Source organism: Massilimicrobiota sp. An105, assembly GCF_002161155.1.
In the GTDB taxonomy this organism is placed as follows: Bacteria; Bacillota_I; Bacilli_A; order Erysipelotrichales; family Coprobacillaceae; genus Allocoprobacillus; species Allocoprobacillus merdigallinarum.
Window position 1 is genome coordinate 1 of sequence record NZ_NFLY01000017.1, and the last position, 47007, is coordinate 47007.

General features: G+C 31.6%; 51 protein-coding genes and 1 other annotated feature. Of the genes, 13 read left to right on the forward strand and 38 right to left on the reverse strand.

From position 1 onward, the window contains the following. Positions 1–246: 246 nt before the first annotated feature. The 16 genes from B5E48_RS06275 to B5E48_RS06345 all read right to left on the reverse strand — a co-directional run bounded on the left by B5E48_RS06275 (position 247) and on the right by B5E48_RS06345 (position 11995). Complete coding sequence (locus B5E48_RS06275; protein WP_087304472.1) at positions 247–438, reverse strand: PspC domain-containing protein; 192 nt, start codon at positions 436–438, stop codon at positions 247–249. 88 nt (positions 439–526) lie between these two features. Then, positions 527–1408 (reverse strand): ROK family protein, encoded by an 882-nt coding sequence (locus tag B5E48_RS06280; protein ID WP_087296776.1) that lies wholly within the window; start codon positions 1406–1408, stop codon positions 527–529. 57 nt (positions 1409–1465) lie between these two features. After that, on the reverse strand, positions 1466–2698 hold the full coding sequence (locus tag B5E48_RS06285; RefSeq protein WP_087304473.1) for a metallophosphoesterase: 1233 nt from the start codon (positions 2696–2698) through the stop codon (positions 1466–1468). A gap of 52 nt (positions 2699–2750) precedes the next feature. Beyond that, positions 2751–3050 (reverse strand): PTS sugar transporter subunit IIB, encoded by a 300-nt coding sequence (locus tag B5E48_RS06290; RefSeq protein ID WP_087245029.1) that lies wholly within the window; start codon positions 3048–3050, stop codon positions 2751–2753. Positions 3051–3109: 59 nt separating this feature from the next. Then, entirely contained in the window at positions 3110–3721 is a 612-nt protein-coding gene (locus tag B5E48_RS06295) for a DUF4125 family protein (protein WP_087304474.1), read from the reverse strand. 3 nt (positions 3722–3724) lie between these two features. After that, complete coding sequence (locus B5E48_RS06300) at positions 3725–5473, reverse strand: DUF4037 domain-containing protein (RefSeq protein WP_087304475.1); 1749 nt, start codon at positions 5471–5473, stop codon at positions 3725–3727. 39 nt (positions 5474–5512) lie between these two features. Next, the gene (pflA, locus tag B5E48_RS06305) at positions 5513–6259 is read right to left on the reverse strand and encodes a pyruvate formate-lyase-activating protein (RefSeq protein ID WP_204209554.1); all 747 of its coding nucleotides are present in this window, start codon (positions 6257–6259) and stop codon (positions 5513–5515) included. A 226-nt stretch (positions 6260–6485) separates the two neighbouring features. Then, on the reverse strand, positions 6486–6758 hold the full coding sequence (locus B5E48_RS06310; RefSeq protein ID WP_087245032.1) for a hypothetical protein: 273 nt from the start codon (positions 6756–6758) through the stop codon (positions 6486–6488). Position 6759: 1 nt separating this feature from the next. After that, entirely contained in the window at positions 6760–6975 is a 216-nt protein-coding gene (locus B5E48_RS06315; RefSeq protein ID WP_087245033.1) for a hypothetical protein, read from the reverse strand. A gap of 234 nt (positions 6976–7209) precedes the next feature. After that, positions 7210–7386, reverse strand: a complete 177-nt coding sequence (locus tag B5E48_RS13585; RefSeq protein WP_158097264.1) for a hypothetical protein — start codon at positions 7384–7386, stop codon at positions 7210–7212. A 109-nt stretch (positions 7387–7495) separates the two neighbouring features. Then, positions 7496–8056 carry a chromate transporter gene (locus B5E48_RS06320; protein ID WP_087304476.1) on the reverse strand — a complete coding sequence of 187 codons (561 nt, stop codon included), beginning with the start codon at positions 8054–8056 and terminating at the stop codon, positions 7496–7498. After that, entirely contained in the window at positions 8053–8613 is a 561-nt protein-coding gene (locus tag B5E48_RS06325) for a chromate transporter (protein WP_087304477.1), read from the reverse strand. Before B5E48_RS06325 ends, B5E48_RS06320 begins: the two co-directional genes overlap by 4 nt. 263 nt (positions 8614–8876) lie before the next feature. After that, positions 8877–9119, reverse strand: coding sequence for an autonomous glycyl radical cofactor GrcA3 (gene grcA3 / locus B5E48_RS06330; RefSeq protein ID WP_087245036.1), 243 nt, complete (start codon positions 9117–9119; stop codon positions 8877–8879). A 14-nt stretch (positions 9120–9133) separates the two neighbouring features. Further along, entirely contained in the window at positions 9134–9340 is a 207-nt protein-coding gene (locus B5E48_RS06335) for a hypothetical protein (RefSeq protein WP_087245037.1), read from the reverse strand. Positions 9341–9357: 17 nt separating this feature from the next. After that, positions 9358–11430 (reverse strand): formate C-acetyltransferase, encoded by a 2073-nt coding sequence (pflB, locus tag B5E48_RS06340; RefSeq protein ID WP_087245038.1) that lies wholly within the window; start codon positions 11428–11430, stop codon positions 9358–9360. Between the two features lie 217 nt (positions 11431–11647). Continuing rightward, entirely contained in the window at positions 11648–11995 is a 348-nt protein-coding gene (locus tag B5E48_RS06345; RefSeq protein ID WP_087245039.1) for a PTS sugar transporter subunit IIB, read from the reverse strand. Positions 11996–12075: 80 nt separating this feature from the next. Between B5E48_RS06345 and B5E48_RS06350 the strand changes: the two genes are divergently transcribed. Beyond that, on the forward strand, positions 12076–13284 hold the full coding sequence (locus B5E48_RS06350) for an FtsW/RodA/SpoVE family cell cycle protein (RefSeq protein ID WP_087304478.1): 1209 nt from the start codon (positions 12076–12078) through the stop codon (positions 13282–13284). On the opposite strand, the gene B5E48_RS06355 is transcribed toward B5E48_RS06350, so the two are convergent. After that, entirely contained in the window at positions 13278–14099 is an 822-nt protein-coding gene (locus B5E48_RS06355; protein WP_087304479.1) for an RluA family pseudouridine synthase, read from the reverse strand. The two genes, B5E48_RS06350 and B5E48_RS06355, sit on opposite strands and share 7 nt — an antisense overlap. Next, a complete protein-coding gene (locus B5E48_RS06360) occupies positions 14096–14872 on the reverse strand; it encodes an NAD kinase (protein ID WP_087304480.1) in 777 nt (258 codons plus the stop codon). The genes B5E48_RS06355 and B5E48_RS06360 overlap by 4 nt, the downstream gene beginning before the upstream one ends. An 80-nt stretch (positions 14873–14952) precedes the next feature. On the opposite strand from B5E48_RS06360, the gene B5E48_RS06365 reads away from it, so the two are divergent. After that, the gene (locus B5E48_RS06365; RefSeq protein WP_087296785.1) at positions 14953–15525 is read left to right on the forward strand and encodes a CYTH domain-containing protein; all 573 of its coding nucleotides are present in this window, start codon (positions 14953–14955) and stop codon (positions 15523–15525) included. 6 nt (positions 15526–15531) lie between these two features. On the opposite strand, the gene B5E48_RS06370 is transcribed toward B5E48_RS06365, so the two are convergent. From B5E48_RS06370 to spx, 5 genes are all read right to left on the reverse strand, one after another. Then, positions 15532–16272: a copper homeostasis protein CutC gene (locus B5E48_RS06370; RefSeq protein ID WP_087304481.1), complete on the reverse strand. Its 741-nt coding sequence runs from the start codon at positions 16270–16272 to the stop codon at positions 15532–15534. Between the two features lie 10 nt (positions 16273–16282). Next, positions 16283–17236, reverse strand: coding sequence for a glycosylasparaginase (locus B5E48_RS06375; RefSeq protein ID WP_087304482.1), 954 nt, complete (start codon positions 17234–17236; stop codon positions 16283–16285). Between the two features lie 2 nt (positions 17237–17238). Then, on the reverse strand, positions 17239–18789 hold the full coding sequence (locus B5E48_RS06380; protein ID WP_087304483.1) for a putative bifunctional diguanylate cyclase/phosphodiesterase: 1551 nt from the start codon (positions 18787–18789) through the stop codon (positions 17239–17241). Then, positions 18790–19479 (reverse strand): cache domain-containing protein, encoded by a 690-nt coding sequence (locus B5E48_RS06385; protein WP_087304484.1) that lies wholly within the window; start codon positions 19477–19479, stop codon positions 18790–18792. Between the two features lie 149 nt (positions 19480–19628). Then, complete coding sequence (spx, locus tag B5E48_RS06390) at positions 19629–20084, reverse strand: transcriptional regulator Spx (RefSeq protein WP_087245049.1); 456 nt, start codon at positions 20082–20084, stop codon at positions 19629–19631. Positions 20085–20187: 103 nt separating this feature from the next. Further along, positions 20188–20387, forward strand: a binding site (T-box leader). A gap of 35 nt (positions 20388–20422) precedes the next feature. On the opposite strand from spx, the gene trpS reads away from it, so the two are divergent. Next, on the forward strand, positions 20423–21412 hold the full coding sequence (trpS, locus tag B5E48_RS06395) for a tryptophan--tRNA ligase (RefSeq protein ID WP_087296789.1): 990 nt from the start codon (positions 20423–20425) through the stop codon (positions 21410–21412). Positions 21413–21451: 39 nt separating this feature from the next. Here trpS and B5E48_RS06400 read toward each other — a convergent pair whose 3' ends face one another. From B5E48_RS06400 to B5E48_RS06430, 7 genes are all read right to left on the reverse strand, one after another. Beyond that, positions 21452–22009, reverse strand: a complete 558-nt coding sequence (locus B5E48_RS06400; protein ID WP_241146938.1) for a hypothetical protein — start codon at positions 22007–22009, stop codon at positions 21452–21454. A 152-nt stretch (positions 22010–22161) separates the two neighbouring features. Then, positions 22162–23346, reverse strand: a complete 1185-nt coding sequence (locus B5E48_RS06405) for an AfsR/SARP family transcriptional regulator (RefSeq protein ID WP_087304485.1) — start codon at positions 23344–23346, stop codon at positions 22162–22164. Positions 23347–23604: 258 nt separating this feature from the next. Further along, on the reverse strand, positions 23605–24471 hold the full coding sequence (gene fba, locus B5E48_RS06410; RefSeq protein WP_087304486.1) for a class II fructose-1,6-bisphosphate aldolase: 867 nt from the start codon (positions 24469–24471) through the stop codon (positions 23605–23607). Between the two features lie 82 nt (positions 24472–24553). Next, positions 24554–25717, reverse strand: coding sequence for a MalY/PatB family protein (locus tag B5E48_RS06415; RefSeq protein WP_087304487.1), 1164 nt, complete (start codon positions 25715–25717; stop codon positions 24554–24556). Beyond that, on the reverse strand, positions 25710–26450 hold the full coding sequence (locus tag B5E48_RS06420; protein ID WP_087304488.1) for a TrmH family RNA methyltransferase: 741 nt from the start codon (positions 26448–26450) through the stop codon (positions 25710–25712). Before B5E48_RS06420 ends, B5E48_RS06415 begins: the two co-directional genes overlap by 8 nt. Then, positions 26437–27546 (reverse strand): tetratricopeptide repeat protein, encoded by a 1110-nt coding sequence (locus B5E48_RS06425; protein ID WP_087304489.1) that lies wholly within the window; start codon positions 27544–27546, stop codon positions 26437–26439. The genes B5E48_RS06420 and B5E48_RS06425 overlap by 14 nt, the downstream gene beginning before the upstream one ends. After that, positions 27547–27819, reverse strand: a complete 273-nt coding sequence (locus B5E48_RS06430; protein ID WP_087244150.1) for a hypothetical protein — start codon at positions 27817–27819, stop codon at positions 27547–27549. A 199-nt stretch (positions 27820–28018) separates the two neighbouring features. Here B5E48_RS06430 and B5E48_RS06435 point away from each other — a divergent pair, with 199 nt between their 5' ends. The 3 genes from B5E48_RS06435 to B5E48_RS06445 are packed head-to-tail and all read left to right on the forward strand — an operon-like array spanning position 28019 to position 30463. Beyond that, positions 28019–28465 (forward strand): heme-binding protein, encoded by a 447-nt coding sequence (locus B5E48_RS06435; RefSeq protein ID WP_087304490.1) that lies wholly within the window; start codon positions 28019–28021, stop codon positions 28463–28465. Next, positions 28462–29445, forward strand: a complete 984-nt coding sequence (locus B5E48_RS06440) for a Gfo/Idh/MocA family protein (RefSeq protein WP_087304491.1) — start codon at positions 28462–28464, stop codon at positions 29443–29445. Before B5E48_RS06435 ends, B5E48_RS06440 begins: the two co-directional genes overlap by 4 nt. After that, entirely contained in the window at positions 29432–30463 is a 1032-nt protein-coding gene (locus B5E48_RS06445) for a Gfo/Idh/MocA family oxidoreductase (RefSeq protein ID WP_087304492.1), read from the forward strand. Before B5E48_RS06440 ends, B5E48_RS06445 begins: the two co-directional genes overlap by 14 nt. 28 nt (positions 30464–30491) lie before the next feature. Here B5E48_RS06445 and B5E48_RS06450 read toward each other — a convergent pair whose 3' ends face one another. Beyond that, complete coding sequence (locus B5E48_RS06450; RefSeq protein ID WP_343286329.1) at positions 30492–31250, reverse strand: MurR/RpiR family transcriptional regulator; 759 nt, start codon at positions 31248–31250, stop codon at positions 30492–30494. A gap of 218 nt (positions 31251–31468) precedes the next feature. Between B5E48_RS06450 and B5E48_RS06455 the strand changes: the two genes are divergently transcribed. Both B5E48_RS06455 and B5E48_RS06460 read left to right on the forward strand, forming a co-directional pair. Continuing rightward, positions 31469–32278, forward strand: a complete 810-nt coding sequence (locus B5E48_RS06455) for a methyltransferase domain-containing protein (protein ID WP_087304493.1) — start codon at positions 31469–31471, stop codon at positions 32276–32278. Continuing rightward, a complete protein-coding gene (locus B5E48_RS06460) occupies positions 32275–33180 on the forward strand; it encodes an RluA family pseudouridine synthase (RefSeq protein WP_087304494.1) in 906 nt (301 codons plus the stop codon). The genes B5E48_RS06455 and B5E48_RS06460 overlap by 4 nt, the downstream gene beginning before the upstream one ends. Here B5E48_RS06460 and B5E48_RS06465 read toward each other — a convergent pair. Further along, positions 33171–33761, reverse strand: coding sequence for a hypothetical protein (locus tag B5E48_RS06465; RefSeq protein WP_087304495.1), 591 nt, complete (start codon positions 33759–33761; stop codon positions 33171–33173). The two genes, B5E48_RS06460 and B5E48_RS06465, sit on opposite strands and share 10 nt — an antisense overlap. Positions 33762–33844: 83 nt before the next feature. On the opposite strand from B5E48_RS06465, the gene B5E48_RS06470 reads away from it, so the two are divergent. Next, positions 33845–35197: an MATE family efflux transporter gene (locus B5E48_RS06470; RefSeq protein WP_206407326.1), complete on the forward strand. Its 1353-nt coding sequence runs from the start codon at positions 33845–33847 to the stop codon at positions 35195–35197. Positions 35198–35368: 171 nt separating this feature from the next. Here the strand turns inward: B5E48_RS06470 and B5E48_RS06475 are convergent, their stop codons facing one another. Next, positions 35369–36097: an acyl-[acyl-carrier-protein] thioesterase gene (locus B5E48_RS06475; RefSeq protein WP_087304497.1), complete on the reverse strand. Its 729-nt coding sequence runs from the start codon at positions 36095–36097 to the stop codon at positions 35369–35371. A gap of 123 nt (positions 36098–36220) precedes the next feature. Here B5E48_RS06475 and B5E48_RS06480 point away from each other — a divergent pair, with 123 nt between their 5' ends. Beyond that, positions 36221–36709 (forward strand): hypothetical protein, encoded by a 489-nt coding sequence (locus B5E48_RS06480; RefSeq protein WP_087304498.1) that lies wholly within the window; start codon positions 36221–36223, stop codon positions 36707–36709. A 24-nt stretch (positions 36710–36733) separates the two neighbouring features. Here B5E48_RS06480 and B5E48_RS06485 read toward each other — a convergent pair whose 3' ends face one another. Both B5E48_RS06485 and B5E48_RS06490 read right to left on the reverse strand, forming a co-directional pair. Continuing rightward, positions 36734–38470, reverse strand: a complete 1737-nt coding sequence (locus B5E48_RS06485; protein WP_087304499.1) for an ABC transporter ATP-binding protein — start codon at positions 38468–38470, stop codon at positions 36734–36736. Beyond that, positions 38471–40165, reverse strand: coding sequence for an ABC transporter ATP-binding protein (locus B5E48_RS06490; RefSeq protein ID WP_343286328.1), 1695 nt, complete (start codon positions 40163–40165; stop codon positions 38471–38473). 107 nt (positions 40166–40272) lie between these two features. On the opposite strand from B5E48_RS06490, the gene B5E48_RS06495 reads away from it, so the two are divergent. Genes B5E48_RS06495 through B5E48_RS06505 form a run of 3 tightly spaced genes read left to right on the forward strand, consistent with a single transcriptional unit; the run spans position 40273 to position 41838 of the window. Continuing rightward, positions 40273–41127, forward strand: a complete 855-nt coding sequence (locus tag B5E48_RS06495) for a LysR family transcriptional regulator (protein ID WP_087304501.1) — start codon at positions 40273–40275, stop codon at positions 41125–41127. A gap of 5 nt (positions 41128–41132) precedes the next feature. Next, positions 41133–41441 carry a hypothetical protein gene (locus tag B5E48_RS06500; RefSeq protein ID WP_087304502.1) on the forward strand — a complete coding sequence of 103 codons (309 nt, stop codon included), beginning with the start codon at positions 41133–41135 and terminating at the stop codon, positions 41439–41441. Beyond that, complete coding sequence (locus tag B5E48_RS06505) at positions 41419–41838, forward strand: DUF6120 family protein (protein WP_087304503.1); 420 nt, start codon at positions 41419–41421, stop codon at positions 41836–41838. Before B5E48_RS06500 ends, B5E48_RS06505 begins: the two co-directional genes overlap by 23 nt. A gap of 70 nt (positions 41839–41908) precedes the next feature. Here B5E48_RS06505 and B5E48_RS06510 read toward each other — a convergent pair whose 3' ends face one another. The 3 genes from B5E48_RS06510 to secA are packed head-to-tail and all read right to left on the reverse strand — an operon-like array spanning position 41909 to position 46553. Beyond that, the gene (locus B5E48_RS06510; protein ID WP_087304504.1) at positions 41909–42796 is read right to left on the reverse strand and encodes a YitT family protein; all 888 of its coding nucleotides are present in this window, start codon (positions 42794–42796) and stop codon (positions 41909–41911) included. Beyond that, positions 42796–43905 (reverse strand): peptide chain release factor 2, encoded by a 1110-nt coding sequence (prfB, locus tag B5E48_RS06515; RefSeq protein ID WP_087304505.1) that lies wholly within the window; start codon positions 43903–43905, stop codon positions 42796–42798. Before prfB ends, B5E48_RS06510 begins: the two co-directional genes overlap by 1 nt. Beyond that, positions 43905–46553: a preprotein translocase subunit SecA gene (gene secA / locus B5E48_RS06520; RefSeq protein ID WP_087304506.1), complete on the reverse strand. Its 2649-nt coding sequence runs from the start codon at positions 46551–46553 to the stop codon at positions 43905–43907. Before secA ends, prfB begins: the two co-directional genes overlap by 1 nt. Positions 46554–47007: the final 454 nt, after the last annotated feature.

The following is a 47007-nucleotide window of genomic DNA, read 5'->3' on the forward strand; positions in this document are numbered from 1 at the left end:
TTCACCTCGATATAAGTATAGCACTGATGAAAATATCATGTTTTATTTTAAAGGGCTTTAACACCGTTTTTATGGAGTTAAAATCAATTACCAACATTTAACTGAAGTTAAATTTTTCATAAAAAATCATAAAATCAAAACAGATCTGATATATTATTTTTATAGATATCCTTGAGGATATCTTTTTTTATCAAATAAAAAACAATAAGATAGAATACCTTATTGTTAAAAGTGAAATCAATCCTATTATTGATATGGATTTTTAGGGATAATAACAGCACCTATTAAATAAGCAAATAGACCTGTACCCCAACTTAAAATAAGCGCAACTGCAATTAATCTGACAATTGTAGGATCAATGTCAAAATATTCAGCAATTCCACCACAGACACCACATACCATGACATCGCGTTTTGATCTATATAATTTTTTACTCATTTGATTTCCTCCATTTTCTTATTCTATACTTTATAACTGGAAAAATATGCTGTCAAGTCTTAAAAACAAGAAAAAGGGATGAACTCCCTTATCTTTCGTTAGCCATTTTTGCAAGTGCTAATGCACCACAAACACCTGCATTATCTCCTAATCCTGGATATACAACATAATCCTGAATAGCATCTGTTGTAATTTCATCTTTTTGAACATAACCATTTAATCTTTCTTGAAGATATTTATGAATCATTGGGAATAATTGTTTTTGATGCATAACTCCTCCACCTAAAATAATCTTCTTTGGTGAAATTGTTAAAACATAAATTGCTAATGCCTGAGCAATATACCATGCTTCTAAATCCCATGCAGGGTGATCTTCAGGTAATTCACTTCCCTTTATTCCCCATCTTTCTTCAATGGCTGGTCCTGCTGCTAAACCTTCAAAGCAAGTTCCATGATATGGACATTTTCCTTTATAAGTATCGTCTTCTCTTTGTTCTAGAATCATGTGTCCCATTTCTGGATGTAGTAAACCATGAACAAGGTTTCCTTCCACAATGGCTCCTCCACCAATTCCAGTTCCGATTGTTAAATATAAAGCACTATCTAATCCTTTGGCTGCACCAAAGTATGCTTCACCAAGTGCTGCACCATTCACATCTGTATCAAAACCAATTGGCAAATCTGGATAATGTTCCTGCAAAGCTCCTACAATATTATAGTTTGTCCATCCTGGTTTAGGTGTTGTTGTAATATATCCATATGTTGGACTCTTTAAATCAGGATCAATAGGTCCAAAACATCCTAATCCTAAAGCTTCAATGTCCTTTCCATCAAAAAATTTAAAAATATTTTCAACTGTTTCTTGTGGTGTTGTTGTTGGAAAAGAATCTCTTTCTAAAACATTTCCATTTTCATCTCCAATCGCAACAACAAACTTTGTTCCACCGGCTTCAATTGCACCTAATCTCATTTTTCTTCCTCCTTATTATCTTCTTTTATTTTATCACAACTTGTTTCTAGTCAAAAGTTATTTCTTCATTGTAAGTGATAATTGTAATGACTGTGAAGATTCTGTTTCCTTTAACATACTTTCTAAATACTGTTGATAAAAACTTAAATCTTCATTTTGTAAATATTGATAACCATCGCTAGAGCGAAGTTCATCTACATATTGATTGATGTTACCAGTAAAATAGTAACGATTGGCTTTCACTAATACATCTTGAATCGCTGTTCTTTTTTGAGTATCTGATATTCCCTGTAAAGATTTACCGAATTTATTTGCAGAAACTGTATCAAAATACTCATCTGCATTGACTGAAATTGATAATGACTGGGTATGATAGTTCATTTGATCCTGATTCAATTCAATAATGCCATATTGAAGTGGAGCATCCAATAATGATGAAGACGCAATATCATAGATTCCTTGAATCGTTTTAATATTTTGACAATGTATATGTCCACTTAATACAAATGGAACATGATATTGAGAAAACAGTTTTGCAATCTTCTCATGATCATTAATGGTATATCCATTATTTAACAATTCATTGTGAATCGCTAAATTATGATGCATCGCAACGAGTGGCGTTTTGCCATCTTTTTGAATATCCTGAAGCTGCTTTTCTAACCATTGCATAGTTGAATCTGTAAAAAATCCACTTGCTCCTAGCGTCATTTCTGTTTGTTCATGTGCATTCGAATCCATCATCAACAAGGCAAAATCAGGATTCAAATCAATACGATAACTCAAAGATTCATCATGTTTCGAAGTTGCCAGATGATAACCTAGATTTTGATAAATATCCTGAAAATCCTTAGCATTAATATTATCCACATCAAAATAATCATCTTGACCATAACCTTTTGTATAGATATTATCAATATCATGATTTCCTGGTATAACAGCAACCTGAATGTTCTTTTCTCTTAATTGTTCTAGTTTTTGAGCCAATTTCTGATGACTGCCTTTTTCCCCATTAAAGCTTAAATCACCTGTCAAAACAACAAGATCAGGCTTTTCCTGGATAACCGCCTGTACAAAAGCCTCCACAATCTCATCGCCATAAGTGACCATCTTGCCATCACCATATAACATGGAATCTTCAAACCATTCACAATCCTGATAATAATCCTTTAAAAAATAATGTATATCACTTGCGACAATGATTTTTAAATCTTCTTTTTCACTTAATGTTTTTGATTGACATCCCATCAGACAAAGACAAAAAATAAGACAATAAATAATCTTTTTCATAACACATCTAAAAAGAATGGATAGCTAAGCTATTCATTCTTGATTATTCCTATTATTTTTGACAAGCATCATATGCCATATCAAAAATCTTTTGTGCATTGAAATTCTTAAAATCATCATCGCTAATTAAAATGACTGGTTTATCAGGGTTGTCTGCTTTGATTTTTTCATATGATCCTTTTAATTGAGGTTCTACAAGAATAACATCAGCAAGATTACTTGAATATTCTACTGCATGTTCTGAAGCAGACCAAACTGTTGCGTCAACTCTCTTTCTTGAAGCAGCATCTTTTAATTTTGAAGCAAACAAAGTAGATGTTACACCAGCCAAACAACACAATAAGATTTTCATGATTATATTCCTCCTTTTTAGTTCCCTACTATTATTTTATCACATTTTGATATTGACTTCTATTTCTTTTCACTATCCATTATAAATTTATTTGCATCTTCTAAAGAGGCATAGCCATAAGCTTTCACTGTATTCATTAATATTTTTTCAATTAAATTAACATTTTTTTGAACCATATCCAAAACCATTTGACCATATAAATATAATGTTTCATCACTATAAGTCATTAATTCACCTCTTAAATAAGTTTCAAATGAGGTATCATCTTTTTCATCTTCCAAAGAATGAGTGAAACGGGCTTGAGATAATAAATAAGGATATTGATCATTCATATCTTCACGCATGGATACTTCAATATCACATAAAGCATTAATAAAGTCTTTCTTTTGTTGATCAACAGCAGGTAACTGATCTCGAATCGTATCAAAATATTCTGGATCCGTACTTTCCATCATATAGGCATATTTTTCCATGACTGGATTTCTCCCTATTTGTTGAGCTAGTTTTAAATCTTGTAGACAAGCTTTTTGAACATTTTGATAAAAAGCTTCAAACTGACTTTTTCTTTGTAGATAAAATGTTTCAAAATCATCCTGACAGCTGGCACGGCCATCAATATGATGAACCTGTTGAAAAAAATCCCATTCTAATTGTACAATTTCATCAACCATTTTCTATCCCTCCATAACATGTTTCATGCGTATACAATCATCTTGAATATGTGACATGACTTCCAGTGTGTGATTGTCTAAAAAATCATCATCACTTGTCGATAAGCCCTGTCGATGAAGTTCACCAATGACTAACTGACATATTTTTTCAATCAACACAACTTTTTGATCATCAGTATTAATAATATTGTTCTTTTGAGGCCAATGTTGCTTTTGAGATGGCAATTGAACCAATTGTAAAAGCAGTGGTGTGACTGCCTGTAAACATGTACAATCTTTTAATCCATAATAACTCCATTTATAATAAGGCTTATATTTTTTATTCAGTAAATAGAGAAGAGATAATGTCTGATCTATAAACTCATTCAATGCCAGTGTCGCAGCAACTTCATCTTCTCTTTGCATACATCTGGCATAATTATATTGACCAGATTGTGCCATTTTAGCTAAACAACGGGCTATTTTTTTAATACGGATATCTTCTGGATAATAACTTAAATATTGTCTGATTTGACTCACTTGACCATAATTGTCCTCAAAAATACGTCCATTTGTACAAGCTAAAAGAGCATTTTCATCAGCATATAACCAATCATCTAAAGTTTGTGGTATTTGTCTTAAAAACTGTTTAAAAAAGCTTTCAGTTTCAAAAACACCGACTCTTCCATTTCCATGAGCTGAGGTTAATCTTTGAATACCCATGAATTCTTGTGGTAGCTTTTGATAACTGGCCTGTATCTGTTTATAATACTGCTGATAAATATCATGAGGAAGCAAAATACAAAAACCAGGTCCAAAATCATGGTCATGAGAAATCTCATCATCGTACCCCAGACAATCTGATCCCATCCCGAATAATCCAATCGCCATATATGGTTTGATTTCTGAAAACTCTTCTTCTATCATGTTTCTGCCATATCGTTGATAAAAAGCTTCACACAAATCTAAACCTTTGATTGTCTTCATTTCTTTTTGAATTCTGTCGATATTCTTTTGAATTGTCTGATAATCTTTATTTTGTCCATAGACACTTTCTATTAAATGTAAGACACGCTGATAAATATCTAAAGCTTTTGCATAGTCTTTTTGCATATAATGGCTTTGCGCTAAAGTCGCTAATGAAGCAAAGTAGTGTGGATCATGATGTCCATATTGTTGAAAAAGAGAGATCGCCTGATGTAGACATTTTTGAGCTTTATCATTTTGATTGATACTGAGATACATTTGTGAAAGATTTGTATAAGTAATAGCTTCTTCAATTCTATAATCATCCAGTTGTTCAACAATCGCCAATGCTTTCTTTTGCATGTCAATAGCTTGCTGATAATCACCCATTTCCTGATATAACAGGCTTAAATTATTATAAAAGGCACTATAAAGTTCATCTTGTGGTTCTAATTCATGATGATAAATCTTTTCTGTCTTTTGATAAAGCGATAAAGCTTCCTGATATTTTCCCTGTACACGGTAAAAAGTCGCTATATTGATATATGATGTAGCACCATCAATCGTTTCTTCAAGTCCACACATGTCAAGAATTTTAAATATCTGTAAAGCAATCTGATTCCCAGATTGAAACTGTGAAGTAACACGAAAGTAACCTATCATTTCATTAAGCAAAAACAAAATCGTTGCATTATCCTGTCTTTGAACAGCAAGATTGACTTGTTCAACTAAAAAAGCATAAGCTTCATCCAATTCATTATTGGCATACATTTCATCTAATTGTTTCTGTAATTCCTGTATAGTCATGAATATTCTCCTTTAAAAATAAATAGACACAGGGGGTGTCTATTTATGATTGAGTGCATCTTTCATACCTTTTAAAACAACTTCTCTTGCTGTGACGGCATCTTTTTTATCTAATGGTGGAATACCTTCCAATGGATAATCAATACCTAAGTTCTTATATTTAGCAACACCCATAGTGTGATATGGTAAAACATCTAGAGCTTTGACATGTTTAAGGGTTGCGATAAATTGACCTAAACGATATAAATATTCATCATTTTGTGTAATTGTTGGAACAACAACATGTCTGATCCATAAATCAATACCCTTATCATCTACATATTTAGCAAATTTCAATATCATATCATTAGGTTGTGCAGTTAACTTTTTGTGTTCTTCAGGATCAATATGTTTAATATCTAACATAATTAAATTTGTTGAAGCTAACAAACGATCTAATTTCTTTAAATATTCAGGATTTTTATGAAAAGTAATCCCTGACGTATCTAGACATGTGTGAATATTTTCTTCACGACATCTTTCAAATAATTCTATCAGGAAATCTAATTGCATCATGGGTTCTCCACCTGTACAAGTGATTCCCCCGTTTTTATAAAACTCTTTCTTTGTATTAAATTCTTTGAGAATTTCATCAACTGTCATCTGTGTTCCCGTATTTGGTTTCCATGTATCAGGGTTATGACAGTATAAACAACGCATTGGACAACCTTGAAAAAAGACTACAAAACGGATTCCAGGACCATCAACAGTTCCACAACTTTCTAAAGAATGAATATATCCTTTCATTATCTCACCAACTTTCTTTATTATTTTAACATATTTTCTATAAAATATCATTTCATATGTTTTATTTTTCAAACAAAAAGTAACAAAATGTAACATTATCGTAAGCGTAGAATAAAATTTGTTAACTTAAACAATGATAATATAACTACTTTTAAACATGTAAATAATATACTCATCATTATCAGTTAAAAAAATAATATTTAATTCTATTAAATAGGATTAAATATTATTTCAATTTTACTGATGAGTTTAAATAAGCAATATCTTCAATAACAACAATCTTATTATCTTCAAAAATAATATATAGTATTTCTAAATTTCTATTTGGTATTTTTACAACTCTACAATTTTTATTACTAACTCCATGACGATTATATAGTGGATACATATATGGAAATTTTTCGATATTGTCTTTTATATGTTCCAATATATCAGATATAACTATATGATTTTCCTGAGCAAATATAAATATACTTTCATTATATTTGATATTATACATACTATAATCCTTCTTTTTTTAATATAGCAATCATTTCTTCATGAGTATAACTTTTTCTCTTATCTAATACAATTTCTTCTGCCTCTTTTACATGCTTTTTTATATATTCATTAGATTTATAATAATCGATTAATTCATTTAAAATATTCTTTGGAACTATGCAAACGTCATTTAAACTTGGAAAATCTTTTATATCTATTTTTTGATTTAAATCCATTACAATCACTCCTTTTTTTAATTATACCATTTATATACCAAATTTAAAACATTCTTATCCATATATTATATTTATAAGGGTAGGTCAAATGACCCACCCATTATTTCCAAACAGAATAGATAGCATCTCATTGATTCTATTAATATGTTGGTTATCTAATAAAACAAAGAAATTATTTTCGAAACGATCAACACAGAATATCATGACATATAAGATTTCTAGCCTTGTTAATACTTAGGTATTATCTTCGCTATCATATTTTACGATAATGGCAGAGCCAACTAAAGGATTTTGGAATGCATTACTTTCCAAATCTAATACATTAAATGTGATAGAAAATCTTTTTAGTAAAAACTCATTATCAACAATTATTTCAAACTTATAATCTTTAAAACCATACATATGAAGCATAAGTAATCATACCACCTATTAAATTCCTCATTGTTTCATAATCAATAATTTCCTTTTCATAAGGTAGACTTCAAAACATTTTTTAGTCCACTTAAAGATAAAATTTTCTTTACAATATCAAATATTCAATCAGTTTCATCATACCACATAATATCATCACATATATAGGATCCATCTTTTTATACTGTAATAAAATCATTCCAATTGCAAATATAATCATCATATCAATGCGCATAGATGATAAAGTATGGACTGTATTTTCTCCAAAAAAAGCACTGACTAATATAGACACACCCGCAGTTGCAATCATCGCAACAACAGCTGGTCTTAACGTTTCTAATATACCTTGTAACATTGATAATTTTCTATATTTTAAATAGAAATAAGCTAACAAAGAAACAATGATGCATGATGGGAGTATACATCCAATGGTTGCAAATATAGCTCCCCATATACCAGCAATTTTTTGACCAACAAATGTAGCAGAATTAATCGCAATAGGACCAGGTGTCATTTGAGAAATTGTGACCAAATCAGTAAACTCACTCAGTGATAACCAATGATGTAATGTCACCACCTGATTTTGAATCAATGGCAAGGCTGCATATCCACCACCAAAACTAAACAATCCCACCTGTAAAAAGCTCAAAAAAAGTTCCAGCAAAATCATACATGATCACTTCCTTTATGATAAAACGTTCTGACAATCCCTATAGCAATACAAATCAATATCACATAAATCACATTGACATTAAAGAAACATGTGACAACAAATGCAATCATCATAATAGCATTGTTCATCCAACTCTTTGTTTTGATAAGATCTTTTGACATATCATAAACAACAGAACAAATCACTGCACCTACACCTGCCTGCATTCCATCCAATATCAATTTAACATAAATATTGGATTGAAATATTTCATAAAACACAGAAATGGCAGATATAATGATAAAAGGAGGAATAACTGTTCCTAATATAGAAACCAGTAATCCTGGTATATCTGCTATTTTATATCCAACCACAATGGCTCCATTCACCGCAATAGCTCCTGGTGATGATTGTGCTATAGCCACTAAATCTAACATTTCATCTTGATCAATCCAATGAAGTGTATCCACAAACTTCTTTTTCATCAATGTCACAATGACATATCCTCCACCAAAAGTAAAGGCACTTAAATAAAGTGTAGATACAAATAATTGTATTAATTTATTATTCTTCATCCCATCACTTCTTTCTTGAACTTCATTAAAACAAACAATCCGTTTGTTTTTCTATAACTTGTAAATATAAGAATCAGCTCATTACAATAAATGATTTTTTATTCATTATATATAATTTTCATAAATAATCATTTTCCTATGTCTATTGACATCATAGAAATTTGTTTTATTGATGCAATTCAAAAATCCCACTAAAAATAAGTCTCCTTCGTTCTTTTATAACATCAAAAAAGGTGCTTAACTCAGCACCTTTTTCATCCTCATTACATTGCTTCGTGGAATGTACGAGAAATAACATCATCTTGTTGTTCTTTTGTTAATTTAACAAAGTTAACAGCATATCCAGAAACACGAATAGTTAATTGTGGATATTTTTCAGGATGTTTTTGAGCATCAAGTAATGTATCTCTGTTTAAAACATTAACATTTAAATGATGTCCTCCTTTTGAAGCATAAGCATCTAACATTCCAACTAAATTTTCAACTTGTTGTTCACTTGCAGCCATGATTTTCTCCTCCTTTAAAATTCATCATCGTCATCCATTGGTAAATTTGGAATCTTACAAGCAGTATCACCACTATCACAATCCATCTTTGACACAACAGTGACTTCTTCCATTTCAATATGAGCATCTTCATTCACTTTAACATTAACATGTCCTGAACCAGAGCTCATGCGACCATCTAACATTTTGACTAGTTCATCAATTTCTTTTTGAGTAGCCATGTTTTCACTTCTTTCTATTAATCAAGATTTCCGTTTTTAATTGATTCGATATCTAAGTCACCAGCGAAAACTTGATCATCTTTTCCTAAAGCACCAGGGATGACAGTAAATGTATTTGAAATACCATCTTGTGCATCTTTGAATGGTAATTTAGCAACTGATGATAATGAAGAAATAGCACCATGAGAATCTCTACCATGCATTGGGTTAGCACCTGGAGCAAATGGTTGACCAGCTTTTCTACCATCAGGAGTATTACCTGTAGCTTTACCATATACAACGTTAGAAGTAATTGTTAAGATTGAAGTTGTAGGATAAGAATTTCTATAAGTATGATGAGAACGTACCATTGCCATGAAAGTTTCAACTAACCAAGTTGCAATTTCATCAACTCTGTCATCATCGTTACCATATTTAGGGAAATCTCCTTCTACTTCGTAATCAACAACAACACCATCTTCATCTCTAATACATTTAACTTTAGCATATTTAATAGCTGATAAAGAGTCAGCAACGACTGATAATCCAGCAATACCTGTTGCGAAATAACGTTTAACTTCTCTATCATGTAATGCCATTTGAATTCTTTCATAAGCATATTTATCATGCATGTAATGAATGATATTTAATGCGTTAACATATACACCAGCTAACCAAGACATCATATCTACAAATTTAGCTTTAACATCTTCGTAATCTAAGTAATCACCTTCAACTGGTCTATATTTTGGTCCAACTTGTTTCTTAGTTTTTTCATCTACACCACCGTTGATAGCGTATAATAAACATTTAGCTAAGTTAGCACGTGCACCAAAGAATTGCATTTCTTTTCCAACTCTCATTGAAGATACACAACATGCAATCGCATAGTCGTCACCATGAGTTACTCTCATTAAGTCATCGTTTTCATATTGAATTGATGAAGTTTCAATTGAAGTTTTTGCACAGAATGCTTTAAAGTTTTCTGGTAAACGAGTTGACCATAAAACTGTCATATTTGGTTCAGGAGCTGTTCCTAAGTTAGATAATGTATGTAAATATCTAAATGAAGTCTTAGTAACCATATGACGTCCGTCAACACCAACACCACCGATTGATTCAGTTACCCAAGTTGGATCTCCTGCGAAAATTGAGTTATATTCTGGAGTTCTTGCGAATTTAACAATTCTTAATTTCATAATGAAATGATCAATAAATTCTTGGACTTCTTCTTCAGTGAATAATCCTTTCTTTAAATCTCTTTCTACATAGATATCAATGAATGTAGAAGTACGTCCTAAAGACATTGCTGCACCATTTTGTTCTTTAACTGCACCTAAATATCCAAAGTATAACCATTGAATAGCTTCTTGGCAGTTAGTTGCTGGTTTAGAAATATCAAAACCATATTTTGCAGCCATTTCTTTTAATTCACTTAAAGCTCTAATTTGTTCACTTAATTCTTCACGTAATTGAATAACTTTAGAAGTCATTCTCTTTTCAGTTGTCGCAAATTGATTTTTCTTATCTTCAATTAATTTATCTACACCATAAAGTGCAACTCTACGGTAGTCACCAATAATACGTCCACGTCCATACCCATCTGGTAAACCAGTGATAATATGTGAAGAACGACAAGCTCTAATTTCTGGAGTATAAACATCAAATACACCTTGGTTATGTGTTTTTCTGTATTCTCTGAAAATATAAGAAACTTCTGGATCTACTTTATATCCATTTGTTTCACAAGCTTGTTCAGCAATACGGATACCACCAAATGGTTGTAAAGATCTTTTGAAAGGTTTATCAGTTTGAACACCAACAATTTTTTCTTTAGATCTGTCTAAATAACCAGCATCATGTGAAGTTAATGTTGATACAACTTTTGTATCCATATCTAAAACTCCACCAGCTTCTCTTTCTTGCTTAGTTAAATCCATAACTTGTGCCCATAAATCTTTTGTGTTTTGAGTAGGACCAGCCAAGAAAGAATCATCACCATCATATGGTGTGTAGTTTAATTGAATGAAATCTCTTAAATTCACTTCCTTGTTCCATTTCCCTGCTTGGAAACCATCCCAAGCATCATTCCATTTTTCTTTAAATGTCATTTTCTAAACCCCCTGTTTGTTTATTTCTCATTCATTATAGCACTAATATACTATTGAAACAATAAAATAACTTGTTTTTTTTCGCAATTTTCTGCCATAAAATGAGTCGCTGGAACTTGACAACTACAATATAACAGATTCTTTTTTTTAATGCTATTTATATGCTTCAAAAAATGATTTTTTTTACAAAATCTTTACAAAAAAAAAGATATACAGGTTATCCTATATATCTCTTCATATCAGCTTCTATATTTTCTGACTGTCTCCCAAAAATCATTGATAAACTGTCTTTTCCTTCAACAATTCCACTTGCTCCTAAAGATCTGATTTTTTCAATATCGACAAGCTGTTGATTATCCAATACAACTGTAACTTTAGAAGCACTGCTACGTACTTCTTTAATATTGTTTTTCCCACCAAGGGCTTGTAATAATTCTTCAATTGGTAATGTTGATTTCATTTCCTGATCTAAACGTTTATTCTTAATAAAATGAATAAATCCAAAATAAAGTAAAATCAAAGCCAAAATAATCGCAATCACAACAAAAATATATTCAACATCCATATTTTCACATCCTTTTTTAATTGAAGTATTTCTTTTTTATAGTATACTATAAGAAGATAAAAAAAGAAAGGAGCAATGTCATGGAACAAATCAAAAAACTCTGTCGTGAACAACCATTGATTTGTATCATTTGTATTCTGGCATTGATTAGCTGTTTTGCTATTTTAAGTGCTACGCCTATGATTTCTAATAAAGTTGGAAATCCTGAAACATTATGGTTAAAACAAGGCGCTTTTTATATAATTTCTGCAGTTATGGTTTTTATTATATATAAAATAGGGAAAGATCAGATTTATGATAAAATCTGGATCATCTATTGGATATTGATGGTTCTCTTAATTATTTTGGCTATCGAGCATTTCATTTATACAAGATTATGGCCTGGTCATCATATTATTCCTCTGGTCAATACGGCTGGGGGTGCAACCTCATGGTTTAACTTTCCTTTTTTAAGTATACAACCATCAGAATTTATGAAAATTGCCATCGTTATCGCCTTAGCGAGAATCACAAAAGAGCATAATGATTATTATCTCATTCATACAACAGAGACAGAAATCAAATATATCTGGAAATGTATGAAAGTCGTCATTCCCCCTGCTTTACTTGTTTTACTTCAAAATGATACGGGTGTTGTTTTGATTTTATTAGTTGGTGCTGCTTTTGTTATTTTTTCCAGTGGTCTTAGAAAGCAATGGTTCATTTTTGGTTTTGGCTTGATTGGTATTATACTGTTGATAGGATCCTATCTCTTTGTTTATCAACCTGAGATTTTTGAAAAGTTTTTAAGTTCCCATCAAGTTGATCGTTTTTATGGATGGCTTGATCCTGAAGGCACATACAACAAAGAAGGATATCAATTGTTTAATTCTTTACTTTCTTATGGAAGTGCCGGATGGTTTGGACATGGTTTCCAATCTGTCATTAAAGTCTTCCCAGAAGCGCAGACCGATTTTATCTTTGCTGTTATTTTAACAAATTATGGTTTTGTTGGTGGTTTGATTACCGTTGGGGCTATTGTTGCTTTTGATATCATCATTTTAAAGATTGGGCTTGATTCTACCAATCAGCAAGATAAGTTCATGACCATCGGTATCATTGGCATGCTGTTGTTTCAGCAGATATGGAATATGGGTATGATTTTAGGTCTATTACCTATTACAGGTATTACATTGCCATTTATTTCTTATGGTGGGTCTTCACTTTTATCTTACATGATTGCAGTTGCATTATTTATTGATATCAATACTCAAAATAATATTATGAAAAACAGATCTGTGATTCAATAACAGACCTGTTTTTTTGTTATAACAATCTTTTGTTTTGTAACTGGATGTACAAATCCAACCATATAACTATCTAAATCAAAATTGCCCTGACCATCACCATATAGACTATCACCAATCAAAGGATGATTGATAGCTGCCATATGAACTCTAATCTGATGTGTTCTCCCTGTTTCAAGTTTCATTTCTAATAGGGTTCTATCATGTTTTATAGCTTTGACAGTATAGTGCGTACAAGATTCTTTCCCACGTTTATCAATCATACGTTTCATTTGGAATTCTTCTTTATAAATAGGCAAACGAATGGTTCCACCCGCTTTGACTATCCCTTTAACATGAGCACGATAACGTCTATCAATATGCTGGAGATCTTTCATGATTTTATCATGAATATAACGATATTTTGCAACAATCATTAATCCGCTGGTATCTTTATCTAAACGATTAACAAGATGAATAGTTGAATTCAAATGAATTTGCTGATAATAAAAAGTTAAAGCATTCGCTAAAGTATAATAGGGATGCTGACGAGTTGGAATCGAAGGCAAACCCTTAGGCTTATCAACAACCAATAAATAATCATCTTCATAGACAATCTTTAATGGTATTTCAACTGGTACCATATGATTGTCTTCTGGTGGATAAATAATGGTCAGGGTTTCGCCAGCCTGCAATAGATATCGAACTGTCTGATGTTTTCCATCTACCAGAATTTCTCCCTTCATTTTAATAGCTTTGATTGCTTTTTGACTGATTCCATGACGTAAAAGAAACTCACCAATAACACAAGGTTCATCTATAATCCAATATTGTTTCATGAATTCAGATATGCCCTTTTTAAACGCTGTGTAAAAGACACATTTCTATATTGTAAAAAACGTGCTTTTTTGGAAGACATTTTGACACAGATACAATCCTTATCTTTTAAATCAATAACCAGATGATCAACGCCAAGAATAGCCCCTTGATAACTTTGTGACTGAAAACGAATTGTATGTGATTGATCAAGAATCAAAGAAGAGCCTAGTGAGCGATAAGCATTATGGTGAATACCTGCAATTTCACTTAACTGCATCAATCCTGTACAAGTATGAATAACAGCGCCTCCTAAAGATTTATTATAGGCTGTTGACCCTACTGGGGTTGATACACATAGACCATTTCCTCTAAAAGTTTCAAAATATTCATCATTAATATAAACATCCATAACCTGAGAACGACGATTATTTTCAATTCTCACTTCATTTAAAGCAAAATATGTTCCTTCTAAGCAAGACACTTCCAACAAATGACGTTCATAAATACGATGCTGTCCATTTTTAATATCCAAAACAAGCCGTAGATATTCATCACGCTGATAATCAGTTAAAAATCCTAGCGTTCCTGTATGAATTCCAATGAAAGCAACACGATCAATTGCATCTATATATTTATGCACACTATAAAGCATTGTTCCATCGCCACCTACGCTAATCACGATATCTGGTTCTTTTTCATTATATGTCAAAAACGTATTTAACTGTTCTTTTAATTTTTCACTGAGTGTGATAGATTCCTGATCTTGTTTACATACAATTGCATATGTTTTCATAACTTCACCACCTATGATTTATATTATATAAAAATTGCAATAGAATGCAATACAAGATAAAATAAGGTGAGGTGATTTCAATGCAACAATTAGAAATAGAATATAAAATTCTTTTAACTCAAGATATTTTCCATCAAATTCTTCATGATTATCAAAACAAAATAACAAAAGATTATATCCAAATCAACGATTATTTCACTCACCCTATTTTATCTCAAAAAAAATATATGTTACGTATTCGTACTAAAAACAATCAGTACGAACTCACTTTAAAAAGACCTTATCAAAATCATCGTTTAGAAACCAATCTGTCTTTAACAGAAACAGAAAAAAATTTATTTTTGCAATATCGTTTAAAAAATGAAATTACGGATATTTTAGAAAATGATGGCATTAAGATCAATGAATTACAACATCCCTTTTCATTAACAACCCATCGTTATGATATTCAATTACCTGAAGGTGTTTTATCTTTAGATGAAAATACTTATTTAGATCAACATGATTATGAACTAGAATTTGAAGTCAATGATGAAACCCAAGGATTCTCACAATTTTTAAAAATCATTGAGCCTTATCATTTACACTATCAACACAATTGTCCAAGTAAAGTTGCACGTGCTTTTGAAGCATATAAAAACAGTCATAAGTGACTGTTTTTATAATTGCTGAAGTATGTTTTCAACTAATTTTTGACTGACGATTTCATAATCTTTTTCATGTGGAGCAGGCGCATAAGCAAAAGAAACATCTTTTGCTATCGTTGAAGCATCTTCAACCCAATCTTTACAGGAACTATGTACCTGTTGCACTTTTGTTTTCTGTAAGATTTCTAAAACATTTGAAGCATTCACACCACTACCAACTAAGATTTCTATATCTTGTCCATAACGCTGTTGAAGCTTTTCTAAAAGTTCAAGAGCATCTATCGCTTTTGCTTTTAAACCACTTGTTAAAAGACGATCAACACCTAATTGAATCAATATTTCAATAGCCTGAAAAGGATCATCCACACAGTCAAAAGCACGATGAAAAACAGCTTCCTTATGATAGGCATGGATGAGCTCAACAAATTCTTGAGTACGTTTTTCATCAATATGTCCTGATGCATCTAAAAATCCAAATGCCAAGCCATCTGCTCCATTTTCTAACATGATCTTTGCATCCTGTTTCATCACTTCATATTCTTCTTCATCATAACAAAAACCAGCACCCCTAGGGCGAATCATTGTTATGACTTTTAAACCTGTATTTTGCTTTGTCATTTTCAATGTAGCCAATGTAGGTGTCAGACCACCTAATGATAAAGCACTATTCAATTCAATGCGTGTTGCTCCAGCTTTCCATGCCGCTAAAGCATCACTATAACTCCCACAACAAATTTCTACTATTGGTTTCATACAATCTCCTCTACTTTTCTTTCAATGGGGCCATGCGTGTTTGCATATATTCATCAAGCCATTGTTGACTGGCGGGTTGATAGGTACAATGATTTCCTTCTCTTTGCACCAGATAAACAGTTGGTTTTAAATGTGGTAAACAAACGACAAAAGAAAATGCTTCAATATTACTTGCTACACCAAATTCTCCATCTTTATTCATAGCCACAACAGATAAATCCCCTGCATGCCCTCGTCTTTTGATTAACTTTTGTTCAAGTTCAAAAACAGCTTTTTCACAAGCTTTTTGCGGATGCATTCCCTGTGCCATGAGTCTGACGATTTCATAAGAAATACATCCCTTCATTAAATCTTCACCTAAGCCTGTCGCTGAAGCTCCTCCAATTTGTGAATCCACATAAAAACCTGAACCTATAATAGGTGAATCGCCAACTCGCCCTTTTTTCTTCATAAACAATCCACTCGTTGATGTCGCTGCTGTCATCTTACCTGAATCATCTAAACACACCATCCCAACTGTATCATGACCAGCATATGGCTGGAGTTTTGATTGCTCTTCTTTGATGCGATTTTTATAATGAATCTTAGCACGATCCGTAAGCATATTCTTTCTTTCAAAACCTTCCTGACTGGCAAAACTTTCAGCCCCTTGACCAACCAGCATGCAATTGACTGTTTCATGCGATAAACGTCTGGCAATTGATATAGGATTTGCAAAATCTTGAAGAGAAGCCACTGCTCCAACACTTAAAGTATCTCCATTCATGTATGCTGCATCTAATTCTACTTCCATGGCTTCATTAGGTAATCCACCATATCCCACTGACTTATAATAAGGAAAATCTTCCACTTCTTTAATAGCTATTTCAATAGCATCACCAGCATCACCTTGACTATCTAATATTTTTTCAGCTTTTTCAATCCCTTCCTTAGCCATACGCCAAGTTGCAATAATCCCCCACATGTTTATCTCCTTTCTTTCATATATCGTATTTCAAATTCTTGTTGACTTATAGGTTTATCATAATAATAACCCTGTCCATAATGACAACCAAGTGACTTTACAAAATCATGATATTCTTTTGTTTCTATTCCTTCAACAACTGTAGAAATAGATAAAATTTTTGTCAATTTAATAATTTCTTCCAAAATAATTTGAGCTTTCTTATTTTTTCCATCTAATATTTCTTGTAAAAATATTCTGTCTATCTTTAATTCATCAATATCGATCTTTCCTAAAATATTTAAAGATGAATAACCACTTCCAAAATCATCCATTGAAACTTTAAATCCTATTTGATGTAGCTGTTCTATCTTTTCATTGACTGCATCTACATTATTAATGACCAAATCTTCTAATATTTCTAAAGTCAGCAAATGAGCTGGTACTTGATACTTTTGAACAATCGCATTTAATCGTTCGACATAATCAGATTCATAGAACAATAATTTAGATTGATTGACAGAAATACCGATAGGCTCTATACCTTGATCCATCCATTTTCTAATTTGTAGACACGCCTGTTCAAACATATACATATCTAATTTCATACAAAAGCCACTTTTTTCAAAAATAGGAATAAATTGATTAGGATACAATTGCTGGTTATCTTGTGTGATCCAACGGACTAAAGCTTCACTACTTTGTAATTGACCAGTTTCCATATCAACTTTTGGCTGCAAATATAATTGAAATTCTCCATCTTTTAAAGCCTGTTCCATATGACTTTCAATATGATTATCCATTATTTCCTGTTTATGTAATTCAATATCATAAAACCAAATATTAGAAAGTAGCGTTTCCTTTGATTTTGCTAAAGCAAACATAACTCTGACCATTAAATCTTCAAAACAATTATCCACAATCAGTTCTTCACTTGATATCGCCACACCACAATGAATCTTCAAATGATAATTTGTGTGTAATAAATCCATATATTCAATAATCTCTTCCATCATTTGATTAAGGCGTGTCAATAAAACGGATTCCTCTGTTTCACATAGAAAAACATAAAATTGATCTGCTGTATCTCGGCAAAAAAATTCTCCATCATGTAGATTGTTTTCAATCACTTTCTTTTCATGACATAACAACTGATCTCCCAAATCATGACCAAAAATTTCATTAAAAAACTTAAATTGATGAATATTTAAAACAGCCACACTACAACACTTATTATCCATAAAGTATCGTTCACCCAAAGTCATAAAATAAGAAAAATTATACGCTCCTGTTAAATGATCAAAATAAGCGACTTTCTGTAACTCACGATTGTTTTTTAAAATAATACGATAACCATAAATCAACAATCCTACAACTAACAATATGATACTTAAAAATATCAAACCTACCATTCTCATATTCCTATCAGCAAACAAGTGAGAATTTTCCAACATATTAACACATAAAAGGTTCCAATCTTTTAATCCAATAGGTTTTAATAGAGCATGATATTGTGCATTTTCATATTCAAATGAAAATGTTATATCTTGATGATCTTTTAAATGTTCTTTCATTTACTGATAATCTTGTTTTTGCAAAAAAGGTTGTTGAAATATTGAAGTCTGATGAAAAATATCATATTGAGAGTTGACTAAAACTTGACCAGATTCATCAACAAGATAAGCATATGTATCCCCACCTAAAATACCACTTCCTTGCCCAGCATCCATCAGCAATTCTACTGTTTGTGTAGCGATTAAAGCTCCCACAATCTGTTTGTTTTGATAAACTGGGATTCCATAAGCATAAATCATTTCATGAGTTAATTGACTTTGAAAAATATCAGATACAGTACGTTGATCAGCCAAAGCATCATAAACAACACTTTGAATTTCTTCTTGAAAATCTGTTAGAGGCTTATTGACCAATATCTCTTGATTTAAATTGGCAACAACTCCCCTTTCATCCAAATCAAAATACATCATCGTTATAAAATCATTTTGTTCATTAGTTTCTTCTAAAACCTGTGGAAATTCTTGATTGTTTGTTATATTTTCCAGCTGTAAAACACTAGCAAAAGAATCTAAAAATTGAAAATCATTATCTATTTGTTTTTGTATTATATGAATGTATTTATCAACAGTATTATCAACTTGGTCAATCATATTATTTCTGACAATATGATTTAAATAAATACGCAAAAAAATACTCATAGTCAAAAGCAGCACTACAATAACAGAAGAAATTATGATCATTTTTTTCATTTTTTCTCAAGTTCCCCTTTTATCATCATTTTTTCCTCCATTGTTTCTCATTTCTCCATGATATTATATCACTTTCTTGACAACTATAAAACATTCTCTCACAAAATAAAAATCGCCTCTATCTCAGTATAGAAACGACTCATTATCTTTTATTCACAACCATCATCACATTTATGGTCCTGATAATATTGTTCCTTAATATCAGTAAATTGTGGACAGAAGTCACTATTATTACATTCTTGTAAACGACGCAGTTCACGAGGAATAAAAGCACGAATTTCTTCAGCATTATAACCGACCTGAAAACGTCTTTCATCAATAATAATAGGTCTTTTTAAAATAGATGGATTTTCTTGAATAAAATGAATTAATTCATTAATAGACATATCATCTAAATCTATTTTATTTTCTTTAATAATCTTTGATCTTTTAGAAATAATGTCATCTGTTCCATTTTCACTTCTTTCTAAAAGTTCTTTTAACTCAGTTTCACGTAATAATGTAGAAAAAATATTTTTTTCAACATAAGGAATCTGATGTTCTTTCAGCCATGCTTTGACTTTTCTACATGAAGCACAACTTGGTGCTGTATAAATTCTAATCATTACATCATCTCCTCTTGTTTACTCATTATACATCATTTTCAACAATTATGAAATTATTTTTTATGATTCTATTGATTTTACATCTTTGTCGTTCTATAATGACTTTACAGCAATGAAAGAATGGAGTAGTTATCTATTCATGTTAAGAAAGCTTGTGGGTGATGCAAACAAGCCATGAACGATAATGAATTGGGATTCTGGAGCTAAAAATGGCATGAGTCATTTTTCGTGAGTCGCGTTAAGACAAGAGTGCATATCGATGATATGAATAAAGGTGGTACCGCGTATTTATACGTCCTTTTTTAAGGACGTTTTTTATTTTAAAGGAGGTCGTTATGATGAAAAGAATGTTAAGTGGAATTAAACCAACTGGTCGTGTGACTTTAGGTAATTATATTGGAGCTATCAAACCTTTTGTTTCTTATCAGGATGAATATGAAATGTTTATTTTTATTGCTAATCTTCATTCTATGACTATTTATCAAAAGCCTGCAGATTTACGTAAAAATACAAAAGATTTAATTGCATTGTATATTGCTGCTGGATTAGATCCTGAAAAAGTGACTTTATTTTTACAGTCTGATGTTTTAGAACATGCTCAACTTGGTTGGTATTTAGGATGTATGGTGTCTATGGGAGAACTTTCACGTATGACACAATACAAAGATAAGAAAGCCAAAAACGAAGTCATTGGTGCTGGTATATTTAATTATCCTTCATTAATGAATGCGGATATTTTAATGTATGATCCTGATTTTGTACCGGTTGGTGAAGATCAGAAACAACACGTAGAATTATGTCGTGATATTGCCGAAAGATTTAATTCACGTTATAGCGAAACTTTCAAAATTCCAGAACCATTAGTGACTAAAGTAGGTGGACGTATCATGGATTTACAAAATCCTACAAAGAAGATGTCCAAATCCGATGAACTAGGAAAAGGAACCATTTATATCTTAGACGATATCAATATTTCTAAAAAGAAAATCAAATCTGCCGTGACGGATAGCGATGGTCATATTCATTATGATCCCGAAAATAAACCAGGTATTTCTAATTTGTTGGAAATTTATTCAATATTAGCAAATCGTCCTATTGAAGATCTTGAAAAACAATATGATGGTAAAGGATATGGAGAATTTAAAAATGATTTAGCTGAAGTTTTAGGAGAAGAACTTGAAAAGATACAAAATCGTTATCATGAAATTATGAGTGGTTCTTATTTAGATGATATTTTAGAAGAAGGTGCCAAGAAAGCACGCATCATTGCAAGAAAAAAACTAGCCAAAGTGGAAAGAAAAATTGGAATTACAATTAAAAAGAAATAAAACAGAAAGCAAACTTCTTATGAATATGAAGTTTGCTTTTTAACCTTTTTGAACCAATTCTTTATACAATAATTCATGCAAGGATGTATATCCTTTTTCAATCTTATGTTTTAAAGCCAAATATTTTTCACTGGGATTTTCTCCCTCAATATGAAATTGTTGGCATATTTCCAAAAAGACATCATAACGGACCACAAAAATCTCATCAATAACTTCTTCTAGACACATTTTCTTTAAACGCTCATTTCTTGTTAAACCAAATTCTTTATCATAAGCTTCATCTTTGATCTGATATTGAAAAAAAGTTATCGGTTCTTGTTTTAATATGTCATTAATCTGTTGTCTTTGTTGCCATGAAAAAGTTCCTCTACGTACAATTGTATGATTTTTAATATCCACAACAAAGCAATAATGACCATCACCAACAATAAAAATACCATCTGTTCCACTGAATTGATAAAATTTCGCATATAAAAAATCATGTAACTGTTTTGTTGAAACATGATAAAGAGGTGCATTTTCTATTTCTTCATAAGAATCATCATCCTGCCACTCATATGGTTCTAATAATTCTTCATCATCATAAACAAAATTCACTAACAAAATATTCAACCCCCCTGTAATGTATCATATGTTTATTATACCTAAAAAGACCATTCTATAATCATCATAAAAAGAAAAAGACTCACTGTTGCAGTAAGTCTAAAATGGGTATGTCAATATATGTTGTTTCATTTATTTGTCACGCTTTATTGCTTTGGCATGATTTCTCCAACCATGAAATCAATCGTTAATGTTGTATGATTCAATGAATATTTTATTTTACGTAAAACTCTATTCATAACACTTTTGGCATCGTCATTATGACATGCAGGCAAAAGAACAACAAACTGATTCACATTTAACCTGGATACAACATCACCAATACGAAGTCCATTGAGTAAAGCATCCTGTACTTTCGTCATCATTCTTTCAATGGCTTTTTGGGAATGTTGATCCTCAATCTGTGAATGATCAAGAATTGTGATTAAACATAACTGAGAACAAATTCCCAATCTTCCCATCATTCTTGATTGCATAGTATATATTTCTCTAAATGTTCCATATTCACAAAGAAAAGCACCATAAGCTTCATCACGTGAAAGTTCCTGTTGAATTTCCATAATATCTAAATCTTCATCATGACTTTCTTTTTTAATCATTTCATATAATTTCAGCATTGATTCAGATGGTTTAACACCCAAAGTCTGATACAATAAATCAGTTGTTGCTTTATATATCTCTTTTGCTTTTTTATACTGCTGTTGAAAATATAAAGAACGAATCCAGATTTCATAAATAGACTCTTCTAAATTATCAATCTCAATAGCACATTTAGCTATTGTTTCCATCTTCTCATAATCCTGTTTATCTTCCAACAGTTTTGCATATTCAACAACCTTATCCATATAAAGTGAATGGTAATAAACACGTTTAGATAAAGTATTATGATCTTCTTTAATTTCTACCAAATACTTCCCTGTATATTCATTAAGAAACTTTTCAAAATATTCTGGTTTTGAAGAATCTCTTAAATATTTTTCATACTTTTCAAATTCAACTGTATCTATTCTTAAATGATATGCCGAATTAATCGCATACGATCCTTTTCCAGTTATAATAAAGTCTGTAAATCCAAACTCTTTTTTTAATAAGGCTCTTAATCTATATATTAAATTTTTTAATGCTCCTATAGGATTATCAACATCATCTAAATACCATAACATTTCAATCAGTTCATTAGAAGGCACTGTTCGCTGATAATGAGATAGGAGATAAGCAAATAATTTCACAAGTTTTTCAGATTTCATCGTGTCACTATCAATTGTGCAATTATGATATGAAAACGAAAATTTACGAAACATTGTTATATTAACATAATCGTTCATTGACATATAACCACGCTCCCTATATAATCTGTGTTTTCATTTTTATTTTAATAGTTTTCTTTAAATTTGACAAGAATTTTAGAATATAATAACATAATTCAAACAAGCGCTTACACATTTAACAAAGTTGATGTCTTTTTTTGTTATTTTTTCTATGAAATGTTCTAAAAAATAATCACTTTTACATATAATCAAAGATGAATGAATATGTATTTTTATACAGAAAAAAGCCAACTCAATGAGTTGACTTTGCTTCACATGAAATTAAGCTTTACCAATGCATCCGAATAATTCCATTTTTTCTTTAACACAAGTTTTAATAGCTTCAGCACCTGGAGCTAATAATTTACGAGGATCGAATCCTTTACCTTCTAAATCTTTACCAGCTTCAATATATTTACGAGTAGCTTCTTGGAAATATAATTGACATTCAGTATTAACGTTGATTTTAGAAACTCCTAATGAGATAGCTTTTTTAATCATATCAGCAGGAATTCCTGTACCACCATGTAATACTAATGGTAAAGTTCCTGTTTCTTGTTGAATAGCATCTAATGCATCAAAATCTAAACCTTCCCAGTTAGCAGGATATTTACCATGAATGTTTCCAATACCTGCTGCTAAGAAATCTACACCTAAATCAGCAATCATTTTACATTCTTTAGGGTCAGCAACTTCACCTTTACCGACAACTCCGTCTTCTTCTCCACCAATTGAACCAACTTCTGCTTCAACTGATACACCTTTTGAATGACATAAAGCTACGATTTCTTTTGTTTTTTCAATGTTTTCTTCGATTCCATAATGAGAACCATCAAACATAATTGAAGAGAAACCAGCTTCTAATGCAGCTTTAGCTCCTTCATAACTACCATGATCTAAGTGTAAAGCAACTGGTACAGTAATATTTAAAGATTCAACCATTGCTTTCACCATTGCAGAAACTGTTTTATATCCAGTCATGTATTTAGCAGCTCCTTCAGAAACTCCTAAAATAACTGGTGCTTTTAATTCTTCCGCAGTTAATAAAATTGATTTAGTCCATTCTAAGTTGTTGATATTAAATTGACCAACAGCATAGTGACCTGCTTTTGCTTTATCAAGCATTTCTTTAGCTGAAACTAATCCCATAATTCAAATCTCCTTTACATTTTTTTTACACATATATCATACACTGATTTTATGAAAATTTCCATAAATATTCTCTTTTTTATCATTCTTTTATTGCTTTTTCTAATTGTTCTAAAGCTTGTTTTAATGTTGAACGTGGACAAGCGACATTAAATCTTTCAAATCCTTCTCCACCTGTTCCAAAGATATAACCTTCATCCAGCCATAAATGTGCTTTTTCCAACATAAATGTTTCTAATTCATTTTTATTCATACCTAAGCTTCGCATATCTACCCAGACAAGATACAATCCCTGTGGATCAATCACCTTAATTTCTGGTAGTCTTTCAGCAAAGAATTCTTTCATATAAGCTATATTTCCAGATAAATAATCTACCAATTCATCAACCCACTGAGCTCCATATGTATAAGCTGCTTCACAAGCTTCTAATCCAAAAATATTAGGATCACTCATACCTGAAGCATTTTTTTCTTTTTGAAATTTTTCTCGTAGATCTTCATTTTTAATAATAATATTAGATGTCTGTAGAGCCGCTAAGTTAAATGTTTTAGATGGTGCTGTACAAATAATACTGAATTCAGCAAATGATGGATCTACATTATAGAAAGGAACATGTTCATTTCCCTCATAAATAAAGTCCATATGAATTTCATCACTAATCACATAAACATGATGTTTTTGACAAATTTTACCTATCTGATACAATTCATCACGTGTCCAGACTTTACCAATGGGATTATGTGGATTACATAAGATAAACATCTTGACATCATGATCAACAATCTGTTTTTCAAACACTTCAAAATCACATTCATAATGATCATCCTGAAATACAAGTGGGCATTCTACAACCATTCTTTCATTTAAATGGATAGATGCATCAAAAGGATAATAAACAGGTTTCATTACCATAATGGCATCACCTTTTTGTGTATAGGCTCTTACCGCTAATTTTAAAGCACCTACAACACCTGAAGTTGTGACAATCCATTCTTTTTGAATATCAAAATGATGGCGTGTCTTCATCCAGTTAACGACAGACTGATAATAACTTTCAGTTGGTGTAGCATATCCAAAAACGCCATGACTGGCACGCTTAACCAAAGCTTCTTTGACTTCTGGAAGAGTTTCAAAGTCCATATCTGCTACCCACATTGGAATCATATGTGAATCTTGCATTTTTTCACCATCATATTTCACACTGTTTGTTCCTTTTCTTTCAATCACTTTATCAAAATCATACATCTTCTCTTAATACCTCTTTTCCTTCAAATTCTGCTTTTGAAAAATGAAATAATGCTATTCCTAATGCCATTGACAAATTTAATGAATCAATTTCCTCATGATGAGGAATAAAAACACTTTGACCATAATTTAAATATGTATCATCCAAACCATGACTTTCATTACCAAAAACCAAACTATGACATTGATGAGAATGAACCTGATGAATATTTTTAGCCCCTTTCAACATAAAAGGATAGAACTCATGATCAGAAAATGCATGATAATATTCTTCAAATGAGTCATAGTAAGCAACATTCAAATGAAAGATGGCTCCCATTGATGCTCTAATGACTTTAGGGTCAAAAATATCAACAGCTGGTTTAATAATAGCTAAGTTTTTATATCCAAATCCTAACATTGTACGCATAATTGTTCCCATATTTCCCATATCCATGGGATGTTCCAAAACAACATGATGAGCCTGTTGTAAGGGGGATGTATAGATTTTAAAAACGCCAATCGCATAACAATTATTCTTAGGACTTAATTTTTCAATCGTACGATCATGTACATCAATCGGAATATGATATTGTTGGCATAATTCTTGAATCATAGGATATCCCCTATTTTGATGAATGGATGAATGAACAACCACTCTGACGACATCCTTTGGTCTATGCTTTAACAGTTCAATCGTTGGAAAAACACCTAAAGTATAAGACTGATCATTTCCTTTTTTATATAATTTCATATTCCCCTTCTTTTTCCTTCCTGATGATTTGTGCCTGCTGATAATAAGACAAAGCAAAGCGATGATTCTTTTCTACATAACGTCCAAGTTCATATAATTGGCTTAACAATAAGCAAGCATCATAACTATTTAATCGTGCTGACTGATGTAAATAATCTAATGCTTTCTTTTGATTTTTATCCACAACAATACCATCAAAGTAAATCATAGCCAGTTCATAGGCACAATCTCCCTGCAGCAGATAATATCCATATATAAAATAATGCATGGCTTCTTTCAAATCCAAATCCACACCTATACCTAACTTCAATAACAGTCCAACCTTATACATACATTCTTTTTGAAAATGCTTTGCTCCTAATAAATAAGATTGAAAAGCTTCAGAATATTCTCTCTGTTTTTCTAATAAAATTCCTTTATAAAGATATGCTTCTTTTTGTTGACTTTGTGATAAATACTGGATTGCTTTTTGATCATCTTGAGTCACATAGCGTCCATACATATAAAACAGCCCCAACCTTAAAGCTGATAAGCTGTCAACATTTTGTTTGTAGTAATTGAATGCCTGTGCAATATCCTGTTCAACACCATATCCATGTTCATACATATAACCGATATAATAACAACATTCATGATATCCACGCTGATATAAATAAGAAAAGATTTCAAAAGCTTTCTCATAATCTTGTTTGATTCCAAAACCTAAAAAATAAGTTCTTGCCAGAACATAGAGATGTGAATCATTATTTTGTTGATAAGCTGTTTTTAAAAACTCTTCAACATCAGGTATTTCAAAATAATAACCTATTTCATCAATCACTTGAGAAAATACACTCACCATAAATAAAGCTTCTTCCTCACTTAATGAAGCAAATTCACATAAATAGCGAACATATCGAGAGATTTCAAAATCCTCATCAAATATAATAGCTTCAAAAACACCCATTTTCATTCCTAAAACAACCAAATAACATTCATCCATCATATCTGGTGCTTCATCATTTAAAACTTCCTCAAAACGTTCAATCTGAAACCTTAATCCATCTCCATAGCGATTAAAGACATCTATAACCTTTTCAATAATCTGAATATTCATTTATTCACTTTGATTAATCTGATGAATTGATTGTAATTCTTTTTTCGCATTGTCTCGTAGTGCTTCAAAATGTGCTTTATCAAAATGAGCACCCTGATCAATAAAATCAATCAATTCATTATATTTTTCTACAATCACTTCATATAAAGATTCTTTAATCACATAATCCAATTCATTATGAGCCTGTTGTGTGATTTGATTAATAGACTTATATTGTTCTTTAAACATGGCATCATAATCAATGACCGTTTTTTTCTTTTTAAATAATCCCATAAACTTCTCCTTTCATCACTCTTAACATTATTCTACTTGATTTCTTAAAAAAATAAAGCCCTTTTTTGATTTTCATCATTTTGATAAAAAAGTTCAACTTTTTTTCATTATCCATATAAATCATGAACTTTATTTTCAAAATTCTATAAATAATTTCCCTTTTTTAGATTTTATGAGATAATTTCATTGAGGTGAAAATATGGATGATTTATTACAATTAGAAAAGGACTTATCTTTTCAGTCTTTCGATCATGAAGATGCCTATATTTTAGGACAGATGCTTGTTGAAAAAGTGAAACAAGATCATCTCAAAAACATTCGTATCCGTATTGTTTTGCATCATAATATTGTTTTTCAATACCTGATGAATGGAAAAACAGGTGATGAATGGCTGAATCGTAAACAAAAAACAGTTGAAACATTTGGTCATTCCTCATTTTATATCTGGGCTCAGAATGAACAAACACATCAATATGATCATTATCTCCAAGATTCCCAGTTGGCGATATGTGGTGGTGGTTTTCCATTAATGGTTCAAAATCAAAGAATAGGATGTTGTATTGTTTCAGGATTAGAACATGATCAAGATCATCAAATCATCGTCCATTGTCTACAAAAATTAAAAAGAAAGAAGGAGCAATCATGAAATTAGGAATTTTAGGAACCGGAATGATTGTCAAAGATTTAATGACAACTTACTCAAAGTTCGATATTAAAAAAACATATTTACTGGCAACTGCACAAACTCAACAAGAAGCTGAAGAATTATGTCAAAAGTATCACTTAGATCAAATCTTTTATGACTATGATCAATTATTAGACAGTGATATTGATACAGTCTATATAGCATTACCTAATCATTTGCATTATGGTTTTGCGAAAAAAGCGATATTAAAAGGAAAGCATGTGATTATTGAAAAGCCTATTTGTGCCAATGCGCATGAATTACAAGATTTAATTGCTTTAAGTCATGAACATCATGTCATCATTTTAGAAGCTATGAATATCCATTATTTACCAGCCTATCAATCTTTAAAAACACATTTATCCAAATTAGGACAAATCAAAATCTTAAACTTTAATTATAGTCAATACTCATCACGTTATGACGCTTTTAAAGAAGGTCGTATTTTACCTGCTTTTGATTATCATAAAGCTGGTGGTGCTTTAATGGATTTAAATGTTTATAACTTACATGCTATTATAGGATTAATGGGACAGCCTGAAAATCAGCATTACTTTGCTAATATTGAAAAAGGTATTGATACAAGCGGTATTATGGTTTTAGAGTATCCTCATTTAAAAGCGATTTCTATTGGAGCTAAAGACTGTAAAGCGCCTATTACTTCAACTCTTCAGGGAGATCAGGGCGTTATTGTGATTGATAAACCTATGAATCAGATGACTGAATATACATTCATTGATAATAAAGGACATCAGACAAAATATGAATTCCCTCAAGATCAGCATCGTTTATACTATGAATTTGAAGAATTTATCAGAATCATTAATGAAAAAGATTTTGAAAAAGCACAAGCCATGATAGAATTAAGTTTACAGGTTGCTCAAGTTATGGAAAAAGGTAGACAACAGGAAGGAGTTATTTTTGACAATGATCAACAATAAATTAGTATTAGGTTATATTGGAAATGGAAAAAGTGCCAATCGTTACCATATTCCATTTGTTTTACAAAGACAAAACAAATTTATGATTAAAAAGATTTTTGATATTCACGTTCGTCATGATATATGGAAGGCCATTGATGGTGTAGAATATTGTGAAGATGTCAATGCATTACTACAAGATCCTGACATTGATATGATTGTTGTATGTACAACACATCATTTTCATTATAATTATGCCAAAATGGTACTAGAAGCAGGTAAGCACTGTTTAGTAGAAAAACCATTTATGGAAAATTCAAAACAGGCAAGAGAAATCTTTGATTTAGCGAATCAAAAAGGATTATATTGTTCAGCTTATCAAAATAGACGTTATGATAGCGATTTTTTAACTGTTCAAAAAGTCATTGAAAGTGGAAAATTAGGTGATTTATTAGAATTAGAAATGCATTTTGATTATTATCGTCCTGAAGTTCCAGAAAATGTTGATCACTTTGATCCAGCCCATTCTTACTTATATGGTCATGGATGTCATACTTTAGATCAAGTGATTTCTTATTTTGGTCGACCTGATCATGTTCATTATGATGTCAGACAATTGCTTGGTGAAGGAAGAATGAATGATTATTTTGATTTAGATCTTTATTATGGGACTTTAAAAGTTTCTGTCAAATCAAGTTATTTTAGAATCAAAGAAAGACCAAGTTTTATTGTTTATGGAAAAAAAGGAATGTTTGTCAAACAAACAAAAGATCGTCAGGAAGAACATCTGAAATTATTCTATATGCCTGATCATGAAGATTTTGGAAAGGATACTCCTGCACATTATGGTGTATTAACATATGTAGATGATCAAGGTCAATATCACGAAGAAAAAGTTCCTAGTGTTGATGGTGATTATGCGAGAGTTTATGATGGTATCTATGATTGTATAGTCAATGGAAAACCGCAAATCATTACACATGAACAAACTCTTTTACAAATGGAAATGTTAGAAAAGGGAGTTCAAAATTTAAAATAAAAGAGATTTCCTATTGTGAAATCTCTTTTTATGATTGTCTATTGTCTATAGACTTTTTCTGCTTTTTATACAACAAGGAATAAAGAATACTCAAAACATATTGAAAAGATATCTGCGAATAAAATGTAGCTATTTTTTCATTTTTTTCTTTATGAGGAATCAATATATGATAGCGACTATATTTAAATAGAATATCATCATGATTAGAGGTAATTGTGATGATAGGCACATGATTATATAATAATATTCTGAGCGATTCACGATAAACATCCTGCTTAGAATAAGTGATAAATAAGGCCACATCTTGAGGTGTAGCAGCCTTAGAAAAAGAAACTTCTTCTTTATTTTCTGTTGCGATATAAAAGAATTTTCCTATTTTGATGAGTTTATTAGTAAAACCCATAGCAGTCATCTTGGAATCTCCAGTCGCATAAATAAAGACTCTTTGACTACGATCAAGTAAATCCACAATTTTTTCGAGTTCATCTATATCTAACTGACTATTAATCAAGTCAATACTTTCCTTATAGACATGCGCTAAGCTATTAATAATCTGCCAGGTCGGTTCATCACTTTGAAAAGGAAATGAAAAATCAATATCCTGCCTGACATATTTTAAAGACTCCATATAACGCATAAAGTCTATTTTAAAATCACGAAAGCCTTTATAGCCTAGTTTTCTACATAGTCTAATAATACTTGCATTCGAAGAAAAAGTCACCTGTGAAAATTCTTTAATCGTCATGAGGATGACAGCCTGTGGATTTTCTTTGATGTAATGAACAATCTCTCATTCATTTTTTGTAAATAAAGTTTCATTGTCTAACAAATCAATGATATTCATAGCCTTCACTCCCTTTTTCCCATTATAACATGCCTCTTTTCTTTTTGATAAGTCCTTTCAAAATAATAAACATGTTTTATTCATTCGCATACATTCTTAGGACGCTTTGTATTTTCAAATATATATAAACATGATATAATGCACAAAAAAGGAGGAAGTTTATGCATCATCTTGCTTGTCCCAAATGTCATGAACCACTTATTCTCGATGGTAAAAGTTATCGTTGTCAAAATGGTCATTGTTATGATATTGCGAAACAAAAATATATCAATCTCTTATTAAATCCAGATAAAGCCACAAATAATCCTGGTGATAATAAAGAAAGTCTTCTATGTCGTCAACATCATTTAAATAAAGGCTATTATGATGGTATTTTAAATGAAGTTATGCACTGTCTAACAAAATATACATCTTCTCCACGTCAATTATTAGATTTAGGATGTGGTGAAGGCTATTATACATATCGTATCAAAGAACTATTAAATGACGATTCAACAATTTATGGTTTAGATATTTCTAAAATTGGTATTCAAATGGCTACAAAATATACCAAAGATATTTATTGGATTGTAGGTAATTCTAAAAACATTCCTATTGATGATCATTCTTTGGATGTTATAACAGCTTTATTTACGGTTGTTAATGCACAGGAAATAGAACGCTGTCTAAAGAAAAATGGCTATATCATTCATGTTACAGCTAATCCCTATCATCTTGTGGAATTCAAAGAACTGATTTATGATGAAATTAAAATCAAATCTGATCAGCATATACGTTTACCTTTTTCAGTTGTTGAAAGTTATGATTATAAACAGACCATTCATTTACAGACAAAAGAAGATACACTCAATCTTTTACAAATGACACCCCATTATTATCATATTAAAAAAGAACGTCGTCATGTTTTAGATACTTTAGGTGAATTTGATGTGACTATTGATATTCGTATAACAGTTTATCAAGTCTCATGAAATATCAGATTCGTCACTCTTATTTAACACTCTTTATTGATTCACCTATATCCATCATTGATTTATTTCAACAGTTTCATTTATCTAAAAAAACAATTCATCTTATGAAACAAAATAAATCATATCTTGTCAACAATCGTTATGTTTCACCTTCAACAGTATTAGTCAAAGGTGATCAATTGACATTCAAAGCTTTTCAAGAAGATGATGGGATGTATCCACCCGTATATGAAGATTTAGATATTGTTTATGAAGATGAGTTTTTATTGATTGTGAATAAACCACCTTTTCTTCAAGTCTTTCCAGCTAAACCAGATGATACAAATTCTTTGGCGCACCGTGTCAGTGGCTATTATCATCAACAGGGTTATAATCTTCCCGTTCGTTTTATTCATCGTTTAGATTATGAAACAAGTGGATTGATGATTTTTGTGAAATGTGCATTTGTACAGCCTTTATTAGATTATCAATTGTCTATGAAAGACATTCATCGTCATTATTTGGCTATTGTTGAGAGAAATTTTCATGATCATCAATGGCATACCATTGATAAACCGATTGGTAAAGACCGTCACCATCAACAACGCATGATTGTGCATCCTCATGGTAAAAAGGCATGTACACATTATCGTTGCCTTTCCAGCAAGAATCATCTTTCTTTGATAGAATGTGTTTTAGATAGCGGCAGAAAACACCAGATTAGAGTTCATATGTCTGCTATTGGACATCCTATTTTATCAGATCAACTTTATGGTCACTCTTCTGCCCTGTTGAATCATCAGGCGTTGCACGCTTATCAAATAGAATGCATTCATCCTATTACCAAAGAAAAACTGACCTTCACTTGTCAGCCTCCATCAGATATGTTGAAACTTATAAAAAAAATGGATCCTCAATTTTGAGGATTCTTTTTCATACTGACCATTTTCATAACATTCTTTTCATTTAGATCAAATAAAATATGAGCATCTATTTCACGACGTATACCACAATCAGAAAACATAATCCATTCTCCATCACAACTATGTTTATATCCTGTGATACAAACCCAATGCCAATTAGCATCTTCAAGTTCTTTGGCCTGATGAGATAAAATCAGTAAGCTTACTGGATTACCTTCATCTATACTCTTTTCAATAAATTTCATAGCCTGCCAGTAACTTTTAGGCTGTTTCATGTAAACAGGTTTCAAGAACACCTGCTTTTCTTGCATCATCTGACAAAATGTTCTTGCAAATTTATATAAAAATGGATAACCCATTTTTCCTGGAGTAAAGCGTTGAAACATCTGATTCATAATTTCTAAAAATTCTGACTTTGACATTTGTGTGATAGATAAATAATATGTATAAAGATGACTTGCTAAAACACTGGCACAACCAGCCTTTTTGGCCCAATCATCTAAAAACCAGTCCTGATTACCACCATAGCCAATACATTGACCGTTTTCATAAATATGAATCATATCCAATTCTTTTTTCATATTTGACCTCCTTGACATTATTGTAACATACCCACAAAATATTGTATAATGATTCCAATGTCTTAAAGATGGGAGGAATTTTTTTGGCAACAAATTTCACTGAAATCATTAAAAATCAATCTGTACTTTCAAATAAACAAAAAATCAATATTATCATTCAATTAAGTATTCCTACGATTTTATCACAAATTTCTTCTATTTTAATGCAATATATTGATGCTGCGATGGTTGGACATCTCGGTCCTGATGCTTCAGCTTCAATTGGAATTGTATCAACCAGCAGCTGGCTTTTAAGTGGTCTATGTAGTGCTATGGCAACCAGTTTTGCGGTTCAGGTGGCACAACTCATTGGTGCAAGTCAATATGAAAAAGCACGTCGTACTTTCAAAACCGCGCTTATCACATCCCTCATTTTTTCTTGTATATTATTAATCATCGGTGTGCTTGTAAATCAAAGTTTATTAACATGGTTAGGTGCTGATCCAGCTATTTTTGATAATGCTTCTGCCTATTTTCTTGTTTTCACATTAAGTTTACCTATTTTACAATTAAATAGTTTATGCAGTTCCATGTTACAATGTAGTGGTAATATGAAAATACCGAGTTTACTCAATGCTTCCATGTGTGGATTAGATGTGATTTATAATCTTATTTTCATTCATTACTTTGGTGTTGTGGGGGCAGCCATTGGAACAGCGCTTGCCCAGTTGACAGTCTGTTTTATCAATCTCTGGTATACAACTTGTCATTCTTCTCTATTAAAATTCCAAAATCATGAAAAGTTCTATCTTGAAAAAGAAACATTGAAAAATGCTTTTCAGATTGGAACACCTTTAGCTTTTGAACATATAGCGATTTGTGGTGCCATGGTGATGTCTACAAAGATTATTGCCCCTTTAGGAACAATTGCAATTGCTGCTCATTCCTTTGCGATCACTGCTGAAAGCTTATGTTATATGCCTGGATATGGACTGGAAGCTGCCGCAACCACATTAGTTGGTCAATGCATGGGTGCTCAAAGAAAAGAACTTGCAAAGTCCTTTTCCAATTTAACTGTTGCCTTTGGTGCTATCATCATGGGAATCATTGCGATTGTTATGTTTGTCATTTCACCATTTGTTTTTCAAATCTTAACTCCAGATGTGCAGACCCAACAGCTGGCTACAGAAGTTTTACGAATTGAACTTTTTGCCGAACCACTCTATGGTGTTTCCATTGTAGCTTCTGGTGCCTTGCGTGGAGCTGGAGATACTCTTATACCAAGCTTACTCAATCTTTTGAGTATTTGGGGTGTTCGTTTATCTCTATCCGTTCTTTTTGTTCAAACTATGGGATTACATGGAGTTTGGCTGGCTATGTGCATTGAATTATGTGTCAGAGGTTTATTGCTTCTCTATCGTCAACAACGTGGTCAATGGCTGGAAAAATCACTATAAAAGACATCATAAATCATATTTTATTCTTTCTGTTTTGTAAAAAAGAAAAAGTTGCTATAAAGCAACTTATTTCCTGTTTGTATTCTTACGGGAAAACGAATACGATTATAGATATTTGGGACATGCTTATCATATCATAAATTTTATAAAAATGTTTTCATATTATGAAAATTATCTATCACGAAAATAAATTTCTATTGTAAAATAAACCTCATCTTCCTGATTTCTTCCTTCAACAATATAACGATGACCATTTTCAGCCATAAAAAGTTTAACTTTTTCTAATGGTCTAATTTCTTTACGATATTGAATATTCAAATCACTGATATAACAATGATGATGTTTATCAAAATCAATGAAATCCAATGCCCATTCAACATAACGTGTATTGTTCATATGCTGATTAATATCAACATCACTATATAGAACTTTTCTTTCTGTGATATATTGGAATTCCATATCTTTTTGAATAGCTGGTGGTAATTCTAATAAATGCTCCAAAGGCGCTTCTGGAAAGGTAATCCCTATTTTTTGTGGTGATACCATTCTTCTTTTTTGAATATCTAATAATGTCCAAACAGAAGAACATGTGCCAATCAGACGATTATCTTTTTTAATATAATAATATCTTGGAAAACTTACATATGTTCCTTTCGAAATCGTTGTTGATAATTCAATACAATCTTGATAATGAATAGGTTCATCTAAATGAAGATACTGTTTAGCCACAACCCATCCATATTTTGACATCATATCATAATTCCATACACCTAACTTCATAGCGCTCTCTGTTGCAATTTGAGCAAAACGATTCAAAAGATGATGAAAGAAATATTCTCCCATATCATCAACTTCATTAATTTCAATAACACGTGTTTCATAACTCTTTAAATCTTCCATATTTTCACTTCCCTAGTGTCTATTATAATAAAAATTCATAAAGATTTCACATATTTTCATTTTTTTCTAGGCGAAAAGCAAAATTATATGTATAATAGAGAAGTATGAAAGGAAGTTTAATTTATGCAGGAAATTTTTTCATTAGTTCTATCGTTTGTTTTAATAATTATTTTTCTTTGGTTTACATATTCTATTGCTAACATTATTGTTACGTTTTTTCGTTGTCGTAAACAAGATCATTCTTTACAGCTTTGTTTAAATACTGGTGGTCTTATTTTTTATGTAATTTTAACTATCATTTATTTGATTGCTGTTATGGGTGGTATTATTGCTGTTATATATGGAATCATCACTTCTCGTTCATCATTTTTCCATAATGGATTAAATGCAGCAGCACTATTAACAGTTGTTTATGCTTATTTTCTTTCAACAATTGTGCTAGTAGGTCGTAAGAACTTAATGGTAGGAAGAATGCTGATAGATTATCGTAAACTGAAAAAAGTGAATTTCACTTATAACAATAAAGTTACATTTGTTTATGCTCAAAAAGATTATAGTTTCCCAACACGTTTTGTTGATAAGACAAAATTAAGAAAAATGATTTCTCGATAAAATAAAAACACGAAGCTCGTGTTTTTATTTTTGTATTTCAAACTGACTATAATATAAATGATGATAAAAGCCATGCTTTTTCAATAACTCTTCATGTTTTCCCTGTTCAATAATTTGTCCATGATTCATGACAAGAATCTGATCAGCTTTTTGGATAGTTGATAAACGATGTGCAACAATAAAGGTTGTACGTCCTTCCATCATTAAATCAAACGCTTCTTGAATTTGCTTTTCAGTACGTGTATCAATTGAACTTGTCGCTTCATCTAAAATCAACATTGGTGGTTTAACTAACATAATACGCGCAATGCATAATAGCTGTTTTTGCCCCTGTGATAGATTTCCACCTTCTTCGCTAATCATTGTATCATAGCCATCTTTTAACTGAATAATAAATTTATGTGCATGGGCTTTTTTGGCAGCTTCTATAATTTCCTGATCAGTTGCCTCTTTTTTTCCATAAGCAATATTATCCCTGATACTTCCTTGAAATAACCAAGAATCTTGTAAAACCATTCCATATAGACTTCTGACATAATCACTGCTCATATCCTGAATATCAATACCATCAATGCATATTTGACCATGTTGTGGCTGATAAAATTTCATTAATAAATTAATGAAAGTTGTTTTCCCACATCCTGTTGGTCCTACAATTGCAATGGTTTGCCCTGGTTTTGCTTCCACATTGAAATCTTCTATGAATGGTTCATCATCTCGATAAGAAAAACTGAGGTGTTGAATCTGGACATGTCCTTGAATATGCGAAAGTGTTTTCGTTGAACCCTGTTTAGGACTTGAATCTATATCTAATAAATGAAAAACTCTTGAAGCACAAGCCAATGCTGTTTGTAATTCGGTAAAGACATTAGAAATTTCATTAAAAGGTTTTGTATACTGATTGGCATAACTTAAAAAACTTGATAAAGCTCCAACACTCATAGAGCCACCAATCACATATAAAGATCCTGCAATACAGACACTGGCATAAACAATATTGTTGACAACTCTTGTACTCGGATTGGCTAATGCTCCTAAAAACTGTGATTTAACACCACTGATATAAACACGCTGATTGATTTCTTCAAAGCGCTCCTGATTTGTTTGTTCATAACCATAAGCCTTGACAACTTTAACACCGCCAATCATTTCTTCTACATAAGCACCAAGTTCTCCTCTTAAAGCCAGTTGTTCTTGAAAATACTTATATGTCTTATTGGCAATAATTGTTGCTACAACCAATGATAAAGGTGTTAAAACAATCACAATCAATGCAACTGTTGTTTGAATATATAACATAAAACAAATCGTTCCAATAATAGTCGCAATCCCATTAAATAAATGTGTAAATCCCTGTAAAAGACCATCACCAATTAAATCTATATCATTAACCATACGGCTTAACAGATCACCATGAGCATGACTATCAATATAACTTAAAGGCAATGTTTCATATTTTTCAAATAATTGATCACGTAAATCTTTTGTAATCGCATATGTCATACGATTAGATAATCTCACTACCAGCCAATCAAAAATTTCCGCAATCAGAACACTTCCCAATATCCAAAGCATTTTTTGAAATAACAAATCAAACGCCACGAGTCCCTGTCCAATAATATGATCAACAGCCTGTCCAATAAAAACAGGTGTCAACAATGTAAAAACAATCTGTCCTGATGAACATAATAAAGCACAATATAAATATTTCATATACGGGCGACAAAATGATAATAAACGCTTCATTGTTTTGATATCCATTTATGCCACCTCCTTAGACATTTGTGATGTGACAATTTGTTGATATATTTCACAAGTTTTCATCAACTCATCATGTTTTCCCATTCCCACTAATTCACCATGACTCAAAACAAGAATCTTATCAGCATGCATAATTGCACTGACACGTTGAGAAACAATAATTGTTGTTTGAGGAAGTGTGGCAATGGCTTTTCTTAAAGCAGCATCAGTCGCAAAATCCAAGGCACTGGCACTATCGTCTAATATAAGAAGTTCTGGATTTCTCACCAATGCTCTGGCAATCGTTAAACGTTGTTTTTGTCCACCAGAAAGATTATGTCCACCTTGTGTAATATGACTATAAATGCCATCTTTCCACTCATCTACAAATGATGCCTGTGCCAAATGCAAGGCCTGTTTGACTTCATCATCGCTGGCATTTTCTTTAGCCAAACAGATATTTTCTTTAATCGTTCCTGTAAAGAGCGTAGCCTGTTGTGGGACCAAACCAATCATCTGTCTTAAAGAATATAAAGAATAATCTTGAATAGGTTTGTTCTTGATATAAATTTGTCCTTGCGTCGCTTCATAGAAACGAGGAATCAGATGGATGAGAGTTGATTTTCCCGAACCAGTCCCACCAATGATTCCAATTGTTTCTCCCTGATGAATAGAAAAAGATATATCATGCAATGCATGGCTCCCCTGATATGAAAAACTGACATGATCAAATGTCACCAATGGACCTTCTTGATTATCAATAAGACATTTTCCATCCTGAATAGCTGGTTGAATAGCTAAAACTTCCTGTACACGTTTATAACAAGCTGTTGCTTTATTATAAATGACTATCACATTAGCAAATGCAAACATTGATAATAGAATTTGATTCATGTAATTGATTAATGCTATCACTTCTCCCTGAGTTAAATATCCCGCATTGACCTGTAAACCACCTGCATACAAAATGACCAAAATAGCACAGTTGACAATCACACTGGTACTTGGATTTAAAAGTGCAGAAAGTTTTCCAACCTGTATTTGCATATCTTTTTGTTTTTGAGTTGCCTGCTGAAAACGTTCTTTTTCTTGTTTCTGTTTAGAAAAAGCGCGAATCACACGAATACCTGCTAAATTCTCACGACAAATCAATGATACATGATCCAGTTGTTTTTGAATTTTTAAATAAAAGGGCAGGGATTTTGACATCACTCCATATATCGCTAAAGCGAGTATTGGTGCTGCACAAATAAAAATCAAAGCAATCGGTACTGAAATACGAAAAGCCATGACTAATGAACCTAAAATTAAAAATGGTGAACGTGATGCCAAACGAATCGTCATCGCAACTGCCAACTGTAATTGATTCGTATCATTTGTGATACGTGTCATTAGTGATGGAATTCCAATTTCATCTATATTTTCATAATCATAAGCATGAATCGCTTTAAACATATCATTTCTTAAATAAGTTCCAAATCCCTGAGATGTTTTTGAGGCAAAATACTGACACACCAAAGCACAAGCATATCCTAATAAAGCTAGTGCTAATAATAAAAGGCCTCGCTGTAAAATGTATTGTTGATCTTGATGTAAGATTCCATAATCAATAATATCTGCCACAACAATAGGTACAATCAATTCAAAAAAAGCTTCTATCAATTTAAAGAAGAAACCAATAACAGCTTCTTTACGATACGGTTTTAAATATTTCATCCACATGCTTTTATCATTCCTTTTCTTGATTTATTATAACGAAAATTGTATTATATGTATAATATATATAAAATATAATTGGTATACTTTTAGGATATGGTGATTCAATGGATATTAAACAGATGATTTATTTTAAAACAATTGTAGAAGAAGGAACAATTTCTAGAGCAGCGAAAACTTTACATATGGCACAACCCCCTTTATCTATGCAACTGAAACAATTAGAAGAAGAACTCGGTGTGACTTTAATAAAACGTGGACATCGAAAAATAGAATTGACTCAAGCTGGAAAAGTCCTTTATAAAAGAAGCTTGCAGATGATTTCTTTAAACGAGATGACATTTCATGAAATTCAAGATATGCAAAATGAAGTTTTAAGAATTGGGATCACATCTTCTAATTCCAATATTCTTCCAAGTTGTTTAGCTCAAAATCAAAATCTAGCCCATGTTTCTTTTCGCATCTATGAAGGAAGTACTTATGAAATCATAGACTTATTAATGACACATCATATTGATTTAGGTATTGTGCGTACCCCTTTTGATCAAAGCCAACTGCATTGTCAGGCGTTTTTAAAGGATCCTATGGTCGCCGTTGGTATTCCTGAACTTTTACATTCCAACATGACACATATGTCAGACTATCAAAATAAACCATTAATTATTCATCAGCGTTATTTATCACTTATTACTGATTATTGCCTGAATCTTCATTTTCATCCTTATATTAAAATTACATGTGATGATTCAAGAACATCTTTACAATGGGCTCAAGCTGGTTTGGGTATTGCGATTGTGCCTCAAAATATCCTTACTTTCTATCCAGACTCCAAGCTGAACCATGTGATCCTCGAAGATGAAGTTTTAAAAACAGATTTAACATTAATCACACGTCCTCATGAAGTCTTAAATACGTCTTTGCAGACACTTATTGAATTATTTGCGAATCAGCAGAAAGGATAATATTTATGCAACTATCTCAATTCCCACAATTTGAAATTATGATTTTACATCTATTGAAACAACAAGATTTCTCCGCTGAACACATTTATCAGATTTTAAATAAACACTTTCAAATTATTGAAGGAGATATTCTTATTTCTCTTTTCTTTCTTCAAGATACACATCTTATTTCAAGCTATTCATTAGAAAACATTGTTTTCTATCATATTGAAGATCCTGGTCTTGTTAGATATACAACATTAAAAAGAGAATATCAAAATATTCATCAATCTATGGAGGCATTATTTCAAAATGAAAAAACAAAAATTCAATAATAAAAATACCCAAAAATATTATCATCAATTATATACAACATTTCCATTACACAATGTCCAAGAAAAAAAGTTTCTCACATTCTTCAAGACAAGATTACATGAATATGAGCGACAATATCCTGATTGTTCCTATCAGGATTATATATATCATTTTGGACTACCTGAAGATATTGTCATTGATTTTTATCATCACTACGATCATCATTATGCTATTACACATATGAAATCTCGTAAAATTCTTCAATATGCTTCTATCATTCTTGTTCCTTTAATAATGGCATGTATCATCTATGTCCTTTATACAACTTATCTTTATTATCAAAATTATATAGAAAGCTATCCTCTTTATCAGGAGGAAATTATCTATGACTATGGTGATATCCCCATGTATGAATAAATACAGGGATATTTTTTTATTTCATATCATTAGAACACAAAAAAAGCCATTGATTTGTCAATGACTTTCATTAAGAAACATGATCTCTTATTTGTTTATCTAAATCAATATTAGGTAATGTAAATCCTCTACCTTTAACACTATGTATTTCACTACCAATAATAAATGCAGTTGGATCAATTTCCATAACCAAATCATTAATAACAGGATATTCTCTGTTATTGACAACACATAATACTGCTTTTTGCTGATCATGGAAATATCCTGTTGTGACATTGACAAAAGTACAACCTCGATCTATTTCTTTAAAGATAGCTTCAGCAATTTCTTCATGATGAGCAGAAATCACAAGTACCTGAAGATTTCTTTCTCCAAAGATTGTCACTTTATCTAATACAATAGCTGTAATAAAGACTGTGATAATTCCATATAAAATACCTTCAAAGCTCGTAAAGAATGATTGTCCCAGTAAAACAACAACATCAAATAAATAAACACAGACTCCAAGTGAAATATGAAGCTTTTTATTCATAATGATGGGTGGTATATCCATTCCTCCTGTACTATACCCTACTCTAAATACAATGCCACATCCCAGTCCAGTAAATAATCCAGCATAGATAGCTGATAATAACATATCTGAAGTTAAATGCTGAAGTTGTGGAATGGCTTCAAACATTGCTAAAAAGAATGGAAAAATCAAAGAACTTAATATTGTTCCAGCAGCAAACTTCTTACCCAAAACAATAAATCCAAGCAATAACATCACCATATTAACGACAAATACAACAGTTGCATAATTGACTGGAATAAATTCACAAATAATCAAAGCAATCCCTGTTGCTCCTGCAACAATTAAGTTAGATGGAACAGCAAATACAGCGACACCAAAAGCCAGAATTAAATTGCCTAATAACACAAGCAATGTATCACGTACAAGATGTTTTGCCTGATGCATTAATCATCCTCCTTTACCATTGATTTTAAATAGGCATAAATGCACTCATCCAAATCCCCATCTAAAATAGCTTTAGGATTATTAGATTCATAACCACTACGATTATCTTTGACCATAGAATATGGATGTAAAACATAAGAACGAATCTGACTTCCCCACTCGATAGCCTTTTGTTCCCCTTTAATTTCATTAAGCTCAGAAGCCTGTTTTTCTAACATGAGCTGATATAATTTAGATTTCAACATAATCATAGCTTGTTCACGGTTTTGAATCTGTGAACGCTGTGATTGACAAGTTACCACAATGTTTGTTGGTAAGTGCGTAATACGAATTGCTGAATCTGTTTTATTAATGTGCTGACCTCCAGCTCCAGAAGCACGATAAGTATCAATACGGATATCATGAGGATCAATCTCAATTTCAATATCATTGTCAAATTCTGGCATGACATCCACAGAAGCAAATGATGTATGACGACGTTTTGACGCATCAAATGGCGAAATACGCACCAGACGATGAACACCTTTTTCAGCTTTTAGATGTCCATAGGCATTATATCCCACAATACGCAAACTGACTGACTTCAAACCTGCTTCTTCTCCATCCAAGTAATCAAGGACTTCAATTTTCCAACCTTTTTTATCAGCATATCTTTGATACATACGCATCAACATGGATGCCCAATCCTGTGATTCTGTTCCTCCAGCACCTGGATGAATTTCCAATAATGCGTTATGGTGATCATATTCACCTGAAAATAAAAGCGTTTTTTCAAAATCATCCATTTCTTTTTCAAATGTTAAATAATCTTCATCCAAAACAGCTTTAAAGTCTTCATCATCACTCTCTTTGACATATTGATAAGTTTCTTCTAATTCATCTAAAGCTGTTATTAAATGATCATATGTATCAGCTTTCTTTTTCATTTCGTTTAATTGATCATATATTTTTCTAGCATGGTCTTGATCATTCCAGAAGTTTTCATCCATTGTTTGAACTGTTAAACCTTCAATTTCTCTTTTTAAGCCATCAATATCAATCGAAATAAAGAGTTCATTGAGTAAAGAACGGGCTTTTTCAAGCCCATTCTTCATTTCATATAATTCCATTAATCTGCTTTAAACTCCAATTCTATCTGAACAGCTGGAATTTGTTTTTCCTGTTCACTACCAGGTGCAATACCCATATGAACAATATTTCGTGTAATATCTTGAGAAATTGATTTTGTCATTTCTTCAAACATGTAGAAGGCTTCTTCAGTATATTCTTGAAGTGGATCTCTTTGGGCATAAGCACGCAAATAAATACCATTTCTCAATTTTTGCATAGCATCAATATGATTAATCCATGTATGATCAATAACCCCTAATAAAACTCTTCTTTCATAATCCAATTTCACTTCTGCTGGTAAATCTTTATTAAATCTATTTTGATATTGTAAATAAATCACTTCAGATAAACTTGTTGATAATTTCTTTGCATCATGTTGTACTGCTTCTTTATTTTTAGCTGTTAACGTAGCTAATAACATATAGTTTTTAGAAATATAGTTTAATGCTCCATCAACATCCACATTATCTTTTTTACCATCATGTTTTGTAAATTGACGTACTGTATTTTCTACAGCCTGATCAAACATACCTCTTACAATAGGTCCTAAATCTGTTTGTGACATAATATCATCACGTTCTTTATACATAATTTCACGTTGTTGACGCATCACATCATCATATTGTAATAATTGTTTACGAATATCAAAGTTCTGACCTTCAACACGTTTTTGTGCATTTTCAATAGATTTTGTGACCATCTTACTTTCAATCGCTTCATCTTCTAAGAAAGATCCCATTCTATCTTTCATCTTTTCATTTGCGAATCTTTGCATCAATTCATCTTCAAATGATACAAAGAACAATGAACACCCAGGATCTCCCTGACGACCAGAACGACCTCTTAACTGGTTATCAATACGTCTAGACTCATGTCTTTCACTTCCAATAACCATTAATCCTCCAATTTCAGGAACACCTTCACCAAGTTTAATGTCAGTTCCACGACCAGCCATGTTCGTTGCGATAGTTACAGCTCCCATAACTCCAGCTTTTTCAATAATCAAAGCTTCTTTCGCATGGTTTTTCGCATTTAAGACGTTATGTTTAATACCACGTTTATTTAACATTTTACTTAATAATTCTGATGTTTCTACTGAAACTGTCCCTAATAAGATCGGTTGTCCATAACTATGTCTTTTTTCAACTTCGTCACAAATCGCTTTATATTTAGCAGCCTGTTTAGCGAAAACCAAATCTGGTTTATCATCTCTAATAACTGGTTTATTTGTTGGAATTTCTACAACACGCATATTGTAGATTGTTCTGAATTCTTCTTCTTCTGTTTTTGCAGTTCCTGTCATCCCCGCTAATTTATTGAATAAACGGAAGAAATTTTGGTAAGTAATTGTCGCTAATGTCACTGTTTCCTCTTTAATCGGAACTCCTTCTTTAGCTTCAAGTGCCTGATGCAACCCATCACTATATGCACGACCTGGCATCACACGACCAGTAAACTGATCAATAATCATAATGCTGGCATTTCTGATATCATGGCTTCCATCTTCAGTTGCAATCATATATTCTACATTCAAACTCATTGTATAGTTAGCTTTTAATGCCTGATTGATATGATGTACCAAAGCTGTATGCTCAGGATCATATAAATTTTTAATCTTAAAAGCTTTTTCTGCTTTAGAAATACCTTCAGCAGTTAAAGCAACAGTTTTACTTTCAATATCAACTTCATAATCTTTATCTTCACGTAAAGATTTGACAAACTTATCAGCTTGAATATATAAAGCTGCGGTATTTTTCTTACCACCAGAAATAATCAATGGTGTTCTTGATTCATCAATTAAGATAGAGTCAACTTCATCAACCAATGCAAAATTCAATGGTCTTAAAACCTTATCTTCTAATCTTGTCACCATATTATCTCTTAGATAGTCAAATCCAAGTTCAGCATTTGTTGTATACGTAATATCACAAGCATGTTGTGCACGTTTTTCTTCTTTAGATAACTCTCTTTTATTTAACCCAACAGTTAAACCTAAAAATTCATACACTTTTCCATTGTCTGTTTTATCACGTTCAGCTAAATAATCATTAACTGTCACAACATGAACACCTTGTCCAGTTAAAGCATTTAAATAAACTGGGAAAATAGATGTTAATGTTTTTCCTTCTCCAGTTTTCATTTCTGCAATATCACCATTATGAAGTGAAATAGCTCCCATAAGCTGAACTTTAAATGCTTTTAATCCTAAACGTCTAAACGCAGCTTCACGAACAGTCGCAAAAGCCTCAATTAATAAATCATCTAAAGTTTCACCATTTTGTAGACGTTCTTTAAAAAGATCAGTCTGATGAGCTAATTCTTCATCACTCATTGCCTGATAACGAGGCTCTAAGTCCATAATTTGTAGTGCCTGCTTTTCTAACTTCTTTAATATTTTATTATCTTGTGAAAAAGCCTTTTTGATAGAACCTAAAAAACCTTTCTTTTCCTTTTGTGGTGTTGTATTAAATTCAATCGGTTGTGATGGTTTTTTCACTACATCATCAAATGTTTCTACAACAACATCTTCACCTAAATCATCGTTTAAATCCACGATTTGGGCATTAGGATTCAATCCAAGTTCTTCTAATTCTTTGGCTTCTTTCTTTTTTAATTGCTTTCTAATTTCTTGTTTTTTACTTGCCATGAATAAATCTCCTTTCATGCATACTGAAACATTTCACATTATAGCATATAATCTTAAGAAAACAAAGTAAATATCATGTAAAATTCATGAACAAAACAAAAAGAGATATGTTTTCTACATATCTCAATTTCATCAAATTTTTACAACATGTCTGGCTTGCAAACCACGTTCTGTTGAATAAAGCTCAAACCCGTCTTTGGCAGTTAGCACCATGTTTCTTTTGTAATCTTTTTTGAAAAATTTAAATTAAGTCCATTTTATGGGCTTTTTTTATTTAAAAATTATTTTATTATTTTTTCTTTTGTGTTATAATAGTGGTGTAATGGTGTTATATATTGGAGGTATTTTTATGGCTTATTTTCTTAAAAAAACTACTTTAAAGGGCAGGACTTATCTCTCTATCGTTGAAAGTTTCTATTCTCATGAAAAGCGCGGTGCTGCCCATCGTACCTAT

What these genes read in the sequence shown, in the direction of transcription:
- B5E48_RS06280 (WP_087296776.1), bottom strand. Translation starts at nt 1,408, where the DNA reads ATGAGATTAGGTGCAATTGAAGCCGGTGGAACAAAGTTTGTTGTTGCG.
- B5E48_RS06385 (WP_087304484.1), bottom strand. Translation starts at nt 19,479, where the DNA reads ATGAAAAAAATGATCATAATTTCTTCTGTTATTGTAGTGCTGCTTTTG.
- B5E48_RS06505 (WP_087304503.1), top strand. Translation starts at nt 41,419, where the DNA reads ATGAAAAAACAAAAATTCAATAATAAAAATACCCAAAAATATTATCAT.
- B5E48_RS06360 (WP_087304480.1), bottom strand. Translation starts at nt 14,872, where the DNA reads ATGAAAACATATGCAATTGTATGTAAACAAGATCAGGAATCTATCACA.
- B5E48_RS06335 (WP_087245037.1), bottom strand. Translation starts at nt 9,340, where the DNA reads ATGGCTACTCAAAAAGAAATTGATGAACTAGTCAAAATGTTAGATGGT.
- B5E48_RS06285 (WP_087304473.1), bottom strand. Translation starts at nt 2,698, where the DNA reads ATGAAAAAGATTATTTATTGTCTTATTTTTTGTCTTTGTCTGATGGGA.
- B5E48_RS06495 (WP_087304501.1), top strand. Translation starts at nt 40,273, where the DNA reads ATGGATATTAAACAGATGATTTATTTTAAAACAATTGTAGAAGAAGGA.
- B5E48_RS06480 (WP_087304498.1), top strand. Translation starts at nt 36,221, where the DNA reads ATGCAGGAAATTTTTTCATTAGTTCTATCGTTTGTTTTAATAATTATT.
- B5E48_RS06430 (WP_087244150.1), bottom strand. Translation starts at nt 27,819, where the DNA reads ATGGGATTATTTAAAAAGAAAAAAACGGTCATTGATTATGATGCCATG.
- B5E48_RS06375 (WP_087304482.1), bottom strand. Translation starts at nt 17,236, where the DNA reads ATGTGGGGGATTATTGCAACTTGGCGTATGGCTAAGGAAGGGATTGAA.
- B5E48_RS13585 (WP_158097264.1), bottom strand. Translation starts at nt 7,386, where the DNA reads ATGCTTCATATGTATGGTTTTAAAGATTATAAGTTTGAAATAATTGTT.
- secA (WP_087304506.1), bottom strand. Translation starts at nt 46,553, where the DNA reads ATGGCAAGTAAAAAACAAGAAATTAGAAAGCAATTAAAAAAGAAAGAA.
- B5E48_RS06405 (WP_087304485.1), bottom strand. Translation starts at nt 23,346, where the DNA reads ATGTCAATGAACGATTATGTTAATATAACAATGTTTCGTAAATTTTCG.
- B5E48_RS06500 (WP_087304502.1), top strand. Translation starts at nt 41,133, where the DNA reads ATGCAACTATCTCAATTCCCACAATTTGAAATTATGATTTTACATCTA.
- B5E48_RS06355 (WP_087304479.1), bottom strand. Translation starts at nt 14,099, where the DNA reads ATGAAACAATATTGGATTATAGATGAACCTTGTGTTATTGGTGAGTTT.
- B5E48_RS06310 (WP_087245032.1), bottom strand. Translation starts at nt 6,758, where the DNA reads ATGTATAATATCAAATATAATGAAAGTATATTTATATTTGCTCAGGAA.
- B5E48_RS06475 (WP_087304497.1), bottom strand. Translation starts at nt 36,097, where the DNA reads ATGGAAGATTTAAAGAGTTATGAAACACGTGTTATTGAAATTAATGAA.
- B5E48_RS06460 (WP_087304494.1), top strand. Translation starts at nt 32,275, where the DNA reads ATGAAATATCAGATTCGTCACTCTTATTTAACACTCTTTATTGATTCA.
- B5E48_RS06415 (WP_087304487.1), bottom strand. Translation starts at nt 25,717, where the DNA reads ATGTATGATTTTGATAAAGTGATTGAAAGAAAAGGAACAAACAGTGTG.
- pflB (WP_087245038.1), bottom strand. Translation starts at nt 11,430, where the DNA reads ATGACATTTAAAGAAAAATGGAATGATGCTTGGGATGGTTTCCAAGCA.
- B5E48_RS06320 (WP_087304476.1), bottom strand. Translation starts at nt 8,056, where the DNA reads ATGATTTTGCTGGAACTTTTTTTGAGCTTTTTACAGGTGGGATTGTTT.
- trpS (WP_087296789.1), top strand. Translation starts at nt 20,423, where the DNA reads ATGAAAAGAATGTTAAGTGGAATTAAACCAACTGGTCGTGTGACTTTA.
- B5E48_RS06325 (WP_087304477.1), bottom strand. Translation starts at nt 8,613, where the DNA reads ATGAAGAATAATAAATTAATACAATTATTTGTATCTACACTTTATTTA.
- B5E48_RS06445 (WP_087304492.1), top strand. Translation starts at nt 29,432, where the DNA reads ATGATCAACAATAAATTAGTATTAGGTTATATTGGAAATGGAAAAAGT.
- B5E48_RS06290 (WP_087245029.1), bottom strand. Translation starts at nt 3,050, where the DNA reads ATGAAAATCTTATTGTGTTGTTTGGCTGGTGTAACATCTACTTTGTTT.
- fba (WP_087304486.1), bottom strand. Translation starts at nt 24,471, where the DNA reads ATGGGATTAGTTTCAGCTAAAGAAATGCTTGATAAAGCAAAAGCAGGT.
- B5E48_RS06465 (WP_087304495.1), bottom strand. Translation starts at nt 33,761, where the DNA reads ATGAAAAAAGAATTGGATATGATTCATATTTATGAAAACGGTCAATGT.
- B5E48_RS06490 (WP_343286328.1), bottom strand. Translation starts at nt 40,165, where the DNA reads ATGAAATATTTAAAACCGTATCGTAAAGAAGCTGTTATTGGTTTCTTC.
- B5E48_RS06275 (WP_087304472.1), bottom strand. Translation starts at nt 438, where the DNA reads ATGAGTAAAAAATTATATAGATCAAAACGCGATGTCATGGTATGTGGT.
- spx (WP_087245049.1), bottom strand. Translation starts at nt 20,084, where the DNA reads ATGATTAGAATTTATACAGCACCAAGTTGTGCTTCATGTAGAAAAGTC.
- B5E48_RS06295 (WP_087304474.1), bottom strand. Translation starts at nt 3,721, where the DNA reads ATGGTTGATGAAATTGTACAATTAGAATGGGATTTTTTTCAACAGGTT.
- B5E48_RS06425 (WP_087304489.1), bottom strand. Translation starts at nt 27,546, where the DNA reads ATGAATATTCAGATTATTGAAAAGGTTATAGATGTCTTTAATCGCTAT.
- B5E48_RS06300 (WP_087304475.1), bottom strand. Translation starts at nt 5,473, where the DNA reads ATGACTATACAGGAATTACAGAAACAATTAGATGAAATGTATGCCAAT.
- prfB (WP_087304505.1), bottom strand. Translation starts at nt 43,905, where the DNA reads ATGGAATTATATGAAATGAAGAATGGGCTTGAAAAAGCCCGTTCTTTA.
- B5E48_RS06350 (WP_087304478.1), top strand. Translation starts at nt 12,076, where the DNA reads ATGGAACAAATCAAAAAACTCTGTCGTGAACAACCATTGATTTGTATC.
- B5E48_RS06420 (WP_087304488.1), bottom strand. Translation starts at nt 26,450, where the DNA reads ATGAAATTATATAAAAAAGGAAATGATCAGTCTTATACTTTAGGTGTT.
- B5E48_RS06365 (WP_087296785.1), top strand. Translation starts at nt 14,953, where the DNA reads ATGCAACAATTAGAAATAGAATATAAAATTCTTTTAACTCAAGATATT.
- B5E48_RS06485 (WP_087304499.1), bottom strand. Translation starts at nt 38,470, where the DNA reads ATGGATATCAAAACAATGAAGCGTTTATTATCATTTTGTCGCCCGTAT.
- pflA (WP_204209554.1), bottom strand. Translation starts at nt 6,259, where the DNA reads ATGAAAGGATATATTCATTCTTTAGAAAGTTGTGGAACTGTTGATGGT.
- B5E48_RS06435 (WP_087304490.1), top strand. Translation starts at nt 28,019, where the DNA reads ATGGATGATTTATTACAATTAGAAAAGGACTTATCTTTTCAGTCTTTC.
- B5E48_RS06440 (WP_087304491.1), top strand. Translation starts at nt 28,462, where the DNA reads ATGAAATTAGGAATTTTAGGAACCGGAATGATTGTCAAAGATTTAATG.
- B5E48_RS06345 (WP_087245039.1), bottom strand. Translation starts at nt 11,995, where the DNA reads ATGGATGTTGAATATATTTTTGTTGTGATTGCGATTATTTTGGCTTTG.
- B5E48_RS06315 (WP_087245033.1), bottom strand. Translation starts at nt 6,975, where the DNA reads ATGGATTTAAATCAAAAAATAGATATAAAAGATTTTCCAAGTTTAAAT.
- grcA3 (WP_087245036.1), bottom strand. Translation starts at nt 9,119, where the DNA reads ATGGCTGCAAGTGAACAACAAGTTGAAAATTTAGTTGGAATGTTAGAT.
- B5E48_RS06455 (WP_087304493.1), top strand. Translation starts at nt 31,469, where the DNA reads ATGCATCATCTTGCTTGTCCCAAATGTCATGAACCACTTATTCTCGAT.
- B5E48_RS06380 (WP_087304483.1), bottom strand. Translation starts at nt 18,789, where the DNA reads ATGAAAGAACATTTAAAAGATCATCAAGATATAACATTTTCATTTGAA.
- B5E48_RS06510 (WP_087304504.1), bottom strand. Translation starts at nt 42,796, where the DNA reads ATGCATCAGGCAAAACATCTTGTACGTGATACATTGCTTGTGTTATTA.
- B5E48_RS06370 (WP_087304481.1), bottom strand. Translation starts at nt 16,272, where the DNA reads ATGAAACCAATAGTAGAAATTTGTTGTGGGAGTTATAGTGATGCTTTA.